The organism is Amycolatopsis sp. NPDC104863 (assembly GCF_055582965.1).
Genome location: NZ_JBVJOW010000004.1, coordinates 846,699 through 902,342, shown reverse-complemented (window position 1 = coordinate 902,342; position 55,644 = coordinate 846,699). Strand labels below are relative to the sequence as shown.

Annotated in this window: 52 protein-coding genes and 1 pseudogene (1 of these 53 cut by a window edge); 22 read left to right on the top strand and 31 right to left on the bottom strand. The window is 71.0% G+C overall.

Translation table 11 applies throughout. The features are described 5' to 3' along the window. On the top strand, positions 1-804 hold the 3' portion of the coding sequence (locus ACZ63J_RS25965) for a LysR family transcriptional regulator (protein ID WP_465400171.1). 105 nt of this gene lie to the left of the window's left edge; the window shows 804 of its 909 coding nt (coding positions 106-909); its start codon lies off the left edge, out of view; it ends in the stop codon at positions 802-804. Here the strand turns inward: ACZ63J_RS25965 and ACZ63J_RS25960 are convergent. Further along, complete coding sequence (locus tag ACZ63J_RS25960) at positions 732-1,727, bottom strand: aldo/keto reductase (RefSeq protein WP_465400172.1); 996 nt, start codon at positions 1,725-1,727, stop codon at positions 732-734. The genes ACZ63J_RS25965 and ACZ63J_RS25960 overlap by 73 nt on opposite strands. Positions 1,728-1,774: 47 nt before the next feature. On the opposite strand from ACZ63J_RS25960, the gene pdxR reads away from it, so the two are divergent. Further along, positions 1,775-3,094, top strand: coding sequence for a MocR-like pyridoxine biosynthesis transcription factor PdxR (pdxR, locus tag ACZ63J_RS25955; protein WP_465400173.1), 1,320 nt, complete (start codon positions 1,775-1,777; stop codon positions 3,092-3,094). 103 nt (positions 3,095-3,197) lie between these two features. After that, on the top strand, positions 3,198-6,437 hold the full coding sequence (locus ACZ63J_RS25950; RefSeq protein ID WP_465400174.1) for a GH92 family glycosyl hydrolase: 3,240 nt from the start codon (positions 3,198-3,200) through the stop codon (positions 6,435-6,437). Positions 6,438-6,726: 289 nt separating this feature from the next. Here the strand turns inward: ACZ63J_RS25950 and ACZ63J_RS25945 are convergent, their stop codons facing one another. From ACZ63J_RS25945 to ACZ63J_RS25925, 5 genes are all read right to left on the bottom strand, one after another. Next, the gene (locus ACZ63J_RS25945) at positions 6,727-7,011 is read right to left on the bottom strand and encodes an SLATT domain-containing protein (protein ID WP_465439639.1); all 285 of its coding nucleotides are present in this window, start codon (positions 7,009-7,011) and stop codon (positions 6,727-6,729) included. A gap of 21 nt (positions 7,012-7,032) precedes the next feature. Next, positions 7,033-7,251 carry a hypothetical protein gene (locus ACZ63J_RS25940; RefSeq protein WP_465400175.1) on the bottom strand — a complete coding sequence of 73 codons (219 nt, stop codon included), beginning with the start codon at positions 7,249-7,251 and terminating at the stop codon, positions 7,033-7,035. A gap of 39 nt (positions 7,252-7,290) precedes the next feature. Next, a complete protein-coding gene (locus ACZ63J_RS25935; protein WP_465400346.1) occupies positions 7,291-8,349 on the bottom strand; it encodes a glycosyltransferase in 1,059 nt (352 codons plus the stop codon). Positions 8,350-8,467: 118 nt separating this feature from the next. Then, positions 8,468-9,943: a serine/threonine-protein kinase gene (locus tag ACZ63J_RS25930; RefSeq protein ID WP_465400176.1), complete on the bottom strand. Its 1,476-nt coding sequence runs from the start codon at positions 9,941-9,943 to the stop codon at positions 8,468-8,470. 135 nt (positions 9,944-10,078) lie between these two features. Beyond that, on the bottom strand, positions 10,079-10,879 hold the full coding sequence (locus ACZ63J_RS25925) for an inositol monophosphatase family protein (RefSeq protein WP_465341347.1): 801 nt from the start codon (positions 10,877-10,879) through the stop codon (positions 10,079-10,081). Between the two features lie 29 nt (positions 10,880-10,908). On the opposite strand from ACZ63J_RS25925, the gene ACZ63J_RS25920 reads away from it, so the two are divergent. Continuing rightward, entirely contained in the window at positions 10,909-11,607 is a 699-nt protein-coding gene (locus tag ACZ63J_RS25920) for a creatininase family protein (protein WP_465400177.1), read from the top strand. On the opposite strand, the gene ribA is transcribed toward ACZ63J_RS25920, so the two are convergent. The 6 genes from ribA to ACZ63J_RS25890 are packed head-to-tail and all read right to left on the bottom strand — an operon-like array spanning position 11,596 to position 16,548. After that, positions 11,596-12,255: a GTP cyclohydrolase II gene (gene ribA, locus ACZ63J_RS25915; protein WP_465400178.1), complete on the bottom strand. Its 660-nt coding sequence runs from the start codon at positions 12,253-12,255 to the stop codon at positions 11,596-11,598. The genes ACZ63J_RS25920 and ribA overlap by 12 nt on opposite strands. Next, on the bottom strand, positions 12,252-13,271 hold the full coding sequence (locus ACZ63J_RS25910; RefSeq protein ID WP_465400179.1) for a lysylphosphatidylglycerol synthase transmembrane domain-containing protein: 1,020 nt from the start codon (positions 13,269-13,271) through the stop codon (positions 12,252-12,254). Before ACZ63J_RS25910 ends, ribA begins: the two co-directional genes overlap by 4 nt. After that, a complete protein-coding gene (locus ACZ63J_RS25905) occupies positions 13,268-14,095 on the bottom strand; it encodes a methyltransferase domain-containing protein (RefSeq protein WP_465400180.1) in 828 nt (275 codons plus the stop codon). Before ACZ63J_RS25905 ends, ACZ63J_RS25910 begins: the two co-directional genes overlap by 4 nt. After that, the gene (locus ACZ63J_RS25900) at positions 14,092-15,159 is read right to left on the bottom strand and encodes a glycosyltransferase family 4 protein (RefSeq protein ID WP_465400181.1); all 1,068 of its coding nucleotides are present in this window, start codon (positions 15,157-15,159) and stop codon (positions 14,092-14,094) included. Before ACZ63J_RS25900 ends, ACZ63J_RS25905 begins: the two co-directional genes overlap by 4 nt. After that, on the bottom strand, positions 15,156-15,554 hold the full coding sequence (locus ACZ63J_RS25895; protein WP_465400182.1) for a 6-pyruvoyl trahydropterin synthase family protein: 399 nt from the start codon (positions 15,552-15,554) through the stop codon (positions 15,156-15,158). The genes ACZ63J_RS25900 and ACZ63J_RS25895 overlap by 4 nt, the downstream gene beginning before the upstream one ends. 31 nt (positions 15,555-15,585) lie before the next feature. After that, positions 15,586-16,548 carry a zinc-dependent alcohol dehydrogenase gene (locus ACZ63J_RS25890; RefSeq protein WP_465400183.1) on the bottom strand — a complete coding sequence of 321 codons (963 nt, stop codon included), beginning with the start codon at positions 16,546-16,548 and terminating at the stop codon, positions 15,586-15,588. A 77-nt stretch (positions 16,549-16,625) separates the two neighbouring features. Between ACZ63J_RS25890 and ACZ63J_RS25885 the strand changes: the two genes are divergently transcribed. After that, on the top strand, positions 16,626-17,405 hold the full coding sequence (locus ACZ63J_RS25885; protein WP_465400184.1) for a CDP-alcohol phosphatidyltransferase family protein: 780 nt from the start codon (positions 16,626-16,628) through the stop codon (positions 17,403-17,405). A 4-nt stretch (positions 17,406-17,409) separates the two neighbouring features. Here ACZ63J_RS25885 and ligD read toward each other — a convergent pair whose 3' ends face one another. From ligD to ACZ63J_RS25865, 4 genes are read right to left on the bottom strand one after another with little or no spacing between them, the layout of a single operon-like run. After that, a complete protein-coding gene (ligD, locus tag ACZ63J_RS25880; protein ID WP_465400185.1) occupies positions 17,410-18,366 on the bottom strand; it encodes a non-homologous end-joining DNA ligase in 957 nt (318 codons plus the stop codon). Between the two features lie 38 nt (positions 18,367-18,404). Then, positions 18,405-19,979, bottom strand: a complete 1,575-nt coding sequence (locus ACZ63J_RS25875; RefSeq protein WP_465400186.1) for a hypothetical protein — start codon at positions 19,977-19,979, stop codon at positions 18,405-18,407. A 49-nt stretch (positions 19,980-20,028) separates the two neighbouring features. Next, positions 20,029-20,826, bottom strand: coding sequence for an oxygenase MpaB family protein (locus tag ACZ63J_RS25870; RefSeq protein ID WP_465400187.1), 798 nt, complete (start codon positions 20,824-20,826; stop codon positions 20,029-20,031). A 60-nt stretch (positions 20,827-20,886) separates the two neighbouring features. Beyond that, positions 20,887-21,771 (bottom strand): LysR family transcriptional regulator, encoded by an 885-nt coding sequence (locus tag ACZ63J_RS25865; protein ID WP_465341335.1) that lies wholly within the window; start codon positions 21,769-21,771, stop codon positions 20,887-20,889. Between the two features lie 87 nt (positions 21,772-21,858). On the opposite strand from ACZ63J_RS25865, the gene ACZ63J_RS25860 reads away from it, so the two are divergent. Next, complete coding sequence (locus tag ACZ63J_RS25860) at positions 21,859-23,178, top strand: FAD-binding oxidoreductase (RefSeq protein WP_465400188.1); 1,320 nt, start codon at positions 21,859-21,861, stop codon at positions 23,176-23,178. Between the two features lie 89 nt (positions 23,179-23,267). Next, entirely contained in the window at positions 23,268-24,437 is a 1,170-nt protein-coding gene (locus ACZ63J_RS25855) for an acyltransferase family protein (RefSeq protein ID WP_465400189.1), read from the top strand. Positions 24,438-24,506: 69 nt separating this feature from the next. Here the strand turns inward: ACZ63J_RS25855 and ACZ63J_RS25850 are convergent, their stop codons facing one another. Further along, positions 24,507-24,941: a nitroreductase family deazaflavin-dependent oxidoreductase gene (locus ACZ63J_RS25850; protein WP_465341330.1), complete on the bottom strand. Its 435-nt coding sequence runs from the start codon at positions 24,939-24,941 to the stop codon at positions 24,507-24,509. A 106-nt stretch (positions 24,942-25,047) separates the two neighbouring features. On the opposite strand from ACZ63J_RS25850, the gene ACZ63J_RS25845 reads away from it, so the two are divergent. Further along, a complete protein-coding gene (locus tag ACZ63J_RS25845) occupies positions 25,048-25,512 on the top strand; it encodes a MarR family winged helix-turn-helix transcriptional regulator (RefSeq protein ID WP_465302133.1) in 465 nt (154 codons plus the stop codon). Position 25,513: 1 nt separating this feature from the next. Here the strand turns inward: ACZ63J_RS25845 and ACZ63J_RS25840 are convergent, their stop codons facing one another. From ACZ63J_RS25840 to ACZ63J_RS25830, 3 genes are read right to left on the bottom strand one after another with little or no spacing between them, the layout of a single operon-like run. After that, a complete protein-coding gene (locus ACZ63J_RS25840) occupies positions 25,514-25,873 on the bottom strand; it encodes a PLDc N-terminal domain-containing protein (RefSeq protein WP_465400190.1) in 360 nt (119 codons plus the stop codon). A gap of 36 nt (positions 25,874-25,909) precedes the next feature. Next, positions 25,910-26,590, bottom strand: a complete 681-nt coding sequence (locus ACZ63J_RS25835) for a cytochrome P450 family protein (protein WP_465400191.1) — start codon at positions 26,588-26,590, stop codon at positions 25,910-25,912. 43 nt (positions 26,591-26,633) lie between these two features. Next, positions 26,634-27,311: a GNAT family N-acetyltransferase gene (locus ACZ63J_RS25830; RefSeq protein ID WP_465302139.1), complete on the bottom strand. Its 678-nt coding sequence runs from the start codon at positions 27,309-27,311 to the stop codon at positions 26,634-26,636. 131 nt (positions 27,312-27,442) lie between these two features. On the opposite strand from ACZ63J_RS25830, the gene ACZ63J_RS25825 reads away from it, so the two are divergent. After that, positions 27,443-27,718 (top strand): DUF2510 domain-containing protein, encoded by a 276-nt coding sequence (locus ACZ63J_RS25825; protein ID WP_465400192.1) that lies wholly within the window; start codon positions 27,443-27,445, stop codon positions 27,716-27,718. A gap of 91 nt (positions 27,719-27,809) precedes the next feature. Continuing rightward, positions 27,810-28,664, top strand: a complete 855-nt coding sequence (locus ACZ63J_RS25820; RefSeq protein WP_465400193.1) for a PaaX family transcriptional regulator — start codon at positions 27,810-27,812, stop codon at positions 28,662-28,664. Here ACZ63J_RS25820 and ACZ63J_RS25815 read toward each other — a convergent pair. Next, a complete protein-coding gene (locus ACZ63J_RS25815; RefSeq protein WP_465400194.1) occupies positions 28,651-29,046 on the bottom strand; it encodes a RidA family protein in 396 nt (131 codons plus the stop codon). The genes ACZ63J_RS25820 and ACZ63J_RS25815 overlap by 14 nt on opposite strands. A 67-nt stretch (positions 29,047-29,113) precedes the next feature. Between ACZ63J_RS25815 and ACZ63J_RS25810 the strand changes: the two genes are divergently transcribed. Further along, on the top strand, positions 29,114-31,456 hold the full coding sequence (locus ACZ63J_RS25810; RefSeq protein WP_465400195.1) for a bifunctional salicylyl-CoA 5-hydroxylase/oxidoreductase: 2,343 nt from the start codon (positions 29,114-29,116) through the stop codon (positions 31,454-31,456). Beyond that, positions 31,453-32,616 carry an acyl-CoA dehydrogenase family protein gene (locus tag ACZ63J_RS25805; protein ID WP_465400196.1) on the top strand — a complete coding sequence of 388 codons (1,164 nt, stop codon included), beginning with the start codon at positions 31,453-31,455 and terminating at the stop codon, positions 32,614-32,616. The genes ACZ63J_RS25810 and ACZ63J_RS25805 overlap by 4 nt, the downstream gene beginning before the upstream one ends. Here the strand turns inward: ACZ63J_RS25805 and ACZ63J_RS25800 are convergent. The 8 genes from ACZ63J_RS25800 to ACZ63J_RS25765 all read right to left on the bottom strand — a co-directional run bounded on the left by ACZ63J_RS25800 (position 32,567) and on the right by ACZ63J_RS25765 (position 42,050). Further along, positions 32,567-33,256, bottom strand: coding sequence for a DUF2306 domain-containing protein (locus ACZ63J_RS25800; protein WP_465400197.1), 690 nt, complete (start codon positions 33,254-33,256; stop codon positions 32,567-32,569). The two genes, ACZ63J_RS25805 and ACZ63J_RS25800, sit on opposite strands and share 50 nt — an antisense overlap. 155 nt (positions 33,257-33,411) lie before the next feature. Then, positions 33,412-34,815: a GH1 family beta-glucosidase gene (locus tag ACZ63J_RS25795; RefSeq protein ID WP_465400198.1), complete on the bottom strand. Its 1,404-nt coding sequence runs from the start codon at positions 34,813-34,815 to the stop codon at positions 33,412-33,414. Between the two features lie 42 nt (positions 34,816-34,857). Continuing rightward, the gene (locus ACZ63J_RS25790; protein WP_465341322.1) at positions 34,858-35,853 is read right to left on the bottom strand and encodes an ABC transporter ATP-binding protein; all 996 of its coding nucleotides are present in this window, start codon (positions 35,851-35,853) and stop codon (positions 34,858-34,860) included. Next, positions 35,850-36,833: an ABC transporter permease gene (locus ACZ63J_RS25785; RefSeq protein ID WP_465302113.1), complete on the bottom strand. Its 984-nt coding sequence runs from the start codon at positions 36,831-36,833 to the stop codon at positions 35,850-35,852. Before ACZ63J_RS25785 ends, ACZ63J_RS25790 begins: the two co-directional genes overlap by 4 nt. Before the next feature lies 1 nt (position 36,834). Then, a complete protein-coding gene (locus ACZ63J_RS25780; protein WP_465302111.1) occupies positions 36,835-37,815 on the bottom strand; it encodes an ABC transporter permease in 981 nt (326 codons plus the stop codon). After that, entirely contained in the window at positions 37,812-38,924 is a 1,113-nt protein-coding gene (locus ACZ63J_RS25775) for an ABC transporter ATP-binding protein (RefSeq protein ID WP_465400199.1), read from the bottom strand. The genes ACZ63J_RS25780 and ACZ63J_RS25775 overlap by 4 nt, the downstream gene beginning before the upstream one ends. A 14-nt stretch (positions 38,925-38,938) precedes the next feature. Further along, positions 38,939-40,567 (bottom strand): ABC transporter substrate-binding protein, encoded by a 1,629-nt coding sequence (locus tag ACZ63J_RS25770; protein ID WP_465400200.1) that lies wholly within the window; start codon positions 40,565-40,567, stop codon positions 38,939-38,941. A 250-nt stretch (positions 40,568-40,817) separates the two neighbouring features. Continuing rightward, positions 40,818-42,050, bottom strand: a complete 1,233-nt coding sequence (locus tag ACZ63J_RS25765) for an ROK family transcriptional regulator (RefSeq protein WP_465400201.1) — start codon at positions 42,048-42,050, stop codon at positions 40,818-40,820. A gap of 132 nt (positions 42,051-42,182) precedes the next feature. Between ACZ63J_RS25765 and ACZ63J_RS25760 the strand changes: the two genes are divergently transcribed. The 5 genes from ACZ63J_RS25760 to ACZ63J_RS25740 all read left to right on the top strand — a co-directional run bounded on the left by ACZ63J_RS25760 (position 42,183) and on the right by ACZ63J_RS25740 (position 49,827). Then, a complete protein-coding gene (locus ACZ63J_RS25760; protein WP_465400202.1) occupies positions 42,183-43,418 on the top strand; it encodes an ROK family transcriptional regulator in 1,236 nt (411 codons plus the stop codon). A gap of 817 nt (positions 43,419-44,235) precedes the next feature. Next, the gene (locus ACZ63J_RS25755) at positions 44,236-45,462 is read left to right on the top strand and encodes a family 16 glycosylhydrolase (protein WP_465400203.1); all 1,227 of its coding nucleotides are present in this window, start codon (positions 44,236-44,238) and stop codon (positions 45,460-45,462) included. An 80-nt stretch (positions 45,463-45,542) separates the two neighbouring features. After that, on the top strand, positions 45,543-46,610 hold the full coding sequence (locus ACZ63J_RS25750) for an RICIN domain-containing protein (RefSeq protein WP_465400204.1): 1,068 nt from the start codon (positions 45,543-45,545) through the stop codon (positions 46,608-46,610). Continuing rightward, positions 46,607-48,466: a ricin-type beta-trefoil lectin domain protein gene (locus ACZ63J_RS25745; RefSeq protein WP_465400205.1), complete on the top strand. Its 1,860-nt coding sequence runs from the start codon at positions 46,607-46,609 to the stop codon at positions 48,464-48,466. The genes ACZ63J_RS25750 and ACZ63J_RS25745 overlap by 4 nt, the downstream gene beginning before the upstream one ends. Next, on the top strand, positions 48,463-49,827 hold the full coding sequence (locus ACZ63J_RS25740; RefSeq protein ID WP_465400206.1) for a ricin-type beta-trefoil lectin domain protein: 1,365 nt from the start codon (positions 48,463-48,465) through the stop codon (positions 49,825-49,827). Before ACZ63J_RS25745 ends, ACZ63J_RS25740 begins: the two co-directional genes overlap by 4 nt. A gap of 10 nt (positions 49,828-49,837) precedes the next feature. Here the strand turns inward: ACZ63J_RS25740 and ACZ63J_RS25735 are convergent, their stop codons facing one another. Together ACZ63J_RS25735 and ACZ63J_RS25730 are read right to left on the bottom strand one after the other, a co-directional pair. Continuing rightward, positions 49,838-50,266, bottom strand: coding sequence for a hypothetical protein (locus tag ACZ63J_RS25735; protein ID WP_465400207.1), 429 nt, complete (start codon positions 50,264-50,266; stop codon positions 49,838-49,840). Positions 50,267-50,449: 183 nt separating this feature from the next. Then, positions 50,450-51,169, bottom strand: a complete 720-nt coding sequence (locus tag ACZ63J_RS25730) for a GntR family transcriptional regulator (RefSeq protein WP_465400208.1) — start codon at positions 51,167-51,169, stop codon at positions 50,450-50,452. Between the two features lie 117 nt (positions 51,170-51,286). On the opposite strand from ACZ63J_RS25730, the gene ACZ63J_RS25725 reads away from it, so the two are divergent. The 5 genes and pseudogenes from ACZ63J_RS25725 to ACZ63J_RS25705 all read left to right on the top strand — a co-directional run. Then, entirely contained in the window at positions 51,287-52,528 is a 1,242-nt protein-coding gene (locus ACZ63J_RS25725; protein WP_465400209.1) for an MFS transporter, read from the top strand. 10 nt (positions 52,529-52,538) lie between these two features. Then, positions 52,539-53,333, top strand: a complete 795-nt coding sequence (locus ACZ63J_RS25720; protein WP_465400210.1) for a putative hydro-lyase — start codon at positions 52,539-52,541, stop codon at positions 53,331-53,333. Position 53,334: 1 nt separating this feature from the next. Continuing rightward, positions 53,335-54,087, top strand: a complete 753-nt coding sequence (locus tag ACZ63J_RS25715) for a LamB/YcsF family protein (RefSeq protein ID WP_465400211.1) — start codon at positions 53,335-53,337, stop codon at positions 54,085-54,087. Beyond that, on the top strand, positions 54,084-54,695 hold the full coding sequence (locus ACZ63J_RS25710; RefSeq protein WP_465400212.1) for a 5-oxoprolinase subunit B family protein: 612 nt from the start codon (positions 54,084-54,086) through the stop codon (positions 54,693-54,695). Before ACZ63J_RS25715 ends, ACZ63J_RS25710 begins: the two co-directional genes overlap by 4 nt. Continuing rightward, a pseudogene (locus tag ACZ63J_RS25705) lies at positions 54,692-55,519 on the top strand (5-oxoprolinase subunit C family protein); the annotation flags it as partial. The gene ACZ63J_RS25710 and the pseudogene ACZ63J_RS25705, both read left to right, overlap by 4 nt. Between the last annotated feature and the right edge of the window lie 125 nt (positions 55,520-55,644).

Genomic DNA, 55,644 nt, shown 5'->3' with positions numbered 1-55,644 from the left:
GTCACCGAACAGATCCAGGCCCTCGAAGCCGAGCTCGGGTCGAAGCTCTTCGAACGCGGTCGACGGCTGCGGCTCACCGCCGCCGGGGAACGGCTGGTCGGGTACGCCGGTCGGGTGCTTTCGCTTGTCGAGGAAGCCAAGGCCGCCGTGGACGAAGAACGCGGTGAACCCGAGGGCGACCTGACCGTCGGCGCGCTCGAAACCCTTTGTGCGCAACGGATGCCCGGGCTCCTCAGCGCCTACCGGGACCGGTGGCCACGCGTGCGGCTCTTCCTCAAGGAAGGTGGACGCGGCGAGCTCTACCAAGCCGTGCGAACGTCCGAAATGGACGTCTGCTTCACCTTTGGGGACGCGCCGGACGATCCCGCGCTCGCCAGCGCGACACTCGGTGACGAGCCGCTGGTTGTCATCGTTCCGCCCGCGCATCCGTTGGCGGGCAAAGAAGAGATCCGGACGAGCGATCTCCGCGGAATCGGCTTCCTGGCCACCCCGCAGGGCTGCGGCTTCCGGGAGATGCTCGACCGGCTCGACGGGCCCGTCGTCGACACCGAGGTCGGCAGCCTCGCCGCGCTCGCGCGTTGTGTGGCCGCCGGGATGGGGTGCGGGATCGTGCCCGCCGTTGTCGACCACCCGGGGGCGGTCGCCGTGCCGCTGGCGGGCGAGACGACGGCCGTCACCATGACCTGGCGGCGGCGCGACGAGCACAAGCCGAGCATCGCCGCGCTGCTCACCTACGCATTGTCCAATATGGACAGCTGCTCGTCCGAAAGCTCCAAAGTGAACGCCGGGGCGATCGACGCGTAGTGCTCCCAGGTGCGCGGGCCGATCAACGGAATCACTCCCTTGTGGAGCAACCACGCCAGCGCCACCTGGTTGCCCGTCGCCCCCAAGGATGACGCCACCTTGGCCACCGCGGCCAGCCGTGCCTCGGAGTCCGGTCCGGCGTACGCGCGCCACACCGGCGTGGATTCGCGATAGGCCGCGTCGTCGTAGATTCCGCGCAGCAAAGCGGAGTACGCCGCGAGGGAAACGTCCGGGTGGGCCGCCAGCCAGTCCAGTAGCTCGCCGCCCGCGATGGACGACGTGTCGCCGCCGGTCGGGCGCAGGTACGAGTGCTGGACCTGCACCGCCACCGGTGGTGACCACCCGTGGGTCAACGCCAGTGTGTGGATCTGCTCCAAGCGCCACGTGCGGACATTGCTCCAGCCCGTATAGCGGACCTTGCCGTCGCGCACCAAAGTGTCCAATGCGGACAGTGTCTCTTCCAGCGGATCACGCCGGAGGTCGACGTGGATGTAGTACAGGTCGATGTGGTCCGTTCCCAAGCGCCGCAGGCTTTCCTCCACCGAACGCCGGATCACCGCGGCGCTCGCACCCTCGTAGGTGCGCTCCCGCGCTTCCCAGTCCGTCGTGCCGTCCGGGCGGGCCGCCGCGCGCGCCGCCGGGAGGTCCGTGGGCTGCGCCGACACCTTCGTCGCCAGGAAGACGCGGTCTCGGCGACCCTTCAAAAGACGGCCGAGGAGAGCTTCACTCTCGCCGCCGGTGAACGAAGGACCCGCCCACCACGAGTAGCAGTTCGCCGTGTCCAGGAAGTCGCCGCCGGCGTCGAGGTAGGCGTCCAGGATCCGCGCCGAGGTCTGCTCGTCGGTCGACGTGCCCATCGTCATGCAGCCCAGCGACACCTGGCTCACCTGCTGACCGGTCCTGCCCAGTTCCACCTTCTTCATACCGAAGACGCTAACCAAAAATCGGTCCGGTACTACAGTCCAATGACGTGGCCGGATCACAGACCAATTGGGACGTCCTGCTGGACCTGAGCGGGCCGGGGCCGAAGCACGACCAGCTCGCCCGCGCCCTGCGCCGGGCGATCCGCGGGCTCGACGACGGCGTCGCCGTGCCGCCCAGCCGCCAGCTCGCCGCCGACCTCGGCTGTTCGCGGTGGGTCGTCACCCAGGCCTACGCCCAGCTCGTCGCCGAGGGCTACCTCGACGGACGCACCGGATCGGCCACCCGCGTGCGCCGCGTCGCGAGCGAACCGCCGCCGAAAGTCCCCTCGAGGAAAGCACCGTCGCCTCGTTACGACCTCGCGCCCGGGCTGCCCGACCTGCGGCACTTCCCGCGGCAGCGGTGGGCGGACGCCGTGCGCGGGGTGCTCACCACCGCGCCGCACGCCGACTTCGGGCTCCCCGACCGGGCCGGTCACCCGCGGCTGCGCACGACCCTCGCCGGGTACTTGCGGCGAGTCCGGGGCGCGGAAACGGACGACGTCGTGATCTGCGGCGGCGTCACCGACGGCGTGACCCGCGTCTGCCGGGCCCTGCACGAGAACGGCGTCACGCGGCTGGCCGTCGAAGATCCCGGCTGGACGCGGTTGCGGCACGCCGCCGCGGCGACCGGGATGGTGATCGACCCGGTGCCGGTCGACGAAGAAGGCATCGATCCCGGACGGATCCCACGCGGGACGCGGGCCGTGCTCGTCACGCCGGCCCACCAGTTCCCCACCGGCACTGTCCTTTCCCCGCGACGGCGTGCCGAGCTCCTCGCCTGGGCGCGGGACGTCGACGGGCTGATCCTCGAGGACGACTACGACGCCGAGTTCCGGTACGACCGGCGGCCGGTCGGCACCGTCCAGGGCATGGATCCGGCGCGGGTCGCACTGCTCGGCTCGGTCAGCAAGACGCTCAGCCCGGCGCTCGGGCTCGGCTGGGTCGCCCTCCCTCCACAGTGGACGATCCAGGGTCACGCGCCGCCTGTGCTCGACCAGCTCGCGCTCGCCGCGTTCGTCGAGAGCGGCGGCTACGACCGGCACCTGCGGGCCGCGCGGCTGCGGTATCGCGCGCGGCGCGACCGGCTCGTCGAGGCGCTCGGGCCCGCGCGGCTTTCCGGTGTCGCGGCCGGGCTGCACCTCGTGCTGCACCTGGAGCGCGACGCCGGCGCGGTGGTGCGCAAGGCCGCGGAAAACGGCGTCAAGGTGGCGGACCTCGACGGCTACCGCGTGGCTCCCGGCGAGCCCGCGCTGGTGCTCGGATACGGCAATCTCGCCGACAACGCTGTCAGTGACGCTGCCCGGTTACTGCGCGAAGCGGCCGGTTGAGGGCTTCTCAAACGCCCATCGAGGTGGAAAGCTGCTGACCGAACCGAGGGCCTGACCAAAGGTCCGCTTCTGACAACGTTGTCATCTCCTGGGAGGTGCGCCCATGTGGTCGCAGAGCAGACGGTTGGCCGCCGCGGTGGCCGCGGGGGTGGTGGTCGTCGGCCTGGCGCCCGCCGTGGCGCAGGCCGCGCCCGCGCCGGTGGATCCGGTGAGCCTGGTCAACCCCTTCGTCGGCACGCAGAACTTCGGCAACACGTTCCCCGGCGCGAGCGCGCCGTTCGGAATGGTGCAGGTCAGCCCGGACACCGGCGGGCAAGGCGGGTACGACTACCTGCAGAACGCGATCTACGGCTTCAGCCAGACGCACCTGTCCGGCGTCGGCTGCGGCGTGATGGGCGAACTGCCGATCATGCCGACCACCGGCGCCGTCGACAACGTTGACAAGGACGCCTACAAGTCCGAGTACAGCCACGACGACGAGCACGCCGAGCCCGGCTACTACCGCGTCGGCCTCAAGAAGTACGGCGTGAACGCCGAGCTGACGGCGACCGCGCGCACCGGTTGGCAGCGCTACACCTTCCCCTCGACCGGCCAGGCGAACGTCCTGTTCAACACCGGTCAGGCCAACCAGTCCGTGAAGGACTCCGAGATCCACGTCGTCGGCGACCGGACGCTCGAAGGGCGGGTCAAGGCCGGCGGCTTCTGCGCCGGGCACGACGAGCACACCGTCTACTTCACCGCGACCTTCGACCGGCCGTTCAGCTCGTACGGCACCTGGCGCGGCTCGACGCGCACCGAAGGCAGCCGTGACGCCGCGGGCACCGGCGGCAACGGCGCCTGGGCGAGCTTCGACGCGTCCACCGACCACGACGTCGTCCTCAAGGTCGGCCTGTCCTACACCGGGCTCGACGGCGCGCGGAAGAACCTGGCGGCAGAGACCAAGGACTTCGACTTCGACGCCACCAAGACCGCGCTGCACCAGCAGTGGGCCGACCGGCTCGGCGCGATCAAGATCGGCGGCGGCACCACCGAGCGGCAGACGGCGTTCTACACCGCGCTCTACCACTCGCAGCTGCACCCGAACCTCGCCGGCGACACGGACGGCGCGTACACCGGCTTCGACGGCAAGGTCCACACGGCGAGTGGTTACACGCCGTACCAGAACTTCTCGCTCTGGGACACCTACCGGCCGCAGAACCAGCTGCTCGAAATGCTGGAACCGCAGGTCGCGCGCGACGTCGCGCTGTCGGTCGTCGCGATCGGACGTGACGGCGGATGGCTGCCGCGCTGGGCGCTGGCCGAGAGCGAAACCAACATCATGACGGGCGACCCGGTGACGCCGTTCCTCGTCGAGGCGTGGTCGAAGGGCCTGCTTGCCGGCCACGAAGAAGAGGCGTACGGGCTGCTCAAGAAGAACGCGACGAGCACGCCGCCCGCCGATTCGCCGTACAACGGGCGTTCCGGCGTCAACTACTACAACGACCGCGGGTACATCCCGAGCGGCCTCGTGCTCGGCAAGGACTGCGCGGCCAAGGGCGGCGACAACGACTGCGAGCACCCGGCGTCCGCGACCATGGAGTACTCGGCGGCCGACGCGGCGCTCGCGCTGATGGCCCGTGGGCTCGGCCACCAGGCCGACGCGCGGATGTTCGCCGACCGCGGCCAGTGGTACAAGAACCTCTGGGACTCGTCGACGCAGCAGTTCCGGCCGCGCACGACCGAGGGCACGTTCCTCACGCCGTACAACCCGGTCGACGCCGACCACCAGTTCCACGAAGGCGGCGCCTACCAGTACCAGTGGCTCGCGCCGCAGGACCCGGCCGGGCTCGTGTCGCTGATGGGCGGCAAGAAGACGACCGAGAAGCGGCTCGACTCCTTCTTCGCCTACGGCAACCTGCTGAAGGACCCGGCGGGCACCGCGCGCAACGACTGGATCTCCAGCCCGTACGACTACTACGGCAAGGCGACGTACAACCCGAACAACGAGCCCGACCTGCTCGCGCCGTACATGTACAACTGGGTCGGCGCGCCGGCGAAGACGGCGACCGTCGTCCGCGCGGCGATGACGCTGTTCACCACCGGCCCCGACGGCATGACCGGCAACGACGACCTCGGCACGATGTCCGCGTGGTACGTCTTCTCGTCGCTCGGGCTGTACCCGACGATGAGCGGCGCGAACTTCCTCGCCGTGTCGAGCCCGCAGTTCGAGTCGGCGACCGTCCGGATCGGACAGTACGGCCGGTCGCAGGGCGGCACGCTGACCGTGAACGCGCCGGGGGCTTCGGACACGAACCGGTACGTCCAGAGCGTGTCGCTGAACGGCCGGGACGTCCGGCAGCCGTCGCTCGACTGGTCGGCTGTCGCGCACGGCGGTGTCCTGAACCACAAGCTCGGGTCGAAGCCCTCTTCGTGGGGGACCGGTTCCGAGCCGCCTTCGGTGAACAACGCCGTCGGTGACCTGCGGCGGCACGTCGACGCGTCGCTGCGGCAGACGTCCGTGGTGATCCCGGCGGGCGCGGCGCAGCAGGTGCACCTCGACCTGGACGTCCTCGCGCAGAACCCGCTCCTGCAGCCGGTGACGATCTCCGCGACCGCGCCGGCCGGGTGGAGGACCAAGGTCCAGCCGGTCGACGTGATCTGGTCGGGACGGCTGCCGGTGCAGAAGACGGTGCCGATCACGGTGACGGTGCCCGCTGGTGCCGCCGCCGGGACGTACCCGGTGCAGGTCAAGGTGTCCGGGCTGGGCGCGAACAGCGTTTCGCGGTCGGCGACGATCGAGGTGCGGACGCCGTCGGCGTGTGTGACCTCGGGGACGCAGTGCGCGGTCGACCTCGGCCGCGACTACAACCACGACGGCACGGCAACGGTTTCGGCGTCGACGGAGGGCAACTTCGACGGCGGCGGCTGGAGCTACGACGCGTCACTGCTCCCAGCGGCCGGCCCGGTGACCTGGGACGGCGTCACGTACGCGGCCCCGGACGCGTCGGGCACGGCGGCGAACTTCGTCGAAGCGCGCGGGCAGTCGCTGCTGCTCCCGGCGGGACAGCACACGGCGCTTCGGCTGGTGGGGTCGTCGCACAACGGACCGGTGACCACAACGCTGACGGCGCACTACACGGACGGCACGAGCACCGACCTGGCCGCAACGTTCGGCGACTGGGCCGGCTCGGGTTCCCCGGTGGTGCTCGACATGCCGCACCGCATCAAGGCGGGCAGCGGCGTCGACGGCCCGCCGGTCCGACTGTTCGGCATCTCGGCCGCTTTGGACGGCGGTAAGACGCTGCAGTCGGTGAGCCTGCCGAACGACCCGCGGGTCGAGATCTACGCGCTCACCCTGGCGTGATGGTTCGGTTCGCCGGGGCGCCGGCGAACCGTTCCACCAGGCCAGGGAAGCCGAAGACGGTGATCCTCGCGATGCCGTGACTGGCCACGTCCGCGACGGCACCGGCTCGATCACCGCGTCGTCGTGCAGGACCTGCTCCAGGGCCGCCAAGTCCGCGTTGACGAACGCGCTCATGTAGCGCTCCGGCAACGCCCGCTGCTCGGGCTCCGTCGGCTCGGTCACGGCCGGGGCGTCGCCGAGGGTGGCGCGGGCGCGCTGCGGGGTGCTCTTCACCGCCGGGAGGAATCGGTCAGGCGCGGACTTCCGGCGCCTGCGGTGGCCGGTCGAGCTTGCGGAACTCGACCCATTGGCGGCTGGCGTCGGCCCAGGTGGTCTGGTGCCGGTCGAAGTACTCCTCGAGCCGCTCGCGGGTCAGCTCGGCCGTCGGGGTCCCGACGAGGTAGTAGTCCATCTCGTCGCGGATGCGGTTGAGGTTGTAGCGGGTCTCCTCCATCAGCACCCAGCGCGAGCGCCAGTTGAAGAACGTCTCGAGCCCGCCGAGCACGGTGACCAGCGCGACCATCGGCAGCGCGATCGACGCCCGGGCCGGGATCTCCTAGATGCCCAGCACCACGGTCGACGCCGCAGTGAGCAGCAGCGCGGCCACCCGCACCGCCGACGCGCGCCGGCGGAACCGGCGCTTCCGGCTGTCGGCCCAGTCCATGTCGGCCGAGACCAGGTCGCGGAACCCCAGGAGCTGGTCGCGCAGCGGGCGGTCCGGTTCCCGCCCGGCGACTTCGAGGAACCCGCGTTCGGAATCGAGAGGGGACGCCATGGCGTCAGGTTGGCGGAGCCGCGGCCGCCGCGGCAAGCCTCAGGCGACGATGCGGGGTTCCGACGCCAGCCGCGAAAGCACGTTCGTGAGCCGACGGGCCGCGACGTCCCACTCCTCCAAAGCGCTGCCCCGGCCCAGCGCCGCCGTGCGCAAGGACCGCCTCAGCTCCGGGTCCGCATACCAGCGGTGCAGCGCGTCGGCCAGCGCGAACGGGTCGTTCGGCTCGACGAGCAGGCCGGGCACCTCGCCGTCGGCGTCGACACCGAGTGCGTCGTAGACCCCGCCGACCTCGGTCGCCAGCACCGGGATGCCCCGGGCCAGCGCCTGCGCGACGAACATCCCCGGGGTCGCCGCGCGGGCCGGGACGACCAGCAGGTCCGCGGCGTTGTACGCGACGCCGAGGTCCACCGAGTCGCCGGCCAGCGTGATGCGGCCACCCAGGCCGAGGCGTTCGATCGACCAGCCGAGCTCGTCGACGAACCCCGGGTCCGCCTCCAGCGACCCGGCGAAAACGCAGGACAGCGCCAGGTGGTCGATCTCGCCGAGGGCCTGGACCAGCAGGTCGTGGCCGTTGCGGCGGGTGACGTCCCCGACGCACAACAGCCGCGACACGCCGTCGGCGCCGGCCGCCAGCGGGGCCGCGTCGGTGCCGGGCTTGGCGACGAACACGCGGCCCGGGTCCAGGTCGTGGCGGTCGATCAGCAGCCGGGCCAGCCACGGGCTGGTCGCGACGACCATGCCGGCCATCCGCAGCGTTTCGCGCTCACACGCGTCCAGCTCGGCGGCGTGCGCCGGGTCGAGGCCGGGCTCGTCGGCGAGGGCCTGGTGCACCAGCACGGCCAGGCGCAGCCGGCGCGCGTGCGGGACGACGATCTCCGGCACGCCCGAAGCGATCGTGCCGTCGAGCAGAACGACCGTCCGGTCCGGCAGGGCGGCCAGGGATCTCGCCAGCCGGCGCCGGGACGTCGCGTCCGGCTCCGGCCAGTCCCCGGCGATCGGCAGCTCCAGCACCGGCTGGCCGACGGCCGGGAGGTTCTGGCACATCCGCTTGTCGTAGGTGTCACTGCCCGGCGGCGCGGCCGGGAGGATGAACACCATCGGGTCGGCGGGCCTCATCGCGCGCGCCCGAACAGGGTGGGAACGGACACGGCTACCTCCAGCGCGGGTCGACGGCGGTGACGGCTCATACGTCACACGCGCCCCGGTGCCGAACGGTTCAGTTCTGCGCGTCGATCATCCAAACACCGTTCACCTGGACCATGGTGAAGGTGTCGTTCTCGGCGTTGCCGCCGTCGTAGACGACGTGCGCCGTGACCCGGCCCGGCCCGGCTTCCTTGACGCTGGTCGCGGTCACCACCTTGTACCGGCCCCAGAAGCTCGTGTACTTCTCGTACGTCTGGCTCCGCGACGCCTTGAACTTCTCGGTGAGCAGCTTCCACGCCTCCGCGGGGTTGCCCGGCAGCAACGCGTAGTAAGCGGACAGCGCGTCCGCGGCGGACTTCGTCTGGGCGACGGACGAGACCGTCGGTGACGTGGTCGGCGGGGCCGACGAAGGGGACGGAGAGGGCGACGGCGTCGCGGACGGGGTCACGGAAGCCGAAGTGGAGAGCACCGGCGAGGCCGGCGGGGCGGCGTTGTCCTGCGGGGGTCTCTGGCGCACGACCAGCAGGATCGCGACGACGACCGCGACGCACAGCAGCGCCGCGCCCGCCCCGACGGCGATCATGCCCTTGCGCGCGCCCGGCGAGACCGCGCTGACCTGACCCTGCCCGGCCGGCACGGTGACCGCGGCCGGCACCGTCGGCATCAGCACGGGGGCCGGCGCGACGTCGGCGTCCGGGACCGTCGTCGCGAGCACCGACTCCCCCGGCTCGGCGTCGTTCAGCAGCGCGCGCAGCTCGCGCTCGACCTCGTCCATCGACGGCCGCCCGGCCGGGTCGGTGGCGAGCATCCGCTCGAGCAGCGGGGTCAGCCGCTCCGCCTTGGCCGGCGGCTCGATCTCGCCGCTGGAGGCCTTGTAGAGCAAGGCGATCGGGTTGTCCGCCGTGCCGTACGGCGGCTGCCCCTCGACGGCGGCGTACAGCGTGGCGCCGAGGGAGAAGACGTCGGAGGCGAAGTCCGCGTCCTCGCCGCGGGCCACCTCCGGCGCGAGGTACGCGGGGGTGCCCGCGATCTCCCCGGTGGCCGTGAGCTTCACGTCACCGATCGCGCGGGAGATGCCGAAGTCGGTGATCTTCGCCGTGCCGTCGTCGGAGACGAGGATGTTGGCCGGCTTCACGTCGCGGTGCACGATCCCGGCGCGGTGCGCGCCGGCCAGCGCCGAGCTGATCTGCGCGCCGATGCGGATCGTGTCGTCGACCGAGACGGGCTCCTCGCCGATCACGACGGCGAAGCTCTTCGACGCCAGGTACTCCATCACCAGCCACGGCCGGTCCTCTTCTTCGAGGACGGCGAACACGGTGATCGCGTGGGAATGCTGCAACCGGGCGGCGATCCGCGCCTCGCGCATCGCGCGGTTCTTCGCTTCTTCGGTGCGGTGCTCGTCGTGGTCGTGCGGCAGCAGGAGTTCCTTGATCGCCACCGTGCGGTCGAGCCGTTCGTCCTGCGCGCGCCACACCGTGCCCATCGCGCCGCCGCCGATCGGCTCGATCAGCCGGTACCGATCGCGGATCCGGCGACTTTCCACGAGCATCCACCATTCTCCGAAGCGGCCGAGATCCGGTCAGCATGCCAGGCTCACGCGCCGACCGGTACCAACGTAACCGAAAACCTTGCGCGGACAGCGCAATCGCGCGCTGTGGCGCTGCCCACCGTGTACCCCGGAAGCTTAACGAACAACCCCGTACGCACGATCAAGCGCGTCCACGATCTCCTTGCGCAGCCCGGCGCCGACGGCGATCGTCGCCGACGAACCCACCGTGTGCTCGCTGCCGTCGCGGTCGACGACGGCCCCGCCGGCCTCGCGCACGAGCAGCACGCCCGCCATGGTGTCCCACGGTTTGTTCGCCAGGATCAGTGCGGCGTCGAGCTTTCCGTCCGCGACCCAGGCGAGGTCGACCGCCGCGCTGCCGTACATCCTGATCTTCTGCGCCCGCGCGCCGAGATCGGACAGCAGCAGGAGCCGCGCGCGGTTCTTCTCGTCGGCGAGCTCGCCGATCGCGAAGTCACCGACGGCGATCATCGCGTCGGACATTTCCGTCGCCGTCGAAGCGGCGATCCGCTTTCCGTTCGCGAAGGCGCCTTCCCCGCGCGAAGCCGTATACGTGACGTCGAGGTACGGCAGCGTGATCGCGGCGACCGTGCTGTGCTCACCGTCCACCAGGGCCAGGGAAATACCGCAGAGCGGAATTCCGCGGGCGAAGTTCGCCGTCCCGTCGATGGGGTCGAGGGCCCACCAGCGCCCGCCGTCGTCGCCGCTGCGGCCGCGCTCCTCGCCGAGGATCCCGATCTCCGGCGTCTCGGCCGCGAGGAACTCGCGCAGCGCGTCCTCGACCGCCATGTCGACGTCGGTCACCAGGTCACGATCGCCTTTGGCGGAAACGGAAAAACTCGGGCGCGACCGGATGATCGCGGTCGCCTTCGCCACGGCTTCGCGCGCGACGTCGAGTAGTGCGGCATGCTCGCTCATGGACTCCAACCTAGTGAAGGGACGTGCGCATGACCGACCTCTTCCCGCTCGCGACCACCGAAGACGAGCGGCGGCGGGGCGCGGCGGTCGCGGTGCTGCCGGTCGGCAGCTTCGAGCAGCACGGCGCACACCTCCCCCTGGTGACCGACACGGTGATCGCGGCGACCCTCGCGAAAGCCGTCGCCGACGCCTACCCCGTCCGCCACCTGCCGCCGCTGCCGATCTCCTGCTCCCAGGAGCACGCCGCGTGGGCCGGCACGGTGAGCGTCTCGGCGCGCACGTTGCACGCGGTGGTCACCGACGTCGCCGCGTCGCTGAAGGCGTCCGGGATCGACCGGCTCGTGCTGGTCAACGGGCACGGCGGCAACTACGTACTGTCCAATGTGGTCCAGGAGGCGGCCGGGTCGATGGCCCTGTTCCCCGGGGTCGCGGACTGGCAGGCGGCGCACACGGCGGCCGGCCTGCGCACGTCGCTGGACGACGACATGCACGCGGGCGAACTGGAGACGTCGATCCTGCTGCACGCGCACCCGCACCTGGTGACCCCCGGCTACGAGACGGCCGACCACGTCACCGATCGGGACCACCTGCTGACGCTGGGCCTGCGGGCGTACACGGAGTCGGGGGTGGTCGGCCGTCCTTCGCTGGCGAGCGCCGCGAAGGGGCACGTCGTGCTGGACACGCTGGTCCAGCGCTTCGCCGGGGTGCTGGCGGCCCTAGGCGCCTGAGAACGCCTGGCCCAGGTGCGGGAGCAGGTGGTCCATCCGCTCGGCCTTCGTCCGGAGGTAGCGCAGGCTCTCCGGGTTCGGCGGAACCAGCAGCGGAACCTGCTCGCTGATCCGGATTCCGTAGCGGGTGAGCTGTTCGACCTTCTGCGGGTTGTTCGACAGCAGCCGCACCGACCGGACCCCCAGGTCCTGCAGGATGCCCGCCGCCGCGTGGTAGTCGCGGGCGTCGACCGGCAGGCCGAGCGCCACGTTCGCGTCCACCGTGTCGAGGCCCTCGTCCTGCAGCCGCATCGCCTTGAGCTTCGCGAGCAGGCCGATCCCGCGGCCCTCGTGGCCCTGGACGTACACCAGCACGCCCGAGCCCTCTTCGACGATCCGCTCGAGCGCCGCCGCCAGCTGGTCGCCGCACTCGCAGTGCGTCGAGCCGAAGACGTCGCCGGTCAGGCACTCGCTGTGCACGCGGGTCAGCGTCCCCAGCTCGGCGATCTCGCCGTAGACCAGGGCGACCTGCTCGGTGCCGGCGCGGTCGAGGTACCCCACCGCGCGGAAGACCCCGTGCCGGGTCGGCAGCCGGGTGTCGACCACCCGCTCGACCACGGGCCGGTGCGGCAGGCCCCCCGCAAGGTCACTGACGTCGCTTGCGGTCATGACTTCAACCCCACTTCCGATTCGATCCCGGTGTCGGCCGCCGTGCGCGGCGCGGGCACGACACCGGTGTGCGGAGCGCGGGTCACGCGGAACCCGGCGACGCTCCGGACGAGCAGGACACCGGCGCCGGGCAGGCTCGCGACGAGCGTGAGCACGCCGTAGACCACGGCGACGGTGACACCTTGGGCGGCGCCCAGACCGGCCGCGCCGAAGAGCAGGGCGCAGACGCCCTCGCGCGGGCCGAAGCCGCCGACGTTGAGCGGGAGACCCATCGCGAGCAGCGCGAGGATCATCAGCGGCACGAGCTGCCCGACCGGCGCGTCGACCCCGGCGACGCGGGCGGCGACGACGAACAGCGCCAGGTGGCCGGCCAGCGTCGCGGCCGACAGGAAGCCCACGCCGGGCCAGGTCTCGCGGGTGAACAGGCCCAGCCGCAGGTCGGCGAGGGTGACGGCGAAGCCGCGGTGGACCTTCGAGCCGCTGTGGATCCAGCGCCCGCCGAACAGCCGGCCGGCGACCAGCGCGGCGACGGTGGCCAGCACGACGACGACCCCGGCGATGGTCACGACCTCGCGGAACGCACCCGGCACGACCTCCGGCGCGGCCAGCACGACGGCGACCGCGGACGCGATCAGCACCAGCTGCCCGGCGGTGCGCTCCAGGACGACGGCGCGCACGCCGCGCGGCACGTCCCCCGAGTCGCGGCCGTGCTGCACCGCGCGGTGGACGTCACCGAGGACCCCTGCGGGCAGCACGCCGTTGAGGAACAGCGCGCGGTAGTAGTCCGCGACGGCGGTGCGCAGCGAAAGCCGCAGGCCGAGCCGGGTGGCGACGATCTGCCAGCGGCCCGCGCTGAACAGCGTCGTCGCGAAGCCGATGCCGAGCGCGGCCAGCACGCCGACGGTGTCGATCCGGCTCAAGCCGTCGAGGAAGGCGCCGCTGCCGAGCTGCCAGACGAGCACCCCGAGGATCGCGAACGCGCCGAGGATGCGCAGCCACGCGAACAAGCGCTTCACGCCGCCACCTCCAGGCTCGGCGGCAGGACCAGCAGGTCGCCGTGGTGGATCACCGCGTGCAGCTCGCCGGCCGCGGCCATTTCCCGCCGTCGCTGCAGGTAGACGTCGGCGGCCGGACGCAGCTCCGGCAGCTGCTCGACGGCGGCGCCGACCCAGCCTTCGAGCCACTGCCGCTGGAGTTCGGCCTGGTCGGGTCCGAGCCGCCACGCGCTCTCGGCGCGGACGACGGTGGCGCCGAGCCGGCCGAACGCGGTCGCGGCGACGTCCACCGCGGTGGGGCCGAGCAGCCGGCGCCCGCCGGTGAGGCGGCGCTGGTGGGCGTTGAACGACGCGCAGACGGTGGGGTCGAGCGGGTCGGCGGGCGAGAGCTCCACCCGGCCGGTGACCGAGAGCATCAGCAGCGCCGCGCAGCCCGCTTCCACGATCGCCGTGGCCAGCGTCGTGACCTCGTCCCTGGTCAGCAGGTCGAGCAGCGCCGACGCGGTGACCAGCGACGTCCCGGCGAGGTCCGCGGCGCGCAGCGCGGTGACGTCCCGCTGCTCGGCGACGACGTCGACCGGGCTGCCGTCGAGCGTGGCCGCCGGCAGGCCGGCGCGGGCGCGGGTCAGCAGCTCGGCGTCCTCGTCGTGCAGGATCCAGCGCTGGGCGCCGGGCAGCCTGGCGGCCAGCCAGCGGCCGAGCGAGCCGGTGCCGCAGCCGAGGTCGCGGATGACGAGCTCGTCTTCCGGGAGGTGCTCGCGCAGCGTGTCGACGAGCTCGGTGGCGCGGGCCGCGGCGTCGGCGGGTTCCCGCAGGTAGAGCCAGTCCGGGGCGAACGCGGTCATGCCGCCGCCTCCTGCCGCTGCAGGATCTCGGCGATCCGGCGGGCGGTGTCGTCCCAGCCGGTCAGGGTCTCGCGGCGCAGCTTCGCCGACGCGCGCAGCCGCGTCCGCAGGGCCGGCTCGGTCAACCAGCGGCGCAGGGCCGCGCCGAGCGCGGCGACGTCGTCACCGGGCACGAGCATGCCGGGCACCGAGCCGTCCGGCGCGACGCCGACGGTGTCCGGCAGCGCGTCGACGTCGGTGGTCAGCACCGGCACGCCGTGGGCGAGGGCTTCGGTGACGACCATGCCGAAGGTCTCGGCGCGCGAAGGCAGCACGAGCAGGTCGGCCGTGTGGTAGGTCGCGGCCAGCGCCGCGCCGGTGCGCGGGCCGGTGAGCGTGAAGCGGGCGCCGAGCCGGTGCTCGCGCAGCCGCTCGACGTACTTGGTCTCGCGGCGGATCCCGCCGACACATTCGCAGGTCCAGCGCAGGTCGGCGACGGTTTCGAGGGCCTGGGCGAGCACCCCCTGGCCCTTGCGCGGGGTCACGTTGGCCACGCAGACCAGGCGGGACACCCCGTCGGTGCCGATGGCCGGCGGGACGGGGTCGACGCCCGGCGGCACGGCGTGGACGCGGTGCGGCGCGAGGCCGTGGTGGCCGATCAGCCGGCGCGCGGCCCACTCGCTGGTCGCCACGACCGAGCCCACGGCCTTGAGCGTCTCGCGCTCGTGGGCGTCGAGCTCGGCGGCGAGCGCGGGCGGCAGGCCGGTCTCGTCGGCCAGCGGCAGGTGCACCAGCACCGAGAGCGACAGCCGGCGCGCCTGCGGGACGATCACCTCGGGGACACCACACGCGACCAGACCGTCGAGCAGCACCGCGGACCCGGTCGGCAGCGCCGAGAGCAGGTGCCCGAGCACCGCGCGGGCCTCGGTGTCCGGCCGCGGCCAGCTGCCGGAGACGGCGATCTCGTGCACGTCGAGGCCGGCTTCGGTCAGCCGGTCGCACATCCGGCGGTCGTAGGTGTTGCCGCCGCTCGGGACGGACGTGTCGTCGACGTCCCCGGGGAGGACCACGTAAAGGCTGTTCACAGCGCACGCTCGTAACTCGCCCAGGCGACGTGCGATTCCTTCAGCGAGACGACGATGCCTTCGAGGCCACGCGCGCCTTCGCCGAGGCGTCCGGCGTGGACGGCGTCGGCGAGGCGGTCGGCGATGACCTTCGCGAGGAACTCGGTCGAGGTGTTGATGCCCTTGAACACCGGCTCGTCGTCGAGGTTGCGGTAGTTCAGGTCGCTCAGCACCGCCCCGAGCTCTTCCGTGGCCTTGCCGATGTCGACGACGATGTTGTCCTCGTCGAGGTCGGTGCGGCGGAAGGTGGCATCCACCACGAAGGTCGCGCCGTGCAGGCGTTGCGCGGGTCCGAAGACTTCTCCGCGGAAGCTGTGGGCGACCATCACGTGGTCACGGACGGTGATGCTGAACACCAAGACCTCCGATGCGTTCGGGTGGACGTGGTCACTGCGGCTGATACATGACACGGAGGCAGAGGGCGGAAAGTTCATTCGCGGCCAACCGGGGTAACACGGACGGAAGATCTTCAAACCCGCACTCGGCGCTGACCAGTGCTTCGAACGCCGGATCGGCGAGCAGCTCCAGGGCGACGCCGAGCCGCTGGGCGTACGTGCGGTCGGGGCGCGCGACCGTCCCGACCTGGCTGCTGCGGATCGTCAGCCGCCGCGAATGGAAATTCTCGCCGAGCGGCACGCTGACCTTCCTGTCGCCGTACCAGGACAGCTCGACGACCTCGCCTTCCGGCGCGAGGAGCTCGAGGGCCTTGGTGAGCCCGGCTTCACTGGCGCTCGCGTGCACCACGAGGTCACAGTCGGTTTCCGCGGCTTCGGGAGTCGAGAAGCCGACGCCGAGGGCTTCGGCGGTCTCGGCTTTCGCCGGGTCGACGTCGATCAGCTGCACCCGCGTGGCCGGGAAGCCGCTGAGGAGTTTCGCGACGCTGCAGCCGACCATGCCGGCGCCGATCACGGCGATGCGGTCGCCGAGCCGCGGCCGCGCGTCCCAGACGGCGTTGACCGCGGTCTCGACGGTGCCGGCGAGGATCGCGCGGCTCGCCGGGACCGCGTCGGGCACCAGCGTCACGGCGCTCGCGGGGACGACGTACGCGGTCTGGTGCGGGTAGAGACAGAACACGGTCTTGCCTTCGAGGTCGTCCGGACCGGCCTCGACAACACCGACGTTGAGGTAGCCGTACTTGACCGGCCCGGGGAAGTCGCCCTCCTGGAACGGCGCGCGCATGACGTCGTGCTGGCTCGCCGGGACCCCACCGCGGAAGACGAGGGTTTCGGTGCCGCGGGAGACGCCGGAGAAGAGCGTGCGGACGCGGACTTCACCGTGTTCCGGCTCACGCAGCGTCACCGGCCGGAGCGCGCCTTCGTCGGGACTTTGAACCCAGAAAGCCTGTTCCACGTGTTCTCCCTTGCAGGCGACCGGAGGCTGTGTCGCCGCCACCCTATGAGCAGCCGTGCCGATTCGCGGAGTTGAAGATGATCAAGAACGGACTTCTCCTACGCTCGGCGGTCCCGGCGTGGGCGCTCGCCGCCGGGGCCGGATTCCTTTCCCCGCTCGCCTGGACGACCGGGGCCGTGTACGGCGTCGCGCTGGTGCTGCTGACGGGCTGGGGCCTGCGGCAGAGCGGCCGCGGCAGGTTCGGGCCGGCGGACTGGATCACGTTCGCCCGGGCGGTCCTCGTCGGCTGCGCGGCCGAGCTCATCGCCGACGGCGGGCACCCGCTCTGGCTTCTGGTCGGCCTGACCGCGGTGGCACTGGCGATGGACGGCTTCGACGGCCAGGTCGCCCGCCGCACGGGCACGGCGTCCGAGTTCGGCGCGCGTTTCGACATGGAGGTCGACGCGTTCCTGATCCTGCTGCTGTGCCTTCAGGTGTCCCGCACGCTGGGGCTGTGGGTGCTGGCGATCGGCCTGATGCGGTACGCGTTCGTCGCGGTGTCGTGGGCGCTGCCGTGGCTGACCGCGCCGCTGTACCCGAGCATGGCCCGCAAGACGGTGGCGGCCGTCCAGGGTGTGGTCCTGGTGGTCGCGGTGTCCGGGCTGCTGCCTTCGGCTCTGGATTTCGCCTTCGTGGCGGCGGCGCTGGCCGCGCTGGTGTGGTCGTTCGGCCGCGACGTCGTGTGGCTGGCCCGGCACCGCGTCCAGGTGCCGGTGCGGTCCACCGCCCCGGCCCGGATCGTCGACATCAGCCGCGCGACGCTGCGGCGGTCGTTCGGCGCCGGAACCGCCCGGCACGGCCACAACCAGGCGGCCTAGCGGCTCAGTCCGCTTCGCGAGCCGCCCTCGCGCGCCGCTTGCCCTCGTGCATCGCCACCACCCGGGCGATCGGGATCGTGTGGCCCTCCGCCACCAGGTCCTCCGGCAGCACGAACGGCTCCGGCATCTCGTCGGTCCACGGGTCGCCGTCGGCGAGGAGGTCCGTCGCCGTGTGGACCGTGAAGTCGGCGGGCTTCACTCCCTCGAGGTCGGCCCAGCGGACCGGGAACGACACCGGGACGCCCGGGCGGTGGCGGGGGCTGTAGACCGACACCACCGTCGCGCCGCCCGCGCGGGTCGAGTCCAGGAACACCTTGCCCTCGCGGCGTTCCTTCACGAACTCCGTCGTCCCGCGGGACGGGTCGATGCGCTCGGCGCGGGCCGTGAGCGCTCGGGTGGCCGCCGCGATGTCCTCCGTCGACTGGCCCGGCGCCAGCGGCACGAACACGTGGAGCCCCTTTGAGCCGCTGGTCTTCACCGCGCCGTCGAGGCCGTCGTTGCGCAACGCCTCCCGCACCAGCTGCGCGGCCGCGATGGCCAGCGAGAACGCGCCGTCCTCGGGCGGGTCGAGGTCGAGGATCAGGTGCGTCGGGCCGTTCTCGGGCTCACCGCGGTACAGCGCCGTGTGGTACTCGATCGCCCGCTGGTTGCCGAACCACACCAGCGTGCGCAGGTCGTTGCACAGCGCGTACGACACGTCCCGCTTGGACGAGTACGACCACATCGTCGTCCGCTCGACCCAGTCCGGGGTGTACTTCGGCAGGTTCTTCTGCATGAACGGCCCCTGCCCGCGCAGCACCCGCAGCACGGTCAGCGGCCGGTCGCGCAGCTCCGGCAGCATCCGGTCGGCGACGGCTTCGAGGTAGTCAAGCAGCTCGCGCTTGGTGACTCCGGCGTCCGCGAAGATTTCCTGGTCGAGGCTGCTCAGCTTGACGCCGTGGCGCTGTTCGTCGCTGCTCATCGGCCCACCTTCGCGTTCCCGCGCGAAGCGGTCAACTCTCAGAAAGGCAGCTGCGAGCGCAGCCGGTCCAGCCAGCGCTCGACGGTGTCCTCCGCGTGGTCCCGGTCGTTGACCTGCCGGGCGGCGTCCGCACTGGCGCGGACGTGCTCGCCGATCGTCGACGCGTACTGCGGCAGCGCGTAGACGTCCTGCCAGTACCCGGCGCGCATCTCGACCGTCGCGACCTCCTGGTAGCCCGCGGTCGCCGCGGCGAAGTCGAAGCCGTAGCGCTTGCCGACCGGGTCCGGGCCGTTCGCGGTCACGACGATGACCGTCGGCCGCGCCTGCATGACCACCTGGGTCGGGTCGGCGCCGCGGGCGATCGCGGCGTCGTTGAGGCCGATGTAGTCGATCGACCGCCAGCCGCTGTAGTACGGGATCGCGCCGGCGTCGGTGACGGCGAGGCTGCGGGCCGGCGCCGGGACGTCGGCCTCGGCCAGCCCCTTGCCGATCGCGATGTGCGCGCGCTGCAGGTCGGGCCCGTAGTTGGCGATCACGCCGAGGTCGGGCGCGGTCGCGCCGGCGACGGCCGACCAGCCGACGGCCACCAGCCCGAGCAGCGCGGCGACGACACGCGGCGCCAGTGTCCCGGCGGCGAGCCCGGCGCCCAGGCAGAGAACGGGGATCGCGTGGTCGGCAAAACGGTCGAGGTAGTCCATGGTCGGACCGGAAACGGCATAGGTGACGTACGTGACCGCGACGGTCACCACCAGAAGCACGCCCATCCCCCGCGTCGCCTTGCGGAACACCAGCGAGAGCGTCAGCAGCAGGAGCGGGAGCAGCAGCAGCGTCGTGTGCTTCGTCCACACCCAGCCGGAGTCGAGGTTGCCGAACTTGACGTAGAAGGTGTTCGGCAGCAGCTGTCCGTAGTACTGCCAGCGCCAGACGAAGTACCCGGCGCCGACGACGACCGCCGCGCCGCTCCACCACCAGCGCGCCGGCCCCCGCGTGCGCGAGAACCAGAGCAGGAACACCGGCAACGCGGCCAGCACGCCTTCCGGCCGGAGCATGCCGAGCAGGAGCAGCAGCACCGGCGGCTCCCAGACGCGCACCCGCTCGTCGTTCAGCACGCGCAGCCCGAGCACGACGACCCGCAGCAGCACCGCGGCGAACGCGGCCGTCTCCAGGCCCGCGGTGATGTGGAAGTAGGTCGGCAGGAACACGACGTACGCGCCCGCGCCGACCAGGACGCCGGTGAGCCCGGCGCGCTTGTGGCCCTCGCGGATCAGCAGGTACAGCGTCCCCAGCCCGAGCAGCAGCGACGTCACCTTGGTGAACAGCGGCAGCGCGACACCCAGCACCGCGCCGAGGCCGGACCAGACCACCCAGGCGAAGTTGGTGAAGCCTTCGACGCGCGGCCCGTCGACGTTCCACACCGGCCCGTGGCCGTCGGCGAGGTTCGCCGAGTAGCGGAAGCTGATGAACGCGTCGTCGATCGTGAAGAACCAGGCCGCCCAGGCGCCGACGAGGAACACGGCGAGCAGCACCACCGACACGACGACCAGCGGCGCGCGGCGGGCGGAACGGACCGGGGCGGGCTGGCCGGACTCGACGTCCGCCTGGATCGCCGTCATGGAATCCCCTCGGGTGGCTGTGCCGACCCGACACTGTAACCGGGGTGGCTCAGACCAGGGGACGCCCGGTGCGCAGCCGCCGGCGCAGGTCCCAGAGGCAAAGGTTGTAGGGGAACCGCCGCAGCGGCGTCGGCAGCACCCGCACGACACGGCCGATCCCGGCGAGGAGCGTGTCGAACCGGCGCTGGTCGGCGGGGGTCCACGGCAGCCGCATCTCGTCGCGGAAGCGCTGCGGCAGGAAGCCCGTGGTGACGAACCGGTGGAACGGCCGGCCGAGCACGGCCAGGGCCGGCGGCAGGAACCGCAGGTCGACGATGGCGGTGAGGTACCGGCGGACGGTGTCGTCGATCCCGACGTCGGCGAGCGCGTCCGCCCAGTACTTCTCGAACGCCTCGCGGTCGTCCGGCCACATCTCCGGACGCACCTGCAGCGTGGTGCCCAGCTTCGCGGCGTCACGGTAGAAGAGCGCCGGCTCACCGCCGACGAAGGCGCGGTAGACGTCTTCGAAGCCCTTGTAGAGGCACGCCGCGACCCACAGCTGCAGGTCGGTGTCGAAGGCGTTGTAGGCGACCGGGCTTCCGGCGCTCGACCGGACCTGGGTGTGGGCCCGGTTGACGCCCTTCCGGTACGCGGCGCGCTCGGCGTCGGTGCCCATCGTGGCGACCGCGAGGTAGGTGAGGGTGGTCCGCGTCCGCTTCGCGGGGTGGCGGAAGAGGTTGCCGCTGTCGACCTTGCTCTCGAGCACGCCGTACCCGACCGGCGCGCGGGAGAGCTGCATGATCACGTTCGCGCTCCCGGCCAGCAGCCCGGCCCCGATGACGGCGTCGTGGAGGGCGGTTTCGGCCATGGTCACGCCTCCTCGCGTGAGCGGTTGACCACCTCAGGAAACGCGCCTGTTGACGTCGTGTCAAGAGCGGTAGGCGGCCCGGGCGAACGCGATCAGCGCCCGCGCGGCCGGGCTCAGCGGGCCGTCGGTCCGCCACGCCAGCGCCAGCGCGCCCCGCAGCCCCGGCCCCTCGATCTCGACCACCCGCAGCTCCGCCGCGTGGTAGCGGGCCAGCGACTCCGGCACGACGGCGACACCCAGGCCGCGCATCGCCAGCTGCACCAGCACGTTCGGGTCGGCCGCCTCGAACGCGATCCGCGGGGTCAGCCCCGCCCGCGCGAACGCGGTGTCCAACGCCGTCCGCAGGCCCGTTCCCTTCGGCAGCGCCATCAGCGGCCGGCCCGCGAGATCGGGGATCGAGACCGCCGTCCGGTCGGCGAGCGGGCCGCCGGGCGCCGTCACGGCCAGGAACGGCTCGTCGAGCAGCACCTGCGTCGCGATGCCGGCCGGCGGATCGGTGGCCAGGCCGACGACGGCCAGGTCCAGCCGTCCTTCGAGCAGCCCCGCCAGCATCGTGTCGGAGTTGGCTTCCGACAGCGTGATCTCGACCGCCGGGTACCGCTCGTGGAAGCCGGCCAGCAGGTCCGGCAGCCCGACCGGGCCCGCCGACGTCACCGCGCCGATCGCGACCTGGCCGCGGACCAGCCCGGCCAGCTCGTCGACGGCTTCGCGCACCCCCTGCACCGCCGCGAGCGCGGCCCGGGCGTGCGGCAGGGCCGCGGCGCCGACGTCGGTGAGCCGGACCGCGCGGCCCGACCGGTCCAGCAGCTCCTGCCCCAGCTCGCGCTCCAGCCGCCGGACCTGCGCGCTCACCCCGGGCTGGGCGACGTGCAGCCGTTCCGCCGCGCGCGTGAAGTTGCCTTCCTCGGCGACGGCGACGAAGTACGCGAGCTGGTGCAGTTCCATAAGCGTTGATTCTAGTCGGTAGACAAACCAGATCTTGGACTTCTGATCGAAACCGTCCGAAGCTGGACGCAGACGAAAGGAGCCACCATGGACGTCACCCCGCTCACCGGCGAGATCTTCCAGCCCGGCCAGGACGGTTACGACGAGGAGGTCGCGGGCTTCCAGCTCGCCGTCCCCAGCCGGCCCGCGGTGGTGGTCGGCGCCACCACGGCCGAGGACGTCGTCACCGCCGTCCGGTTCGCCACCGCGCACGGGCTGCCGGTCGCCGTGCAGGCCACCGGGCACGGCCGGACCACCGCCGCCGACGGCGGGCTGCTGATCAGCACCCGCCGGCTGACCGGCGTCGAGGTCGACGCCGAGGCCCGGACCGCGCGCGTCGAGGCCGGGGTCCGCTGGGGCGCGGTGCTCGAAGCCGCCGGGGCGCACGGGCTGGCGCCGCTCAGCGGCTCGTCGCCGGACGTCGGCGTGGTCGGGTACACGCTCAGCGGCGGCTTCGGGCTGATGGCCCGCCGGTACGGCCGCGCCGCCGACCACGTCCGCGCCCTCGACGTCGTCACCGCCGACGGCGAGCTCCGGCGCGCCGAGCCGGGGTCCGACCTGTTCTGGGCGCTGCGTGGCGGGCGCGACAGCTTCGGCGTCGTCACGGCGATCGAGTTCGACCTGGTCCCGGTCACCGGCCTCTACGGCGGCAGCCTCACCTTCGACACTCCCGACCTCGCCACGGCGCTGCGGGCCTGGCGCACGTGGTCGGCGGCCGCGCCCGACACGCTGACGACGTCCCTCGCCATGATCGAGTACCCCGACCTGCCGGTGCTGCCGGAACCGCTGCGCGGCAGGCACATCGCGCAGATCCGGATCGCCTACCTCGGCGAGGACGGCGACGACCTGGTCGCGCCGCTGCGGGCCGCCGCGCCCACCCTGATGGACACGCTGAAGCCGATGCCGTTCACCGAGTCCGGCTCGATCGCGGCCGAGCCGCGGCAGCCGCACGGGTACCAGGGCGGCAACGCGACCGTGTCGCAGCTCAACGACGCGATGCTCGACGCGGTCCTCGAGCACGCGGGCCCCGGCGCGCCCGTGCCGACCGTCCTGATCATCGACCGCCTGGGCGGCGCGCTCACCCGGCCGCCGGAAACGCCGGGTGTCGGCTGGGACCGCGAAGCCGAGTTCGTCGTCCGGACGCTGTCGGTCGTCGGCGACGACGACGTGCCGTCGATCCGGCGCGCGCACGCGAAGCTGTTCGACGCGCTGGCGCCGTGGACGACCGGGCGGCTGCTGCCGTTCGTGTACGGCGAGCACGCGCCGGCGGAGGTCGCCGAGAGCGTCCACCCGGCCGCCGACCTCCGGAAGCTGCGGGAGCTCAAGCGCCGTGAAGACGCCGGCGGCGCCTTCCGCCCGGTCGGCTGAGCACCCGGCGACCGTCGGCAAAGGACAGGTAATCCAGGCCATATACTCGCCCCGACGATCACACTGACGGGGGAACCGCCTTGCGCACGATGAGCCACGAGGACTATCTCGGCAGCCGCCGGTTCCCGGGGCTCGACGGCCTGCGCGCGATCGCGGCGACCATGGTCATCTTCTACCACTTCGGCGGTCCGAACTGGACCTTCCTGTCGGGCTGGGTCGGCGTTTACATCTTCTTCGTGCTGTCCGGGTTCCTGATCACGACGCTGCTGCTGCGTGAGCAGGACCGGACGGGCCGGATCTCGCTGTCCAACTTCTACATCCGGCGCGTGTTCCGGATCCTGCCGCCGTACCTGGTGATCCTCGGCGGGATCGTGGCGTTCGTGCTGCTGCGCGCGGAGTTCCTCTCGCGCGACTTCCCGCAGGCGCTGAAGTACTACCTGACGTTCCTGAACGAGTTCCTGCCCAAGGTGACCACGGGCGAGGACAACTTCTTCAGCGGCTCGTGGACGCTGGGCATCGAGGAGAAGTTCTACCTCGTCTGGCCGTTCCTGCTGGTCGCGATCGGGATCGGCGCGGCGAAGCGCAAGTTCCTGCTGGTCGGGACCGCGATGGTGATCCTGCTGGCCCTGGTCCCGCTGACCACCGGCGGCTGGACCCTCGACGGCTCGAAGACCGCGATCTACCGCTCCACGATCCACTACTTCATCCTCGCGGGCGGCTGCCTGCTGGCGATCCTGCTGCACTACCGCCGCGGCTACGCGGTCCTCAAGCCGTTGACACACCCCCTGGCGGCGATCCCGATCGTGGCGGCGTTCGCGTTGATGACCGCGAACCTCGACCGGCTCTGGACCGAGACGGGCCAGAACCTGTTCCTGCTCGTCGGGTACGCGGTGCTGACGATGCTGCTGCTGATCGTCCTGGTGAGCCCGGGCCCGTTGCGCTGGCTGCTGGGCACGGCGCCGATGCGCTTCGTGGGCGAGCGGTCGTACTCGCTGTACCTGCTGCAGGGGCCGGTGCACTTCGTCGTGGTGCAGGCGGTGCCCGGGCTCGCGGAGCACCGGACGGTGTCGGGGCTGACGGTGTTCCTCGTCGGGTTGGCGATCGCGGATCTGATCCACCGGTGGGTGGAGAAGCCGCTGATCGGTGTCGGGAAGCGGATCATTTCCCGGAAGGAAGCCCGGCGGGAGTCTCGGGAGGCTGTGGCTCCGTTGGCTGAGACGCGCGCGGAGCCCGCTCCTGTGGCGTCGTCGGCGTCCTAGCGCTCAAGGTGCCTCGGATGGTGCCGGTGCTCGGCCGCCGGCAGTTCCGCGCCGAGCCCCGACACCTTCCTAGCGCTCCAAAACCACGATCGGGATGATCCGCGTGGTCTTCTTCTCGTAGTCCGCAAAGCCCTCGGCGTGGGCGATCATCCCCGCGTACAGGCGGTCGCGCTCGGCGCGGTCCTCGATCACCGTGGCCGTCGCCTCGAAGGTCTCTTCGCCGACCTCGACCGTGACCTTCGGGTTCGCCACCAGGTTGTGGAACCACGCCGGGTTCTTCGGCGCGCCGCCCATGGACGCCGCGATCACGAGGCGGTCGCCGTCACGGGTGTAGACCAGCGGGGAAAGGCGCGCCTCGCCGCTCTTGGCGCCGGTGGTCGTGAGCAGGAGCACGTTCTTGCCCGCGAACATGCCGCCGACCACGCCCGCGTTCGCGCGGAACTCCTCGGTGACCCCCTTGTTCATCTCGCGAACTTCGTTCAGGCCCGGGACCTCGGATGTCATCTCAACCCCTGTTTCCAGCCGGTACGCTCGATCGGTGCCCCGAGGTAGGCTCGGGAGCGTTCGAAGCGTTTGCTTTGCAAACAAAGCTACCGACGGGACGAGCGTCATGTCAACGGAAGCCGGGCCGAGTGTCGAGGACGGCGTGCGTCAGCTGCTGCTCCTGATGCCACGCCTGGTCGGCCGGGCGAAGCGCACCCCGGTCCCCGACGAGCTGAACGGCTGCACGCTGGCGCCCCGGCACCTGTCGCTGCTGTCGTACCTGCTCTTCGACGGCCCGATGACCGTCACCGAGCTGGCCACCCGCCTCCAGGTGGCGCCGACGACGGCGAGCCTGATGGTCGGCGACCTCAGCCGTCAGGGCGTGCTGAACCGCGACGAAGACCCGGCCGACCGCCGCCGCACCATCGTCAGCATCACCCCAGACCGCCGCCCGGCGGTCGACGCCTGGCTGGCCCGGGGTGCGAAGGCCTGGAGCGACGCGCTGGCGCCGTTGAGCCCGGCCGAGCGTCAGCTGGTGATCTCGACGCTGGAGGCCTACGAGCGCGGCACCTGCGAGGGTCCCGGCTGCTAGCTCAGTCCTCGGCGGGCTTCTCGCGGGCCAGCTTGCGCTGCGCCTCCGCGCGTTCCCGGCACTTGCGGAGGAACTCCTCGTCGTCGTCCGCGCTCGTCGCCGCGAACCGGCCCGGGCGGTCGTACTCCGGATACGCGGGCGCGTTGCGCTCGTACGCCCCGCGGGCCCGCGTCGCGTGCTGCGGCCGGCCCGCGACCAGCCAGACGATCGACCCGACCAGCGGCACCACCAGCACGAGCAGCAGCCACAGCAGCTTCGGGAGGTTGCGGCAGGACGACTCGTCGGTCGTGATCACGTCGACGAGACAGAAGATCCACAACCCGAGCGTGACGAAGCCCAGCAGGCCATCCATGTACAGCAATTACCGCACCTTCCCCAGAAGTGAACGCGGTAAGTCTTAGCAGAGGCCGCCGCCGGTCGTGGCGCGGGTCACCCGCAGCGCTTCGAGCACGCCGGTCGCGATCGCGACCGCGTGCGCCGGCCCCGGACATTCGCGCGGCCCTTCGCCGAACGGCCTGCCGGTCAACGGAACCGAGACGTCCTCGCCGTTGATCCGGCGGCGCGTCTGCGCCACCGGCGGGTCCCCGCGCAGCACGTCCGCCACCGCGTCCTCGGGCGGCTTTCCCGCCAGCACCAACGGAACCGCGGCGCCGATCAGCCCGGCGGTGGCCTCACACGCCTGGACCAGCAGGCAGATCCGCGCGGCCACGAGCTCGTCGGCGGTCCCGCCGCACGCCGTGACCAGCCGCCCCAGGGCGGCTTCGGCTTCGGCGGACGGCGTCACGTGCGGGTGGTAGGCGGCCGCGACCGCCACGACGTCCGAGGCCACCACCGGCAGGCCCAGCTCGCCCGCCAGCACGCTGACGACGACCAGGCGGTGATTGTCGCGGTCAGCCTCAGAAGCCTTGCGCCGCAACACTTCCGGATCGACGCGGGACAGCAGCCCGACGGCGAGGGCGCGCCGCCGGGTGTGGTCGGAGCCGTTGCTGAAACGGGCGACGGACGCGCGCAGCCAGGCGACGCTCCGTTCGGGACCGTCGGCGGGAACGGGCGGAACCGGGGCGGCCAGCGAAGTCATGGCGTGAAGGTAGCCACCGGAAACGTCGGCGGCGGCCGAAGTTTCAGAGCAGCCGCGGCGGCGGGAACCACGTCGCCTGCGGGCCGCCGCACTGGTCCGGCCGCGGGACGTCGTGCTGGAACCACCACGCCGCGGTGACGCGGCCGTCGGGCAGCCGGTAGGTCGGCGGCCCGGCGACGCGGGCGAGCCCGGCGGCCTGCAGCGACCGCGCGCTCGCGATGTTCCCGACCTCGGCGCCGGCGCGCACCCGCGGCAGGCCGAGGTGCTCGTGGGCCAGCACGAGCCCGGCCGCGAAGAGCACCCGGCCGTTCCCGCGCCCGCGGTAGTCCGGCGCGAGGTAGCCGCCGGTCTCGGGGCCGCCGTCCTCCCCGGTGTGGACGCTCACCAGGCCGACGCACCGGTTGGCCTCGACGTCGATCATGACCAGGTCGAGCGACTGCGGATCCGGCGAAACCCAGTCCGGGCCGGTCCCGGGCACCACCCGCATGGCATCGGCCCGCGCCCCCCGCGCGACGATGGAGTCCTGCTGCCACCCGAGCCACCGCTGAGCGGCGGGGTCGCTCCCACACGCCACGGCGGCGGCGTACTCCCAGGCGGTGGGGGTCCGGAAGAGGAAGCGCCCGCTGCGCACCACATGGCCCTGCCGGTCGCAGGCCCGCTTGGTCATCAGGCGCCCGCGCCGGGTGAGCCGGTCGAAGATCCCCTTGGTGGCTGGCAGCATCGCGGCGAAATCGTAGCGGAGCGGCGGTGGCCCGGTCCGCGAACGGGACGACGAGGCCGAGTCGCCGACGCGTAACGCCGCCCGAGTGATCGCCGACTCCTGCGGGTACACCCGACGGAAAGGCGGCCCGCGTGGGTCTCATCCGCAAGTCCCTCATGATCGGCACGGCCGGGCTCGTGCGCGGCAGCAGCAAGAAGCAGCGTGTCGCCAAGAAGTCGCTTCGCGAGCTGCAGGCCCAGACCCGGCTTCAGCGCGAAGCCCTCGCGCAGCAGGCTCAGGCGCCCGCCGCTCAGCCTCCGGCCCCCGCCGGGCCGCCCGCCGGCTGGTACCCCTCACCGCAGCAGCCGAGTGCGACGCAGTGGTGGGACGGCTCGCGGTGGACCGAACACTTCAAGCCGGCCGGCTAGCAGGCACCTCGACCAGCTGAAACGCCCCCTTCACGAGCACGCGCCCAAAACGTGCTCTTCCCCGGGGCGGCCCAGCCGTTATTGTGGCCCGATGACGGCCGTACCCGAGGCGACCGACCTGGACGGCTCCGGCCGTGCGGCGCAGCCTCGTCAGCTCATCGTGACGGTGTACGGCCTCTACTCGCGCACCGAAGGCGGCTGGCTCTCCGTCGCCTCGCTCATCGACCTGCTGGCCGCCGTCGGGGTGGACGAGCCCGCCGTGCGGTCCTCCATCTCCCGGCTGAAGCGGCGCGGCATCCTCGAAGCCGTGCGCCGGGACGCCACCGCCGGGTACGAGCTGTCCGACGAAGCCCGCGAGATCCTGCGTGAGGGCGACGAGCGCATCTTCCGCCGCGAGCGCGCGACTCCCGCCGACGGCTGGCTGCTCGCCGTCTTCTCCGTGCCCGAGACCGAGCGGCACAAGCGGCACCTGCTGCGCACCCAGCTCGCGCGGATGGGCTTCGGCACCGCCGCCTCCGGCGTCTGGATCGCGCCGGCCCACCTCCACGACGCCGCCGCCGAGGCCCTGACCCGGCTCGGCCTCGCCGGGTACGCCGACCTCTTCCGCGCCGACCACCTGGCCTTCGGTGACGTCGCCGCGAAGGTCCGGGACTGGTGGGACCTCGAGCGGCTCGACGAGCTCTACACGACCTTCCTCGACGAGCACGGCCCGGCGCTGCGCCGCTGGCAGCGCCGCAAGTCCGTCGCCGAAGACGAGGCCTTCGCCGACTACGTCCGGGTGCTCACCGGCTGGCGGCGGATGCCCTACCTCGACCCCGGCCTGCCCGCGGAGTTCCTGCCGGACGACTGGTCGGGGATCCGCGCGGCCGAGCTGTTCTTCGAGCTGCACTCCCGGCTGGAGAACCCGGCGCGCGCGTACGTCGCGAAGTCGATCAACGTGGGCTGACGACCGCGAAGCCCTGCACCTCGACCAGGGCCTCGTCGTCCCACAGCCGCGAGACGCCGATGCCGGCCATCGCCGGGTACTCCGTGCCCGCGAGCCGCCGCCAGACCGCGCCGATCTCGCGCGCGTGCGCCCGGTAATCAGGCATGTCCACGATGTAGATCGTCACGCTGCAAAGGTCCTCGGGCGAACCGCCGGCCGCGCGCAGCGACGTCAGCAGGTTGCCGAGCGCGCGTTCGAACTGCTCCACCACGCCGTCGCCGACGATCTTGTTCGACGCGTCCAGCGCGGTCTGCCCGGCGAGGAAGACGACCCGCCCCTCCGCCACCACCGCGTGCGAGAACCCGGACGGCTTGCCGAGCTCGGGCGGGTTGATGCGTTCCATGCCCGACACCGTAACCCATCTTTCGCCTCATTGACGGTCGTACCGCCGACGACATACCCTGGGCGGCGTGCGAATCGGTGTGATCGGCGGCGGCCCGGCGGGCCTGTACTTCGCCGCGCTGGCGAAACAGCTCGGTCCCGGGCACGACATCACCGTCTGGGAGCGCAACGCCCCGGACGACACGTTCGGCTTCGGGGTCGTCTTCTCCGACGAGACGCTCGGTGGCATCGAGCACGCCGACGCGGCCGTGCACGAGGCCATGCGCGCCGAGTTCGCGCGCTGGGACGACATCGACGTCCACTACCGCGGCACGGTCACCACCTCGGGCGGCCACGGCTTCGCCGCGATGAGCCGCAAACGTTTGCTCGGCATCCTGCAGCACCGCTGCGCCGAGCTGGGCGTGGCGCTGCGCTTCCGCGAGGAGGCGCCCACCGACCTGTCCGGTTACGACCTGGTCATCGCCGCCGACGGGGTCAACTCCGCCGTGCGCGCGCGGCACGCCGAGCACTTCCGGCCGAGCGTCGAGACGCGCCGGTGCCGCTACATCTGGCTCGGCACGGACCTCGTGTTCGACGCCTTCAAGTTCTACGTCCTCGAGACGCCGGCCGGGATCATGCAGATCCACGGTTACCCGTACGGCCGCGACGGCAGCACGTTCATCCTCGAAGTGCAGGAGGACGTCTGGCAGCGGACGTTCGGGCCCATCGCGGCCACGAACCTCAAGCCGGGCGAGAGCGACGAGAAGTCGATCGCGCTGATCCGCGAGCTGTGCGCCGACGTCCTCGACGGCCACGGCGTCATGGCCAACAACTCGAAGTGGGTCTCGTTCGGCACCGTGCGCTGCGAGAGCTGGGTGCACGACAACGTCGTCCTCCTCGGCGACGCGGCGCACACCGCGCACTTCTCGATCGGCTCCGGCACGAAGCTGGCGATGGAAGACGCGCTCGCGCTGGCCGCCTGCCTGCACGAACACGAAGGTGTCGCGGAGGCGCTCAAGGCGTACGAGCTGGAACGGCGCCCGGTCGTCACGTCGACGCAGCGCGCCGCGCAGGCGAGCCTCGAGTGGTTCGAGAACATCGCGCAGTACGCCCACCAGGAGCCGCCGCAGTTCGCGTTCAACATCCTCACGCGCAGCCGCCGCGTCACCTACGACAACCTCCGCCTGCGTGACCCGGAGTTCGCCACCGAGCTCGACCACTGGTTCGCGCGGTCGCTCGGGACGACGTCGCGGCCGCCGATGTTCCAGCCGTTCAAGCTCGGTGAGCTCGAGCTGGCCAACCGGATCATCGTGTCCCCCATGGACATGTACTCCGCGGTCGACGGTGTGCCGGGCGACTTCCACCTCGTGCACCTGGGCAGCAAGGCGCTCGGCGGCGCCGGGCTGGTGATGACCGAGATGGTCTGCGTCTCCCCGGAAGGCCGGATCACGCCGGGCTGCGGCGGACTGTACACCGCCGAGCAGGAAGCGGCCTGGAAGCGCGTCGTGGACTTCGTGCACACGCAGTCACCCGCGCGCATCGGTGTCCAGTTGGGACACTCCGGCCGCAAGGGCTCGACCAAGCTCATGTGGGACGGCATCGACGAGCCGCTCCCGGACGGCAACTGGGAGATCAGCGCGCCCTCGGCGCTGGCCTACTCCGACCGGAACCAGGTGCCGCGCGAACTGTCCACAACGGACATGGCCGGGATCAGGGACGAGTTCGTCGCCTGCGCGGAAGCCGCCGCGCGGGCCGGGTTCGACGTCCTCGAACTGCACTGCGCACACGGCTACCTGTTGTCGTCCTTCCTTTCCCCGCTGACGAACCGGCGTCGTGACGAGTACGGCGGCTCGCTCGAGAACCGGCTGCGGTTCCCGCTCGAAGTCTTCGACGCGGTCCGCGCGGTGTGGCCGGCCGAGCGGCCGATGACCGTCCGGATCTCGGCGACCGACTGGGCCGAGGGCGGCATCACCGCCGACGACGCCGTCGAGATCGCCCGGGCCTTCGCCGAGCACGGCGCGGCCGGCATCGACGTCTCGACGGGGCAGGTCGTCTGCGACGAGAAACCGCAGTACGGCCGCAGCTACCAGACGCCCTACGCCGACCGGATCCGCAACGAGATCGGGCAGGAGTACGGCATCGCGGTGATCGCGGTCGGCGCGATCTCGTCCTACGACGACGTCAACGCGCTGATCCTGGCCGGGCGCGCCGACCTCTGCGCACTGGGCCGCACCCACCTCTACGATCCACAGTGGACTCTGCACGCGGCGGCCGAGCAGGGGTATCCGATGCCGTGGCCGAGGCCGTTCGCCGCCGGCAGCCGCAAACCGCAGACCGGCCGGAGCGACGGCCCGGAGCCGCGGCTCGACCTCGTCCGGTCCGGGCCCACCGGCACCGCCCATGCCCGCTGGCGACCGGGAGCCTCGTCATGACCGCTTTCGCCCTGACCCCGGAACAGAAGGAGTTCGCCGGTGAGGTCCGGCGGCTGGGCGAGGAGCAGCTGCGCCCGCTCGCGGAGTCCGGTGTGGAGGGTGCGGTCAACCGCCCGCTGCTCAAGGCGATGGGCGCGCTCGGCCTGCTCGCGCGGCTCTTCCCCGGCGTCGCCGAAGGAAAGCCGTCGCGGCAGGCCGCCGCGACGGATCTCTGCATCCTGCGGGAGAACCTCGCCACGGTGAGCACCGAAGCCGAGACGGCGCTGGCATTGCAGGGCCTGGGAAGCTACCCGGTCCTGCAGTCCGGACAGGACGGTCAGGTCGCCAAGTGGCTGCCCGCCGTCGCGGCCGGGGACGCCGTCGCCGCGTTCGCCCTGACCGAGCCGGACGCCGGTTCGGACGCGGCCGCGCTGTCGCTCGCCGCGGAGCCCGACGGCGACGGCTGGCGGCTCACCGGCGAGAAGATGTGGATCTCCAACGCGCCCGAGGCCGACTTCTACACGGTGTTCGCGCGCACGGCCGAAGGCCTGGGTTCCCGTGGCGTCAGCGCGTTTGTCGTCCCCGGCGACCGGCCCGGGCTCGGCGGTGAGCACCTCGACCTGGTCAGCCCGCACCCGATCGGCACGGTGACGTTCGACGGTGTCGAAGTCCGGCGTGAGGAGCTGCTGGGGGAAGAGAACCGCGGCTTCGCGGTGGCGATGCGGACCCTCGACCTCTTCCGGCCGAGCGTCGGCGCGTTCGCCGTCGGGATGGCGCAGGCGGCGCTCGACGCCACTGTGGACCACACGAGCGAGCGGGAAGCCTTTGGTGGCCCGCTGATCAAGCAGCAGGCCGTGGCGCACACCCTTGCCGAGATGGCGACCCGCACGGAAGCCTCGCGGCTGCTGGTGTACGCCGCCGCGGCCGCCTACGACGCGGGTGAGCCGAACCTCGGCGGCCGCGCGGCGATGGCGAAGCTGTTCGCCACCGAAGCCGCGCAGTTCGTCGTCGACTCCGCGGTGCAGCTGCACGGCGCGCGAGCCCTGCGGCGAGGGCACCTCCTCGAGCACCTCTACCGCGAGGTCCGCGCACCGCGCATCTACGAAGGCGCGTCGGAGATCCAGCGGACGATCATCGCACGATGGCTGGCTTCGGCTTCCGGTCGAGCCACCACTGGCTGAGCAGCAGCAGGCTGAGCAGGCTCATCGTGCCCGACAACGTCGACGCGGCCTGGATGAGCGAGGTCTGGTCCGGGTAGAACGGGCCGAGACCCAGGAACGCGAGCGGCGCGTAGACCCGGCTGAGCAACGTGTTCATCGTCATCGCGAAACTGCGGATCATCCACTTCCGGTGGTCGGCGTACCGCCGCTGCCGGATCGCGCGCCAGCCGGCGACGGTGAAACCGAGCCACAGCAGCGCCGCGAAGACGTTGAAGGCACCAGCGGCCGGGCCGAACGCGCTGAACAGCGCGATGGTCAGCGCCATCAGCGCGGACGGGATGGCGCCGGCGAAGACGTAGATCCGGCCGACCCGGCGGTGCACCACCGGGTGGGTACGCCGCAGCCACGGCCAGACCTGCAGGAGCACACCGATGATGGCGATGCTGCCGAAGAGGATGTGCCCGACGAGGAACCAGTAGTGCGCGGCGAACCCGGCCGGCGCGGGCACCCGCGACTGCGCGGGATCGAAGGTGAGGTACGGCGGGAGCGAGTACGCGAGGAAAACAGCGACGACCACGGCGAGCGGCGCCAGCCAGGGCCGTCGCCACCACCTCGGTCTCTCCTGGGCGGGCGCAGGTCTGATCTCGGTCCGGACGGTCATGGCTAACCCCCAAGTCGGCTACCCGTCCGACGCTAGGGGCGTGCCCCACCCGGAACCATCCGGCGCACCACCGGCCACGCGGTGGGGCTCGCCCTACCGCCGAAAAGCCGTGAAGGCCACCTCGAGATTTCGAGGTGGCCTTCACGAGCGTGGAGTCAGCTGCCCCGGACTCGCCGCACGGTGTCGCGGTAGAAGTAACCGCTCTGCTTGATCGTCCGCTCCTGCGTCTCGTAATCCACGCGGATCAGCCCGAACCGCTTCGCGTAGCCATAAGCCCACTCGAAGTTGTCCAAAAGGGACCAAGCGAAGTACCCACGCACGTCCGCACCCGCGTTGCGCGCCGCCGCCACCGCGGCGATGTGCGAGGCCAGGTAAGCCGTTCGCTGCTCGTCGCGGACGAAACCGGACGAGTCCGGGTCGTCGTCGAAGGCCGAGCCGTTCTCCGTGATGTACATCGGGAGACCCGGGTAGTCACGCCCGAGGCGGGTCAGCAGCTCGGTGAACTTGTCCGGCAGGATCTCCCAGCCCATCGCCGTCGTCGGCTCGCCGAACGGGATCGTGCGGGACGTCGGGACGCCGTCGTCGTCGACCGCGCGGCCGGTCTCGTCGACACCCGAGAACTGCTGGCCGAAGTAGTAGTTCACGCCCAGGAAGTCCAGCGGGGTCGAGATGACCGACAGGTCGCCGTCCTGGATCGGCAGCTTCACGCCGCGGGCCTCCAGGTCCTCGACCACGTCCGACGGGTACTCCCCGCGGACCAGCGGGTCCAGGTAGATCCGGACGCCGAGGCCGTCCGCCTGCCGGGCCGCGCGAACGTCCTCTTCGGACTCCGTCGCCGGGTCGGCCGTGCACATGTTGAGCGTGATGCCGAACTCCGTGTCCGGCGGTGCGGCCTCCCGCATCCGCTGGGTCGCGAGACCGTGGCCGAGCAGCAGGTGGTGGACCGCGTGCAGCCCGGCCGCGTAGTCACGCCGGCCCGGCGCCATCACGCCGTGCACGTACCCGTGCATGGCCGAGCACCACGGCTCGTTCAACGTCGTCCAGTGCCGCACCCGGTCCTTGAGGCGGTCGAACACCAGCATCGCGTAGTCGGCGAAGCGGTACGCCGTGTCGCGCGCCGGCCAGCCGCCCGCGTCTTCGAGCTCCTGCGGGAGGTCCCAGTGGTACAGCGTCAGCCACGGCGTGATGCCGCGCTCGAGCGTCTCGTCGACCAGCCGCTCGTAGAACCCCATGCCCGCTTCGTTGACCCCGCCGCGCCCGCGCGGCTGGATCCGGGGCCACGCCACGGAAAACCGGTAGGTGTCGGCGCCCAGCTCGCCGACCAGCCCGATGTCCGCCGGCATCCGGTGGTAGTGGTCGCACGCCACGTCGCCGGTGTCGTTGTTGTCGATCGCCCACGGGACCTGGCAGAAAGTGTCCCAGATGGACGGTGTGCGCCCGTCTTCGGAGACCGCGCCTTCGATCTGGTACGCGGCGGTGGCCACGCCCCAGCGGAAGTCCGGCGGCAGGCTGTCGATCAGCGCCTGCTGCTGCGCGGTCGCGGCTGTGGTCTCGGTCAAGGCAGGTCTCCTCCAGTGGTGCCGGACAGGGACGGACGGCGTTCAGGGAGTGGCGACCGGGTGCAGGAAGCAGGCCACTTCCCGGCTCCGGTCACCGCCGGGCAAGCCCAGCTCGGGCACCTTCGAGTCGCACGGCTCGAAGGCCTTGGGACACCGCGGGTGGAACGCGCAGCCGGCCGGCATGCCCCGCGTGTCCGGCGGTGAGCCCGGGATCCCGGCCAGCTCGCGGCGCGGACCGCGCAAGGCCGGGAAGGAGTTCAGCAAGCCGTGGCTGTACGGGTGCAGCGCGTCCCGGTAGAGGTCCGACGCCGGCGCCTGCTCGACGATCCGGCCGCCGTACATGATCGCGATCCGGTCCGAGAACTCGACCAGCAGCGAAAGGTCGTGCGTGATGAACAGGACCGAAAAGCCCAGCCGTTCCCGCAGTTCCACGAGCTGGCCGAGGATCTGGCGCTGCATCACGACGTCGAGCGCGGTCGTCGGCTCGTCCATGATGACCACGCGCGGTTCGAGCGCGAGCGCCATCGCGATCATCACGCGCTGCCGCATACCGCCGGACAGCTGGTGCGGGTACGCCTCCAGCCGGTCGGCCGAGATCCCGACCAGCTTGAGCAGGTCACGAGCCCGCGCCACCCGCCCCGCCTTCGTCGACCGCGGCTCGTGCGCCTTGATGACGTCGACGAGCTGGGTGACGACCTTGTGCACCGGGTTCAGCGAGTTCATCGCGCCCTGGAACACGATCGACGTCTCCGCCCACCGGAAGTCCCGCAGCTGCTTGTCCGTCAGCTTCAGCACGTCGTAGGGCTCGCCGTCGCCGGGGTGGTAGATCACCTCACCACCGCGGATCACACCCGGCGGCGCCAGCAGCCGCGTCAGCCCGTAGGCCAAAGTGGACTTCCCGCTGCCGCTTTCCCCGGCCAGGCCGAGGACTTCGCCGCGGTGCAGCGTCAGGTGCACGTCCCGGACCGCGCGCACGGCCTCGTCGCCGACGCCGTAGTCGACGTCCAGGCCCTTGATCTCCAGGACCGGGTCCATCATGGCTGTTCCTCCCGCCCGAGCACGGGCGTGAAGCCCACGCGCATGCGATGCGTCCGCCCGTCGGCGCCCTTGACGCGCGCCTTGCCGCTGCCGCGCAGCCGCGGGCTGACGAACTCGTCGATGCCGAAGTTGAGCAGGGACAACGCGGTGCCGAGGATCGCGATCGCCAGCCCGGCCGGCACGAACCACCACCACGCGCCCTGCGCGAGGGCCTGCTGGCTCTGCGCCCAGAACAGGATCGTGCCCCAGTTCCAGTTGGACAGTCCCGAGACGCCGACGAACGCGAGCGTGATCTCCGACATCACGGCGAAGATCACCGTGCCGACGAAGCTGGACGCGATCACCGCGGTCAGGTTCGGCAGGATCTCGAAGAAGATCAGCCGCCACGTCGACTCGCCGGTCGCGCGGGCCGCTTCGACGTATTCCCGGCCACGCAACGAAAGCGTCTGCGCTCTGAGCACCCGCGCGCCCCACGCCCACGACGTGAACCCGATGATCACCGCCACCAGGAAGTCACCGCCGGTGGGCACCGCGCTGCCGATGATGATGATCAGCGGCAGCGCCGGGATCACCAGGAACACGTTGGACAGCGCGGAAAGACCCTCACCCGGCGTGCCGCCGAGGTAGCCGGAGGTCACGCCGACGACCACCGCGAGGATCGTCGCCACCACCCCGGCGGCCAGCCCGACGAGCATGACGCTGCGCGTGCCGACCACCACCTGGCTGAAGATGTCCTGGCCGAGGTGGGTGGTGCCGAACCAGTGCCGGGCCGACGGCGCCTCCAGCAGGTCGCTGCTGCGGGCCGACGGGTCGTACGGCGCGATCCACTCGCCGATGATCGCGAGCACCAGGAAGAAGACGATGACGGCGAGGCCGGTGACCGTCTTGCCGCCGGTGAGGAACCGGAACCGGCGCCGGCGGGCCGGTGCGCCGACCGGCAGGGCCTGCACGGCCTTGACGTCCGCTGCGGGCACAGCCATGTCAGCCCTCCTTCCGGGTGCGCGGGTCGAGCGCGAGGTACGCGACGTCGGCGAACAGGTTCGCCACCAGCACCGACAGCGTGATGATCAGGAAGATGCCCTGCATCAGCGGGTAGTCCTGCGAGCCGACCGCCTGGAACAGCTGGTAACCGACGCCGGGGTAGGAGAAGACGATCTCCACCAGCAGCGTGCCGCCGACGATGAACCCGAGCGCCAGCGCGAAGCCGGACACGCTCGGCAGCAGCGCGTTGCGGGCGGCGTACCCGACCATCACCCGGCGTTCGGGCAGGCCCTTGGCGTGCGCGACGGTGACGTAGTCCTCCGACGCGACGGTGACCATCATGTTGCGCATACCCAGGATCCAGCTGCCCATCGAGCTGATCAGGATGGTCAGCGCGGGCAGCAGGCTGTGCTGGATCGCGCTGCCGATGAACGTGCCGTCCCAGCCGGGCACCGTGCCCGGGTCGTACCCGCCGGACGACGGGAAGAAGCTGCCCGGGCCGGCCAGCAGCGTCAACGCGATCAGGCCGAGCCAGAAGTACGGGATCGACGAGAGGAAGGTCGTCACCGGCAGCAGGCCGTCGACCCACGAGCCGCGCTTCCAGCCGGCGAACACGCCGAGCCCGGTGCCGATCGCAAAACCGACGATCGTGGTGATGCCGACCAGGATGATCGTCCACGGCAGACTGTCGCCGAGCAGCTCCGACACCGGCGTCGGGAAGAACGTGAACGAGATCCCGAGGTCACCCCGGAAGAGCTGACCCCAGTAGTCGAAGTACTGGGAGATCAGGCTTTCGTTCTTGTCGAGTCCGAAGAGGACGTAAAGCGACTGGACGGCGTCCTGGCTGATCATGCCCTGGTTCTTCGCGATCAGCGACTGCACCGGGTCACCCGGGATCATCCGCGGGATGAAGAAGTTGATGGTGACGGCGGCCCACGCGGTGAAGACGTAGAAGACCAGCCGTTGCAGCAGGAACCTCATCGGGCGGCCCCGTCGTACAGCCAGCACGCGGCCCAGTGGCCCGGCGCGTCGTCGACCTCGAACCGCGGCGGCAGCTCGGTCTTGCAGCGTTCCATCGCCACCGGGCAGCGAGGGTGGAACCGGCAGCCCGGCGGCGGGTCGATCAGGCTCGGCGGCTCGCCGGCCCCGCGCTCGGCGGGCACCTCACCGGGCGCGAGCTCGGTGTCCACGGCGCCGACCTGGAGCCGGTCGGGGTCGGGGGCGGAGTTGATGAGCAGCCGCGTGTACGGGTGCGCCGGGTTCTGTGTGATGGTCTCGCTGTCGCCGCCTTCGACCATGCGGCCCGCGTACATCACCATCGTCTCGTCGGCGAAGTACCGCGCCGACGCGATGTCGTGGGTGATGTAGAGGATCGCCAGGTGCAGGCGTTCCTTGAGGTCCCGCAACAGGTTCAGCACCCCGAGCCGGATCGAGACGTCCAACATGGACACCGGCTCGTCGGCCAGCAGCGCCTCGGGGTCCGCGCCGAGCGCCCGTGCGATCGCGACGCGCTGGCGCTGCCCGCCGGACAGCTCGTGCGGGAACTTGTCGATGTACCGCTCCGGCGGCGTCAGCTGGACGCGTGCGAGCAGCTCGTGCAGCGACTTCTCGAGGTCGTCACCCGCGCGGCCGTGGATCTTCAGCGCCCGCGTCAGGTGGTAGCGCACGGTGTGCACCGGGTTCAGCGACGCGAACGGGTCCTGGAAGATCATCTGGACCCGGCGGCAGTAGGCCCGGAACGCCCTGCCGTGCTTGACGTTCACCGTCTCGCCGTGCAGCCGGATGTCCCCGCCGGTGCGCGGGTAGAGCCCCGCGAGCAGCCGCGCGACGGTCGACTTGCCCGAGCCGGACTCGCCGACCAGCGCGGTGACCCGGCCCCGCCGCAACGTGAGGGTCACGTCGTCGACGGCCTGCACGGCGCGCCGCGGGCCGGTGAGCGCTGCGCGGCCCTTGCGCCGGACCGGGAAGTGTTTCGTGAGCCCCGCCGCCTCCAGAACGACGGGGAGGTCCCCCTCCGACCCGACGGCGACGGGGTCGGAGGGGGCGGGGGCGGCCGCAGCGGTGTCGCGGCCGTCCCCGTGTTCCGTCATGACCGAATCCGCCATCAGGCCGCGGGCTTCAGGTGGAGGACGATGTCCAGCGCGTTGCGCAGCGTCGGCTGCGCCGGGCCGTACGGGTTGGCCTCGTCCGGCCAGCCCACCCAGTTCTTCGTGCTGTACTCGCCGCCGGAGTTCGCCGCCGACGTCGGGATCATCGGCTGCTGCTCGATCATGATCTTCTGCAGCGTGGCCATCGCGGCGGTGCGGGACGCGTCGTCCTCGGCGTTGGCGTAGGTCGCCAGGGCCTGGGTCGCCTCGTCGTTCTTGTACCGGCCGTAGTTGCCGTTGATGCCACCCTGGCCGGTCGGCTTGTAGCGCGAGCCGTCCATCACGTCGCGGTACATGTCGTACGGCGTCGCACCGTCGTTGGTCCAGTGCATCAGGCCCTCGAAGTCACCGGTGTCGACCGACTTGATCCACGCGTCCTGGTTCATCTTCTCGACCGTGGCGGTGATGCCGATCTGCGCGAGGTTGTCCTTGATGATCTCCAGGTCGGTGATGTAGTCCGACCAGCCCGACGGGACGGTGAGCTTCAGCGTGACCGGCTTGCCGCTCGGGTCGGCCAGCTTGTCTCCGTTGAACTTGTAGCCCGCGCCGGTGAGCAGCGACTTCGCGCCCGGGACGTCGACCTGGACCGACTGGCCCTTGTACTGCGGCGCGATGAACGGGTCGCCCGCCGGCGTCGGAATGCCGGTGACCTGGTCGTTCTTCGGGTAGAAGTACCCGGCCTCACCCTGGTTGAAGATGTCGTCGCGGTTGATCACCTTGTTGACGGCCTGACGCAGCTTCGCGTCGTTCCACGGCGCCTTTTCGGTGTTGAACCACAGGCCGTGCACGGCCAGCTGCGCCGGGAACCACAGCTTGTAGTGCTGCGGGTCCTTGTTGGTGTAGACGGCCTTGTAGTTCGGGATGAAGACGAAGCTCCACTCCGACGCCCCGCTCACCAGCGCGTTGACCTGCGCGTTGTTGTCGGTGTAGGAGGTGTAGCGGATCTCCTTGACCTTCGGCGCTTCCTGCCAGTAACCGGTGTCGCGCCGGGTGACGATCATCGTCTGCGGCGTCGCCGACTTCAGCGTGTACGGCCCGGTGCCGATCGGGTTCTTCACCGTGTCGAGCGCCGGGTCCTTGATGGACTGCCAGACGTGCTTCGGCACGACGAGCGTCTGCAGGATCTTGACCTGGTTGACGAACTGGGAGCCGTCGAAGGCCAGCGTGACCTGGTTGCCGGCCGGGGTGATGTCCTTGTACGGCACGGCGTCGACGTTCAGCGCCTTGTTGTCGCGCAGCAGCTGGAACGTGTAGGCGACGTCCTCGGCGGTCATCGGCTGGCCGTCGGAGAACTTGACGCCGTCACGGACGGTGAGGACGAGCTTCTTGTAGTTGTCCGACCAGTCCCACTTCGTCGCCAGCCACGGCTTGCCGGGCTCCTGCGGCTTGACGCGGTTCAGCATGACCAGGGGCTCGTAGATCATCCACCGGTAGCCCATGTTCGACAGGGCGGACGTCTCGAGGAACGGGTTGTTGTTCTCCGACTGCGGGCCGTCGGGCTTGCCGACGTTGAGGACCGCGTCGGGGTTGCCCTGCCCGGCGCTCGAGCTGCCTCCCCCGCACGCGGTCAGGCCGGTGACGGCCATCAGTCCCACTAGCGCTGCGACTACTGCGCGCTTGACTCGCATCGGTTTCTCCTGCTTTCAGCGACGACGTGCGTGATGTCGACTGGTAGCGAGCCCCGACCGCCGGCGACCGAACGACGTCCCGAAGTCAACCCGGGTGACTCGGGTCACGTCAATAACACGCGGGTAACGTTTTGTGCCTAAGTTTAAGTACTGAAAGAACTGGATGGTTGGACCACTTGGCGGTGCTACTCCTTGCGACGCAAGGGTTTCAGCCGGTCCGGCCACCCGTCGCGAGCAGCTGCGCGACGGGCAGCGTCGCCGCGCCGAGCGCGACCGCCTCCGGTCCGAGCCGGCCGAGGACGACCTCGGTGCGCTCGGCGAGGTAGTCCAGGGCGTGCCGGCCCACCGCGTCGCGCACCGCGGGCAGGATCGCCGGTCCCATGATCGCCCCCGCGGAGCCGGAAAGCACCACCCGGTCGGGGCTGAGCAGGTTGATCAGGTTCGCGATGCCGATGCCCAGGTACTCGCCGGTCTCGGCGAGCACGTCGGCGGCGGCTCCGCCGTGCTCAGCCTCGGCGACGATCCGGGCCAGCTCGGCGTCGCTTTCGTCCCCGATGACCGGTTCCTGGCCGACCCGGTCGGCGTAGTGCCGGACGACCGCCTCGGTGCCGACGTAGGCCTCCAGGCAGCCGTGCGAGCCGCACCGGCAGGCCGCGCCGGCCGCCTTGACGACGGTGTGGCCCCACTCGCTGGTGGTGATGCCGGGGTGCGACGGCCCGGCCGTCGCGACGGCGGCCCCGACCCCGACGCCGAGCAGCGCGACGATGGCGCGTTCGGCGCCCCGGCCGGCGCCGCGCCAGGTCTCGGCCTGGCCGAGCGTGCGCGCGCGGTTGTCGAGGTGGAGCGCCATGAGCTCACGCCCCGGCCGCGGCCCGGGCCCCGGCGGGAACAGCGCGTCGATGTGCGGCCGGATCAGGCCGGCGAAGGCGACCCCGCGCCAGCCGAGGGTCGGCGCGTGCACGATCCCGCCGTCGCGGACCGCGCCGGGCACCCCGATGCCGACCCCGAACACCGCGCCCGGTTCGCCGTCTTCGAGCACTTCGGCGATGCCGGTTCGCACCAGTCCGGCCACTTCGTCCGGATCCAGCCGGGTGCCGACGAGCGGGTGCCGTACCGTGCCGAGGGTCCCGAGGGCGCAGTCGAACAGGCCGACTTCGACGTGCGTCTCACTGACGTCGACGCCGACGACGTGCCCGAAGTCCGGCCGCACGGCCAGCAGCGTCCGGGGCCGTCCGCCGTCCGATTCGACCGATCCCGCCTCCGCGACGACGCCGTCCGCGATGAGCTCGGAGACGACGTTCGTAACGGTGGCGGCCGACAGTCCCGATTCAGCTACTAGTTCCAGTCTGCTGACGGGGCCGCGGAGGTAGAGGGAAGACAGGAGGGCCGCGCGGTTGTGCCGTCGGAGGTCTCGGGTCGTCTGGCGTACCACCTGGGTCACCTGGGGGATTGTGCCAGAGACTGACCGTGCGACCATCAGTTCGGGACTTAGTTCACTACTTAATACATAGCCACAACTTACGGTGATCAGGCATCCTGTCAGTGAGCCGGTAAGAGTTCAGATGGGTTGCCCATGGCGAGCAAGCGCACCACCGTCCGCGATCTGCGGCGGCACAACCGTTCCCTGCTGCTGTCGAAACTGTACTTCGACGGCCCGCTGTCGCGGCACGAACTCAGCCAGCTCACCGGATTGAGTGCGGCGACGGTCAGCAACGTGACCGCCGAACTGGGCGAAGAGCGCCTCATCACGGAAGCGGGCCAGGTCGAGTCGGACGGCGGCCGGCCAAGGGTGCTCCTCCGCGTCGACCCCGCGTACGGGCACGTCGCAGGGGTGGACATCGGCGAGACCGGCGTCAAGGTCGAGCTGTTCGACCTGGCGATGAACCGCCTGGCAACGGTCGAGCACCCGCTCCCGAAGGCCCCGGACCCGGCAACGGCGGTCGAGCAGGTGACATCCGGACTGCGTGAGGTGTTCGCAAGCGCGGGCATCGACGACTCGGCGGTCCTCGGCGTCGGAATCGGCGTCCCGGGCACGGTCGAGCAGGGCGCGGAGGTCCTGGTCCACGCCCCCACGGTCGGCTGGGAGGCGGTCCCGTTCGCCTCGCTGCTGCACGAAGCAGGAGTGACGCTCCCCCTGTTCGTCGACAACGGCGCGAAGACACAGGGGCAGGCAGAGATGTGGTTCGGCGCAGGCCGCGGAGCAAGGCACGCGGTGATAGCGCTGATCGGCTCAGGCGTCGGCGCAGCGGTGGTAACGGACGGCACGACGTACCGAGGCTCAACGAGCAGTGCGGGCGAGTGGGGCCACACAACAATCGCGTACGGAGGCCAGGACTGCCGCTGCGGCGCCCGAGGCTGCCTGGAGGCGTACATCGGAGCGGGCGGGGTCCTGGCGAGGTACCGAAAGGTCCGCGGCAAGGAGGTCCCGGGCGAGGACGAACAGGCCCAGTTCGCGGCCCTGCTGGAGGCAGCGGCAAAGTCCAAGACGGCAGCCCGAGTCCTGGACGAGACGGCGGGCTACCTGGGCGCAGGCATAGCAAACTTGATCAACCTGTTCAACCCAGAACGCATAGTGATCGGCGGCTGGGCAGGCCTGGCCCTGGGCGAGCAGCTGTTGCCAAGAATCCGAGAGGCAGCAGGCGAGCACGCACTGCGGCACCCATTCAGCCAGACATCGATCCAGCTGGGCTCACTGGGCCTGGACGCGGTAGCAACAGGAGCGGCAACACTGCCAGTGGCAGACCTCCTGGAGCAGGGAGCAACATCAAGACTGGCCAAGCCAGGAGCCCCAGACTCAGACGCGGCGTAAGGCGAGAGCACGCAAGCGAGTTACACGAGAACAGGCACCAACGAGCACCCAGACCCCCCGCACCCCGATCCGAAGCCAGAACACGGCCGGCGGCACCGGGTCAAGGCATCTTTCCCGCCTTGACGCGGCGCTGCCGGCCGTAGTCACAATCGGGCTTCGGGGTGCCGGAAGGCCAGAAGGGGCTTCAGGGGTGCCGGAAGGCCAGGAGGGGCCGGAGGGCCAGGAGGGGCTTCGAGGTGCCGGAGAGGCACGAGGGGCTTCGGGCTGCCGGAGAACCAGGAGGGCCTTCGGGGTGCCGGAGAACCAGGCGGGCGTTCGAGGTGCCGAAGAGCCAGGAGGGGCTTCGGGGGTGCCAGAGACCAGGAGCCAGGAGCCACGAGCCACGAGCCACGAGCCACGAGCCACGAGCCACCCAAGCAGAGCCCACCCTCCCAGGGGGCCATCCCCGCTCCAGCGTATCCCCACCCCCCGACAAAACCCCGCCAAAGCCCCCCGCCCCACCCCACCTGTCCACAACTCACCCGACCTGTGGACAACCACATGTCCCGCCCATCGGGAACCCCTCCCGCAACCCACCCACCCTTAATTCGGGTTGAAAAAAAATGACCGCCCGACGGTTGCCCGGCTTGTCTGGACCATGCATACTTTGTTGCCAAGCACAACAAAGGTCTGAACCACCTCGCGGCCCATCCCCCGCCCCCGGGTCGCGAAGCCGGTCGCGCCTGCCGCCGCCCCGGCATGCGAGGCCACCTCCCCCTCCCCGGCGCTTCGTGCTGCGCGCGGAACGCCGGTCCCCACGGTGAGAGAGGCGACAACGATGTCCACCTCGTTCCGCAAGTTCCGAAGAGCAGCGGCGCTCCTGGCCACCTGCTCCCTGCTGCTGCTCGGGCAGCAGGCGCTGACCGCCCCCGCGGCCGAAGCCGCGGCCACCTTCACCGACGACTTCAACGGCCCCGCGGGCGCCGCCGTCGACGGCTCGAAGTGGCAGCTCGAAACCGGCGACAACGTCAACAACCACGAACGCCAGTACTACACGTCGGGCACCAACAACGCCCAGCTCGACGGCCAGGGCCACCTCGTGATCACGGCCAAGCGCGAGAACCCCGGCAACTACAACTGCTGGTACGGCCGCTGCGAGTACACCTCCGCGCGGCTGAACACGGCCGGCAAGTTCACCCAGGCCTACGGCCACTTCGAGACGCGCATGAAGCTCCCGCGCGGCCAGGGCATGTGGCCGGCCTTCTGGATGCTCGGCGGCGGCAACTGGCCGACCGACGGCGAGATCGACATCATGGAGAACGTCGGGTTCGAGCCGAACACCGTCCACGGCACGATCCACGGCCCGGGCTACTCCGGCTCCGGCGGCATCGGCGCCGGGTACAGCGGCCCCAACTTCTCCGACGACTTCCACACCTACGCCATCGACTGGTCCCCGAACCAGATCAAGTGGTACGTCGACGGGAACCTCTACCAGACGCGCACGCCGTCCGACCTGAACGGCAACCGCTGGGTCTACGACCACAACTTCTTCGTCATCATGAACCTCGCCGTCGGCGGGTACTGGCCGGGTGACCCCAACAGCAGCACGCAGTTCCCGCAGCAGCTGGTCGTCGACTACGTCCACGTCACCAACGACACCGGCGGCGGCACCCCGCCGAGCGGGCGCACCGGGCGGATCACCGGCATCGGCGGCAAGTGCGTCGACGTCGCGGGCGCCAGCACCGCGAACCTCACGCCGATCCAGATCACCGACTGCAACGGCAACGCCGCGCAGAACTGGACGCTCGCCAGTGACGGCACGATCCGCGCGCTGGGCAAGTGCATGGACGTCAACGCCGCGGGCACCGCGGACGGCACGGCGGTGCAGCTCTACGACTGCAACGGGACCGTGGCCCAGAAGTGGGTCGTCAGCGGGGCCAAGGACATCGTGAACCCCAACGCGAACAAGTGCCTGGACGCCACCGGGAACTCGAGCGCGAACGGCACCCGGCTGCAGATCTGGACCTGCGGCGGCGGCGCGAACCAGAAGTGGACCACTCCCTGATCTGACGCCCTCGACCAGGCGGACCGGCTCGGTCCGCCTGGTCGTCGTACCCTCTTTCCCTTTTCCACTAGGAGAATCCAGTGCGGAAAAAGCTCCTCGCGCTCTTGGGCGGTGCCCTGATAGCGCTTACCTGCCTGACGACCGGGTCGGCACAGGCCGCTCCCGAAGCGGGACCGTCCGCGAGCCAGCTGCTCGCCAAGACCACGTCCTGCCAGCAGATCTCGAACGGCAAGTACTCCTTCGACGAAGGCGGCGCGGCCACCGTGCCCGTCTGCCAGGCCAACGGCGCGGTCTTCTTCAAGGCCGACATGGACATCGACTGCGACGGCGTCCGGACCAGCCAGTGCAACGAGCAGACCGACTGCTGCTTCTACCCGGACACCGCGTTCCACACCTCGACGGACCAGCCGCTCAACGCCGCGCAGCTGCCGTACATCGTGCTGCCGCAGCCGACGTCCACATGGGACTACCGCAACTACGGCATCGACGGCGGCTCGGTCGTGGCGGTGATCTACAACAACCAGGTCACCTACGCCGTGGTCGGCGACACCGGTCCGACGAGCATCATCGGTGAGGCGTCCTACGCGACGGCCGTCAACCTCGGCATCAACCCGGACCCGTCGAACGGCGGCACCGAGGGCCCGGTGACCTACATCGTGTTCCCGAACACGCACGTCAACCCGATCGAGAACCACAACAACGCCACCAGCCTCGGTGAGCAGGTCGCCACGCAGTTCGCCGGCGGCACCACCACCCCGCCCACCGGTGGCGGCGGGCGGATCACCGGCATCGGCGGCAAGTGCGTCGACGTCAACGCGGCCAGCAACACCAACGGCACCGCCGTGCAGCTGTACGACTGCAACGGCTCGACCGCTCAACAGTGGACGGTCGGCGCCGACGGCACCGTCCGCGCGCTCGGCAAGTGCCTCGACGTCACCAGCGCGGGCACGACGAACGGCACGCCGATCCAGCTGTGGGACTGCAACGGTTCCAACGCCCAGAAGTGGACGGCGAACGGCTCGCAGAACCTCGTGAACGCCGGGTCCGGCAAGTGCCTCGACGCCACCGGCAACTCGAGTGCCAACGGCACCCGGCTCCAGATCTGGACCTGCGGGTCCGGTGCGAACCAGAAGTGGACGCTGCCATGAGAAAACGCTCTCTCTTCGCCCTCCTCGGCGTGACTGCGCTCGCCGCGGCCACCTTCGCCGTGCCCGCGCAGGCCGCGGGCGAGACCGTCAACGTCTGGCTGACCACGACCAGCGACTCCGGCGGCCGGACGGTCACCCGCGGCCTCCAGCAGCAGACGCCGGTCACCTTCGCCTCGGGCACCGGCACCGGCGGTGTGACCATCAACGTCAACGAAAACACCACCTACCAGCAGTTCGAAGGCGGTGGAGCGTCCTTCACGGACACCGCGGCCTGGCTGATGAACTCCAGCGGCGCGCTGTCGCAGGCCACCCGCGACGACACGATGCGCAAGCTGTTCGACCCGAACAGCGGCATCGGGCTGAGCTTCATCCGCAACCCGCTCGGCGCGTCCGACCTGGCCCGCTACAGCTACACCTTCGACGACATGCCGGCCGGCCAGACCGACCCGAACCTGACGCACTTCTCGATCGCGCACGACCAGGCCGACGTGCTGCCGCTGACCAAGCAGGCCAAGCAGCTCAACCCGCAGGCCAAGGTGATGGCGTCGCCGTGGAGCGCGCCGCCGTGGATGAAGGACAACGACAGCTACCTGCTGGGCTGGGTCGAGTCGCAGTACTACCCGGCGTACGCGCAGTACTTCGTCAAGTACCTGCAGGCCTACCAGGCCGCGGGGGTGCCGATCGACTACGTCTCGATGCAGAACGAGCCGACGTGCTGCTCGAGCTACCCGTCGACCAACTGGAACGGCGCGGGACTGGCCTACTTCGCGAAGAACAACCTGCTGCCGGCCCTGCAGGGCGCCGGGCTGTCCACAAAGGTCCTCGCGCTCGACTGGAACTGGGACACCTACGCGTCCTACGGCGCGCCGACGCTGGACGACTCGGCCATCCGCAACCACCCGAACTTCGGTGGTGTCGCCTGGCACGGGTACGGCGGGAACATCGCGCAGCAGACGACCACCCACAACCAGTACCCGAACGTCAACGCCTACTCGACCGAGCACTCCGGGGGCACCTGGATCTCGAACCAGCAGGCCGAGGACATGAACAACATCGTCGACTACACACGGAACTGGTCGAAGAGCGTCACCAAGTGGAGCCTCGCCGTCGACCAGAACATGGGCCCGCACAACGGCGGCTGCGGCACCTGCACCGGCCTGATCACCGTCCACAACGGAGACTCGCGCAGCGGGCAGGTCGACTACACCGTCGAGTACTACACGATGGGTCACCTGACGAAGTTCGTGAAGCCGGGCGCGTACCGGATCGACTCGAACGACAACTCGACCGTCCGCAACGTCGCGTGGAAGAACCCGGACGGCTCGAAGGCGCTGATCGCGTACAACAGCGGCACCGGCAACCAGAGCGTGCGCGTGAACTGGGGCAACTCCTCGTTCACCTACACGCTGCCCGGCCACACGTCGGCGACGTTCACCTGGGCCGGCAACCAGGGCACGGGCGGCGGTGGCGGCAAGACCGGCGCGATCACCGGCCTCGGCGGCAAGTGCCTCGACGTCGCGGGCGCGAACAGCACCAACGGCACCGCGGTCCAGCTCTACGACTGCAACGGCTCCGGCGCCCAGCAGTGGACGGTCGGCACCGACGGCACGCTCCGCGCGCTGGGCAAGTGCCTCGACGTCACCGGACAGTCCACAGCGGACGGTGCGTTGCTGCAGCTGTGGGACTGCGGCGGGACAGCCAACCAGAGATGGTCGGCGACCGCGGCCAAGGACATCGTCGGCGCGGCCTCGAACAAGTGCCTCGACGCGACCGGCAACTCCAGCGCGAACGGCACCCGGCTGCAGATCTGGACCTGCACCGGCGCCGCCAACCAGAAGTGGAACGTGCCCGCATGAAAAAACTCGCAGCATTCGCTGCTCTCGTAGCGGCCGCGTCGGCCCTGGTGCTCGCGCCCGGTGTCGCGCAGGCGGCGACCGGTCCGATCACCGGCCTCGCCGGCAAGTGCGTCGACGTCAACGCGGCGAGCACCGCGAACGGCACGGCGATCCAGCTGTACGACTGCAACGGCTCCGGCGCTCAACAGTGGACGGTCGGGTCCGACGGATCCCTGCAGGCGCTGGGCAAGTGCCTCGACGTCACGAGCGCCGGCACGGCCAACGGCACCACGATCCAGCTCTGGGAGTGCAACGGCTCCAACGCCCAGAAGTGGACGGCCAACGCGGCGAAGAACCTCGTGAACACCGGGTCGGGCAAGTGCCTCGACGCCACCGGCAACTCGAGCGCGAACGGCACGCGGCTGCAGATCTGGACGTGCGCCACCAGCGCCAACCAGCAGTGGACGCTCCCGAGCGGCGGCACGACCCCGCCGCCGTCCGGCCCGGGCGTGATGGCCGTGGCGCCGTACCTCTACAACGGCTGGGGCAACCCGCCGAGCCCGCAGACGATCCAGAACGCCACCGGCGTCAAGTGGTTCACGCTGGCGTTCGTCCTGTCCAACGGCTACTGCAACCCGATGTGGGACGGCGGGCGCGCGCTGACCGGCGGCGTCGACCAGAACACGATCAACGCGGTCCGCGCGGGCGGCGGCGACGTCATCCCGTCGTTCGGCGGGTACTCCGGCAACAAGCTGGAGTCGTCGTGCGGCAGCGCGGGTGAGCTGGCGGCGGGCTACCAGAAGGTGATCAGCGCCTACGGCCTCAAGGCGATCGACATCGACATCGAGGCCGACGCCTACAGCAACCCGACGGTGCAGCAGCGCACGGTCGACGCGCTGAAGACGGTCCGGGCGAACAACCCGGGCATCAAGCTGTACGTCACGTTCGGCACCGGACAGTCCGGTCCGGACAACAGCCTGGTCAACCGCGCGGCCCAGTCCGGGCTCACGGTCGACGGCTGGGTGATCATGCCGTTCGACTTCGGCGGCGCGGGCCAGAACATGGGCACGCTCACCCAGCGCGCGGCGGAAGGCCTCAAGAACGTCGTCAAGTCGGCTTACGGCTACGACGACGACACGGCCTACCGGCACATGGGCATCTCGTCGATGAACGGCATCACGGACAACAGCGAGACGGTCACGTTGAACGACTTCACCACCATCCTGGCCTACGCAAACCAGCACCACCTGGCCCGGTTGACGTTCTGGTCGGCCAACCGCGACCGCCCCTGCCCGGGCGCCTACCCGAACGACGACACGTGTTCGGGTGTTTCCCAGCAGGCGTGGGACTTCACGAGGATCTTCGCCCGCTACGCCGGCTGACGGGGTTTCCTCAAGCCGAAGGGCCCGGCCGGGACTCCCGGCCGGGCCCTTCCGGCGTCACCCCGAACTTCTCGATCACGAACCGCCAGAACAGCGGCACGGCCTCGGCGGCGGGGCGGTGGATCCGGTCGTCGTGCCCGGTCACGGACCGGTGCTCGACCAGAACCCCGCCGGGACCGACCAAACCGGACGAAGGCGACCGGACGACCACCACCTCGATCGGCCGGTGGTCCGGCACCGGCCGGGGCGTGACCACGAGGTCGTGCATCGAGGTGAGCCCGGCCAGCCGGTCGCCGCCACTGGCGGCCACGCTGTCGGCGATGTCCGCCATCGCCCGGAGTTCGGGGTGCTTCGCGGCCAGCTCCTGGAACCGGTCGACGATCTCCGCCCAGGGGACTTCGTCGAACGGGCCCGGCCACGCTCGTGAGTTCATCCGCACCCGGTCAGTGTCCCAGCCCGGAGCTGCCGGGCCGCAACACTGGGGAGGCCGCGACCCGGCAGCCGGACGGTTCCGCTGCCGCTGGGGGTACTCCGGCCGCGAAACCGCATCGAGGTTATCGAGCCGGGCCCGGCGTAGACGAGCACTCGGCCCGTCCGGACGGGGACGGTGCCCGAACGGCCACTACTCCGACATCGCCGCCCGGGCTGCCGCGGCGCGGTCGGCGTAGGCCCCGACCAGCTGTTCTTCGGCGTCTTCGAGGTACTTCATCAGCAGCTGCTCGGCGCCCGGGCCGTCCCCGGCCTCGATGCGGTCGAGGATCTCGTGGTTGCGCGGCAGGTAGCGCTCGTGGAAGCGCCGGGGCTCGGCCATGATGTGGAAGACCAGCCGCAGCTCGGCGGTCAGCCGGCCGACCAGCTCGTTGACGCGCTCGCTGCCCGACAGCGCGGCGAGCTCCTGGTGGAACCAGACGTTCGCCGTCCCGAGGTCCTTCCAGTTGCCGCTGCGCGCGGCCTCGTCGCCGATCTCGACCTTCTCGCGGATCTTCGTGAACGACGCCGGCTTCGCCGTCACCCCGCGGACCGCCGCGCACTCGATGATCTTGCGCACCCGGTAGATGTCGACGACGTCTTCGACGCTCGGGATGCGGACGAAAACCCCGCGGTTGAGCTCGTGGGCCAGCAGCCGCTCGTGCGTGAGCAGCCGGAACGCCTCCCGCAGCGTGTTGCGCGAGACGCCGAGCGCGTTGCCGATGTCCTGCTCCGAGAGCCGGCCGCCGGGCAGGAAGAAGCCCTCCGCGATGCGCTTGCGGAGGACGCCGGCGACCCGCTCGGCCGTGCTCTTGCGGCTGACCAGGCCACGATCGGCCTCCAGGCCCGGAACCACGCTGTCTTCGATGACCACGTCACGGATGGTACCCGTCACACTGAGGACGATGTAATTGCCATCTTGTGGAATTGTTCAACAATCCCTACTGTGTGAGGCACGCCACGATGAGACACTGGCCAGGAGGTGCCCGACATGACTGCCACAGCAACCGAGGCCCGGCCGTTCGACTGGTTCCGCACACTCGGCAAACGCGGACGCCGCGCCTTCGCGGGCGCGTTCGGCGGCTACGGCCTGGACTCGTTCGACTACCAGACCCTGCCGCTCGGCCTCGCCGCGATCACCGCGTACTTCGGCATATCGAGCGGCGAAGCCGGCCTGCTCGGCACCACGACGCTGGTCGTGTCGGCCGTCGGCGGGGTCGGGGCCGGCATGCTGGCCGACCGGATCGGCCGCGTCCGCACGCTCCAGATCACCATCGCGATGTACACGATCTTCACCGTGCTCTGCGGGTTCGCGCCCAACTTCGAGACGCTGCTGATCTTCCGCGCCCTGCAAGGCCTGGGCTTCGGTGGGGAGTGGGCGGCCGGCGCGGCGCTGGTCGCGGAGTACTCCTCGGCCCGCTACCGCGGCCGGACCGTAGCGTTCGTGCAGAGCGCGTGGGCGGTCGGCTGGGGCCTGTCGGTGATCGTCTACACCGTCGTCTTCAGCGTCGCGAGTGACGACGTCGCCTGGCGGATCATGTTCTGGACCGGTGTCATCCCCGCGCTGCTCGTGCTGTGGGTGCGCAAGAGCGTCAAGGACGCGCCGCGCGCCGAGGAGCGGCTGAAGACCGAGCGGCCGAAGGGCACGCTCGTCCAGATCTTCAAGGGTGACCTCCTGCGCACGACGTTCTTCGCCGCGCTGCTGGCCACCGGCGTCCAGGGCGGCTACTACACGATCTCGACGTGGCTGCCGTCCTACCTGAAGAAGACACGCGAGCTCACCGTGATCGGCACCGGCGGGTACCTCGCCTTCCTGATCACCGGGGCGTTTGTCGGGTACGTCTGCGGCGGGTACCTCACGGACCTGATGGGGCGCAAGAAAACCTTCCTGACCTTCGCGATCCTCTCGGCCGGGCTGATCGTCGCGTACACGCAGATCCCCAAGGGCGCCAACGGCTTGATCCTCGTGCTCGGCTTCCCGCTCGGCTTCTCGATGTCCGCGATCTTCAGCGGTTTCGGCGCGTACCTCGCCGAGCTGTACCCGACGACGTTGCGCGGGACGGGACAGGGCTTCACCTACAACTTCGGCCGCGCGGTCGGCGCGATCTTCCCGACCGTCGTCGGTTTCCTCGGCGCGGGCGGCGCGATCGTGTTCGGCGCGCTGGGGTACGGCATCGCCGCGCTCGCTCTGCTGGGGCTCCCGGAAACCCGGGGCATCGAACTTGTCGACTGAGGGGGAGCTCGTGACGACTTTCGACGAACCCGCGACGTTCAGCCCGGCGCAGGCGCGCTCGGTGTTCCGCCGCGGCAACGCCCGCCCCACCACGGGCTGGGCCGACGGCTTCACCCAGACCAACCTGATCGCCGTGCCCCAGGACTGGGCCTACGACGTCCTGCTGTTCTGCACCCGCAACCCGCAGCCGTGCCCGCTGCTCGACGTCACCGACCCCGGTGACCCGGGCACGCGGCTCGCCGAGGGCGCGGACCTGCGCACCGACCTGCCGCGCTACCGGATCTGGCAGAACGGCGTGCTGGCCGGCGAGGTGTCGGACGCGACCGGCCTGTGGCGCAGCGACATGGTCGCCTTCTCCATCGGCTGCAGCTTCACCTTCGAGACGGCGCTGGCCGCCGAAGGTGTTCCGCTGCGGCACGTCGAGCAGGGCCGCAACGTCGCGATGTACGTGACGAACCGGCAGTGCGAGCCCGCCGGGCGGCTCTTCGGCCCGATGGTGGTCTCGATGCGGCAGATCCCCGAGGAGCGCGTCGACGACGCCATCCGCATCACCCGCGCGATGCCGGCCGTGCACGGAGCTCCCGTGCACATCGGTGATCCGCGTACGCTGGGGATCGAAGACCTTTCCCGGCCGGACTTCGGTGATCCGGTGGACGCGCGCCCCGGTGACGTCCCGGTGTTCTGGGCCTGCGGGGTCACTCCGCAGGCGGCGCTGATGGCGTCGCGTCCCCCGTTCGCGATCACCCACGCGCCGGGGTACATGTTCATCACCGACCGGCACGACAGCGAATACCGGGTGGGTTGAAATGGATCTGAACAGCGATCTCGGTGAGGGTTTCGGCGCCTGGAAGATGGGCGACGACGAAGCCATGCTCGACATCGTGACCAGCGCGAACGTCGCCTGCGGCTTCCACGCCGGCGACCCGTCGGTGATGCGGCGGGTGTGCGACCTGGCGGCCGAGCGTGGCGTCGCGATCGGGGCGCACGTGGGGTACCGCGACCTGGCCGGGTTCGGCCGGCGCGCGCTCGACATCGCGCCCGACGACCTGGCGGACGAGGTGCTCTACCAGATCGGCGCGCTCGACGCGTTCGCCCGCGCGGCGGGCAGCCGCGTGACGTACGTGAAGCCGCACGGCGCCCTGTACAACACCGCGGCGGTGGACGTCGAGCAGGCCGCGGCGATCGTCGACGGCCTGCGCCGGTACGACCCCGCGCTCGCGCTGCTCTGCCTGCCGGACTCGGAAATGCAGCGGCAGGCGGAAAAAGCGGGTGTGGTGGCGTACGCGGAGGCGTTCGCCGACCGCGCGTACACCCCGGAAGGCCGGCTCGTGTCGCGCAAGCAGCCGGGCGCCGTTCTGTACGACGCGGCCGCCGTGGCCGAGCGCGCGGTGACGATGGCGTCGGGCGGCGGAGTGGTCACAGCCGACGGCGGCAAGCTCGACCTGCGCCCGGATTCCCTTTGTGTGCACGGGGACACGCCGGGCGCGGTCGAGCTGGCCCGGCGCATCCGCGACGGCCTCGCCGCCGCGGACGTCCCGCTCGGCGCGTTCACCGGATGACCGTGCGGCTGCTGCCGTGCGGGCGGCGCGCGGTGCTCGTGGAGCTGGAGGACGTGCTGGGGTTCCAGGCCGCCGTGACGTCATTGGACCTGCCCGGCGTCGAAGAGCTGGTCCCGGCGGCGCGGACGTTGCTGGTGCGCTTCGACCCGAAGGTGACGGACGCGGACCGCTTGGGCGCGGTGCTGCGTGAGGTGTCCCCTGTGGACAGTGCGGTGTCCGCTTCGGCCGAGGTGGTGATCCCGGTGGTGTACGACGGCGAAGACCTGGCCGACGTCGCGGCCGAGGCTGGCCTGAGCGTCGCCGCGCTGGTCGACCGGCACAGCTCGGGTGCGTACGTCTCGGCGTTCTGCGGTTTCGCACCGGGGTTCGCGTATCTGTCCGGTTTGGACCCGGCGTTGCACGTGTCGCGCCGGTCCTCACCCCGGACGCGCATCCCGCCGGGTTCGGTGGCGATCGCCGGCGAGTACAGCGCGGTCTACCCGAGCGCGTCCCCCGGCGGCTGGCGGCTGCTCGGCCGGACGGACGTGCCGGTGTGGGACGTCGACCGCGACCCGCCGAACCTGCTGCCGCCCGGCACGCGGGTCCGGTTCAAGGCGGTGCCGTCGTGAAGCTCGAAGTCCTCCGGCCGGGCTTCGCGACGACGGTGCAGGACCTCGGCCGGCCGGGGCACGCCGCGCTCGGCGTCGGCCGCTCGGGCGCCGCGGACCGGGGGTCGTTCCAGCTGGCCAACCGGCTCGTCGGCAACCCGCCCGGCGCCGCGGCCCTGGAGGTGACGCTCGGCGGGCTGGTGCTGCGCGCATCGAGCGTGACAACGGTGGCGGTGACGGGCGCGCCGTGCCCGCTGTCCAAGGGCGGGCTGAACGCGCCGATCACGCTGTGGCCGGGCGAAGAACTCGCGCTGGGCACGGCTTCCTCGGGTCTGCGGTGTTACGTCGCGGTCCGCGGCGGGATCGACGTCGCGCCGGTGCTGGGTTCCCGGTCGACCGACACGCTCGGCAAGCTGGGCCCGCCCCCGCTCGCCGCCGGGATGCTGCTGCCGGTGGGCACCCCCGGCGCGTTCCCGGTGGTCGACCTGGCGCCACGGGCGGCGTTGCCCGCGTCGCCGGTCCTGCGGGTGACGCCGGGACCTCGTCGCGACTGGTTCGTGTCCCCGGACGAGCTGCTGTCCACTGTGTACACGGTGTCGCCGGACTCGGACCGCGTCGGCATCCGGCTCACCGGGCCGCCGCTCTCGCGGGCCCGCACCGACGAGCTGCCGTCCGAGGCGTGTGTGCCCGGGTCGCTGCAGGTGCCGCCGTCGGGCCGCCCGATCCTGTTCCACGCCGACCACCCGACCACCGGCGGTTACCCGGTGATCGCGGTGGTCGAGGAGGAGGACCTGGACCTCGCGGCGCAGCTGCGCCCGGGCCAGACCGTGCGCTTCCGCCCAGCGTCGGGGGGGGGGGGGGGGGGGGGGGGGGGGGGGGGAACACCAACACCAAGAAAGAGGTGGGGGAGGGAGGACAAAAAAAAAAACACCAAAAGAAAAAACAGAAACCCCCCTGATCCGCCGCGAGA

Bases quoted from the DNA above. Each gene is read 5' to 3' on its own strand.
- ACZ63J_RS25960 (WP_465400172.1), bottom strand. From the start codon at position 1,727: ATGAAGAAGGTGGAACTGGGCAGGACCGGTCAGCAGGTGAGCCAGGTG.
- ACZ63J_RS25950 (WP_465400174.1), top strand. From the start codon at position 3,198: ATGTGGTCGCAGAGCAGACGGTTGGCCGCCGCGGTGGCCGCGGGGGTG.
- ACZ63J_RS25940 (WP_465400175.1), bottom strand. From the start codon at position 7,251: ATGGCGTCCCCTCTCGATTCCGAACGCGGGTTCCTCGAAGTCGCCGGG.
- ACZ63J_RS25935 (WP_465400346.1), bottom strand. From the start codon at position 8,349: ATGGTGTTCATCCTCCCGGCCGCGCCGCCGGGCAGTGACACCTACGAC.
- ACZ63J_RS25930 (WP_465400176.1), bottom strand. From the start codon at position 9,943: ATGCTCGTGGAAAGTCGCCGGATCCGCGATCGGTACCGGCTGATCGAG.
- ACZ63J_RS25925 (WP_465341347.1), bottom strand. From the start codon at position 10,879: ATGAGCGAGCATGCCGCACTACTCGACGTCGCGCGCGAAGCCGTGGCG.
- ACZ63J_RS25920 (WP_465400177.1), top strand. From the start codon at position 10,909: ATGACCGACCTCTTCCCGCTCGCGACCACCGAAGACGAGCGGCGGCGG.
- ribA (WP_465400178.1), bottom strand. From the start codon at position 12,255: ATGACCGCAAGCGACGTCAGTGACCTTGCGGGGGGCCTGCCGCACCGG.
- ACZ63J_RS25905 (WP_465400180.1), bottom strand. From the start codon at position 14,095: ATGACCGCGTTCGCCCCGGACTGGCTCTACCTGCGGGAACCCGCCGAC.
- ACZ63J_RS25885 (WP_465400184.1), top strand. From the start codon at position 16,626: ATGATCAAGAACGGACTTCTCCTACGCTCGGCGGTCCCGGCGTGGGCG.
- ligD (WP_465400185.1), bottom strand. From the start codon at position 18,366: ATGAGCAGCGACGAACAGCGCCACGGCGTCAAGCTGAGCAGCCTCGAC.
- ACZ63J_RS25875 (WP_465400186.1), bottom strand. From the start codon at position 19,979: ATGACGGCGATCCAGGCGGACGTCGAGTCCGGCCAGCCCGCCCCGGTC.
- ACZ63J_RS25870 (WP_465400187.1), bottom strand. From the start codon at position 20,826: ATGGCCGAAACCGCCCTCCACGACGCCGTCATCGGGGCCGGGCTGCTG.
- ACZ63J_RS25865 (WP_465341335.1), bottom strand. From the start codon at position 21,771: ATGGAACTGCACCAGCTCGCGTACTTCGTCGCCGTCGCCGAGGAAGGC.
- ACZ63J_RS25860 (WP_465400188.1), top strand. From the start codon at position 21,859: ATGGACGTCACCCCGCTCACCGGCGAGATCTTCCAGCCCGGCCAGGAC.
- ACZ63J_RS25855 (WP_465400189.1), top strand. From the start codon at position 23,268: ATGAGCCACGAGGACTATCTCGGCAGCCGCCGGTTCCCGGGGCTCGAC.
- ACZ63J_RS25850 (WP_465341330.1), bottom strand. From the start codon at position 24,941: ATGACATCCGAGGTCCCGGGCCTGAACGAAGTTCGCGAGATGAACAAG.
- ACZ63J_RS25845 (WP_465302133.1), top strand. From the start codon at position 25,048: ATGTCAACGGAAGCCGGGCCGAGTGTCGAGGACGGCGTGCGTCAGCTG.
- ACZ63J_RS25835 (WP_465400191.1), bottom strand. From the start codon at position 26,590: ATGACTTCGCTGGCCGCCCCGGTTCCGCCCGTTCCCGCCGACGGTCCC.
- ACZ63J_RS25830 (WP_465302139.1), bottom strand. From the start codon at position 27,311: ATGCTGCCAGCCACCAAGGGGATCTTCGACCGGCTCACCCGGCGCGGG.
- ACZ63J_RS25820 (WP_465400193.1), top strand. From the start codon at position 27,810: ATGACGGCCGTACCCGAGGCGACCGACCTGGACGGCTCCGGCCGTGCG.
- ACZ63J_RS25815 (WP_465400194.1), bottom strand. From the start codon at position 29,046: ATGGAACGCATCAACCCGCCCGAGCTCGGCAAGCCGTCCGGGTTCTCG.
- ACZ63J_RS25805 (WP_465400196.1), top strand. From the start codon at position 31,453: ATGACCGCTTTCGCCCTGACCCCGGAACAGAAGGAGTTCGCCGGTGAG.
- ACZ63J_RS25800 (WP_465400197.1), bottom strand. From the start codon at position 33,256: ATGACCGTCCGGACCGAGATCAGACCTGCGCCCGCCCAGGAGAGACCG.
- ACZ63J_RS25790 (WP_465341322.1), bottom strand. From the start codon at position 35,853: ATGATGGACCCGGTCCTGGAGATCAAGGGCCTGGACGTCGACTACGGC.
- ACZ63J_RS25785 (WP_465302113.1), bottom strand. From the start codon at position 36,833: ATGGCTGTGCCCGCAGCGGACGTCAAGGCCGTGCAGGCCCTGCCGGTC.
- ACZ63J_RS25780 (WP_465302111.1), bottom strand. From the start codon at position 37,815: ATGAGGTTCCTGCTGCAACGGCTGGTCTTCTACGTCTTCACCGCGTGG.
- ACZ63J_RS25775 (WP_465400199.1), bottom strand. From the start codon at position 38,924: ATGACGGAACACGGGGACGGCCGCGACACCGCTGCGGCCGCCCCCGCC.
- ACZ63J_RS25770 (WP_465400200.1), bottom strand. From the start codon at position 40,567: ATGGCCGTCACCGGCCTGACCGCGTGCGGGGGAGGCAGCTCGAGCGCC.
- ACZ63J_RS25760 (WP_465400202.1), top strand. From the start codon at position 42,183: ATGGCGAGCAAGCGCACCACCGTCCGCGATCTGCGGCGGCACAACCGT.
- ACZ63J_RS25755 (WP_465400203.1), top strand. From the start codon at position 44,236: ATGTCCACCTCGTTCCGCAAGTTCCGAAGAGCAGCGGCGCTCCTGGCC.
- ACZ63J_RS25745 (WP_465400205.1), top strand. From the start codon at position 46,607: ATGAGAAAACGCTCTCTCTTCGCCCTCCTCGGCGTGACTGCGCTCGCC.
- ACZ63J_RS25740 (WP_465400206.1), top strand. From the start codon at position 48,463: ATGAAAAAACTCGCAGCATTCGCTGCTCTCGTAGCGGCCGCGTCGGCC.
- ACZ63J_RS25725 (WP_465400209.1), top strand. From the start codon at position 51,287: ATGACTGCCACAGCAACCGAGGCCCGGCCGTTCGACTGGTTCCGCACA.
- ACZ63J_RS25715 (WP_465400211.1), top strand. From the start codon at position 53,335: ATGGATCTGAACAGCGATCTCGGTGAGGGTTTCGGCGCCTGGAAGATG.
- ACZ63J_RS25710 (WP_465400212.1), top strand. From the start codon at position 54,084: ATGACCGTGCGGCTGCTGCCGTGCGGGCGGCGCGCGGTGCTCGTGGAG.